Origin of the sequence: Pokkaliibacter plantistimulans, assembly GCF_003194385.1 — a bacterium.
Taxonomy (GTDB): Bacteria; Pseudomonadota; Gammaproteobacteria; order Pseudomonadales; family Balneatricaceae; genus Pokkaliibacter; species Pokkaliibacter plantistimulans.
Window position 1 is genome coordinate 1 of sequence record NZ_LAPT01000002.1, and the last position, 57,671, is coordinate 57,671.

Annotated in this window: 43 protein-coding genes, 1 other RNA gene and 1 pseudogene (1 of these 45 running past the window's edge); 23 read left to right on the plus strand and 22 right to left on the minus strand. The window is 57.6% G+C overall.

The annotated features are described in order from the left end of the window. Window positions 1-5 precede the first annotated feature (5 nt). Window positions 6-173, minus strand: a pseudogene (locus WH50_RS00535) (IS5/IS1182 family transposase); the annotation flags it as partial. 135 nt (window positions 174-308) lie between these two features. Between WH50_RS00535 and WH50_RS00540 the strand changes: the two are divergent. The 4 genes from WH50_RS00540 to WH50_RS00555 all read left to right on the plus strand — a co-directional run bounded on the left by WH50_RS00540 (window position 309) and on the right by WH50_RS00555 (window position 5,890). Next, on the plus strand, window positions 309-2,411 hold the full coding sequence (locus tag WH50_RS00540) for a hypothetical protein (RefSeq protein ID WP_133251207.1): 2,103 nt from the start codon (window positions 309-311) through the stop codon (window positions 2,409-2,411). A gap of 258 nt (window positions 2,412-2,669) precedes the next feature. After that, entirely contained in the window at window positions 2,670-4,013 is a 1,344-nt protein-coding gene (locus WH50_RS00545; RefSeq protein WP_110185566.1) for a DEAD/DEAH box helicase, read from the plus strand. A gap of 347 nt (window positions 4,014-4,360) precedes the next feature. Beyond that, window positions 4,361-4,603, plus strand: a complete 243-nt coding sequence (locus WH50_RS00550) for a DUF3820 family protein (protein ID WP_207780118.1) — start codon at window positions 4,361-4,363, stop codon at window positions 4,601-4,603. Between the two features lie 120 nt (window positions 4,604-4,723). Next, window positions 4,724-5,890 (plus strand): aldose 1-epimerase family protein, encoded by a 1,167-nt coding sequence (locus WH50_RS00555; RefSeq protein WP_110185567.1) that lies wholly within the window; start codon window positions 4,724-4,726, stop codon window positions 5,888-5,890. 40 nt (window positions 5,891-5,930) lie between these two features. Here the strand turns inward: WH50_RS00555 and WH50_RS00560 are convergent, their stop codons facing one another. Then, window positions 5,931-6,494: a cysteine hydrolase family protein gene (locus WH50_RS00560; RefSeq protein ID WP_110185568.1), complete on the minus strand. Its 564-nt coding sequence runs from the start codon at window positions 6,492-6,494 to the stop codon at window positions 5,931-5,933. Window positions 6,495-6,598: 104 nt separating this feature from the next. Between WH50_RS00560 and WH50_RS00565 the strand changes: the two genes are divergently transcribed. Further along, window positions 6,599-7,585 carry a GlxA family transcriptional regulator gene (locus WH50_RS00565; protein ID WP_110185569.1) on the plus strand — a complete coding sequence of 329 codons (987 nt, stop codon included), beginning with the start codon at window positions 6,599-6,601 and terminating at the stop codon, window positions 7,583-7,585. A gap of 14 nt (window positions 7,586-7,599) precedes the next feature. Here the strand turns inward: WH50_RS00565 and WH50_RS00570 are convergent, their stop codons facing one another. The 5 genes from WH50_RS00570 to WH50_RS00590 all read right to left on the minus strand — a co-directional run bounded on the left by WH50_RS00570 (window position 7,600) and on the right by WH50_RS00590 (window position 12,985). Next, window positions 7,600-8,340, minus strand: a complete 741-nt coding sequence (locus WH50_RS00570; RefSeq protein WP_243409930.1) for a DUF1223 domain-containing protein — start codon at window positions 8,338-8,340, stop codon at window positions 7,600-7,602. Between the two features lie 367 nt (window positions 8,341-8,707). After that, entirely contained in the window at window positions 8,708-10,450 is a 1,743-nt protein-coding gene (locus WH50_RS00575; protein WP_104156088.1) for a flotillin family protein, read from the minus strand. A 72-nt stretch (window positions 10,451-10,522) separates the two neighbouring features. Continuing rightward, the gene (locus WH50_RS00580; protein ID WP_110185570.1) at window positions 10,523-11,197 is read right to left on the minus strand and encodes a YqiJ family protein; all 675 of its coding nucleotides are present in this window, start codon (window positions 11,195-11,197) and stop codon (window positions 10,523-10,525) included. A gap of 53 nt (window positions 11,198-11,250) precedes the next feature. Further along, on the minus strand, window positions 11,251-11,925 hold the full coding sequence (locus WH50_RS00585; protein ID WP_110185571.1) for a PspA/IM30 family protein: 675 nt from the start codon (window positions 11,923-11,925) through the stop codon (window positions 11,251-11,253). A gap of 310 nt (window positions 11,926-12,235) precedes the next feature. Beyond that, window positions 12,236-12,985: an EF-hand domain-containing protein gene (locus WH50_RS00590; RefSeq protein WP_110185572.1), complete on the minus strand. Its 750-nt coding sequence runs from the start codon at window positions 12,983-12,985 to the stop codon at window positions 12,236-12,238. Window positions 12,986-13,291: 306 nt separating this feature from the next. Here WH50_RS00590 and WH50_RS00595 point away from each other — a divergent pair, with 306 nt between their 5' ends. Both WH50_RS00595 and WH50_RS00600 read left to right on the plus strand, forming a co-directional pair. After that, a complete protein-coding gene (locus tag WH50_RS00595) occupies window positions 13,292-14,017 on the plus strand; it encodes a response regulator (protein ID WP_110185643.1) in 726 nt (241 codons plus the stop codon). Beyond that, on the plus strand, window positions 14,001-15,320 hold the full coding sequence (locus WH50_RS00600; protein ID WP_110185573.1) for an ATP-binding protein: 1,320 nt from the start codon (window positions 14,001-14,003) through the stop codon (window positions 15,318-15,320). The genes WH50_RS00595 and WH50_RS00600 overlap by 17 nt, the downstream gene beginning before the upstream one ends. Window positions 15,321-15,420: 100 nt before the next feature. On the opposite strand, the gene WH50_RS00605 is transcribed toward WH50_RS00600, so the two are convergent. Further along, window positions 15,421-16,767 carry a sigma-54-dependent transcriptional regulator gene (locus WH50_RS00605; RefSeq protein ID WP_104156082.1) on the minus strand — a complete coding sequence of 449 codons (1,347 nt, stop codon included), beginning with the start codon at window positions 16,765-16,767 and terminating at the stop codon, window positions 15,421-15,423. 169 nt (window positions 16,768-16,936) lie between these two features. Between WH50_RS00605 and WH50_RS00610 the strand changes: the two genes are divergently transcribed. Beyond that, the gene (locus tag WH50_RS00610) at window positions 16,937-17,893 is read left to right on the plus strand and encodes a magnesium transporter CorA family protein (RefSeq protein ID WP_110185574.1); all 957 of its coding nucleotides are present in this window, start codon (window positions 16,937-16,939) and stop codon (window positions 17,891-17,893) included. Between the two features lie 74 nt (window positions 17,894-17,967). Here the strand turns inward: WH50_RS00610 and WH50_RS00615 are convergent, their stop codons facing one another. Both WH50_RS00615 and WH50_RS00620 read right to left on the minus strand, forming a co-directional pair. Further along, a complete protein-coding gene (locus tag WH50_RS00615) occupies window positions 17,968-18,885 on the minus strand; it encodes a class I SAM-dependent methyltransferase (RefSeq protein WP_165838252.1) in 918 nt (305 codons plus the stop codon). Beyond that, complete coding sequence (locus WH50_RS00620) at window positions 18,878-19,813, minus strand: DMT family transporter (RefSeq protein ID WP_110185576.1); 936 nt, start codon at window positions 19,811-19,813, stop codon at window positions 18,878-18,880. The genes WH50_RS00615 and WH50_RS00620 overlap by 8 nt, the downstream gene beginning before the upstream one ends. Window positions 19,814-19,901: 88 nt before the next feature. On the opposite strand from WH50_RS00620, the gene WH50_RS00625 reads away from it, so the two are divergent. Then, window positions 19,902-20,813 (plus strand): LysR family transcriptional regulator, encoded by a 912-nt coding sequence (locus tag WH50_RS00625; protein WP_110185577.1) that lies wholly within the window; start codon window positions 19,902-19,904, stop codon window positions 20,811-20,813. A 118-nt stretch (window positions 20,814-20,931) separates the two neighbouring features. Continuing rightward, on the plus strand, window positions 20,932-21,282 hold the full coding sequence (locus WH50_RS00630) for a helix-turn-helix domain-containing protein (RefSeq protein WP_165838253.1): 351 nt from the start codon (window positions 20,932-20,934) through the stop codon (window positions 21,280-21,282). Here the strand turns inward: WH50_RS00630 and WH50_RS00635 are convergent, their stop codons facing one another. From WH50_RS00635 to osmF, 4 genes are all read right to left on the minus strand, one after another. Next, on the minus strand, window positions 21,283-22,035 hold the full coding sequence (locus tag WH50_RS00635; protein WP_110185579.1) for an ABC transporter permease: 753 nt from the start codon (window positions 22,033-22,035) through the stop codon (window positions 21,283-21,285). After that, window positions 22,032-22,973 (minus strand): ABC transporter ATP-binding protein, encoded by a 942-nt coding sequence (locus tag WH50_RS00640; protein ID WP_110185580.1) that lies wholly within the window; start codon window positions 22,971-22,973, stop codon window positions 22,032-22,034. Before WH50_RS00640 ends, WH50_RS00635 begins: the two co-directional genes overlap by 4 nt. Further along, on the minus strand, window positions 22,970-24,133 hold the full coding sequence (locus WH50_RS00645; RefSeq protein WP_110185581.1) for an ABC transporter permease: 1,164 nt from the start codon (window positions 24,131-24,133) through the stop codon (window positions 22,970-22,972). The genes WH50_RS00640 and WH50_RS00645 overlap by 4 nt, the downstream gene beginning before the upstream one ends. A gap of 87 nt (window positions 24,134-24,220) precedes the next feature. Further along, a complete protein-coding gene (osmF, locus tag WH50_RS00650) occupies window positions 24,221-25,141 on the minus strand; it encodes a glycine betaine ABC transporter substrate-binding protein OsmF (RefSeq protein WP_110185582.1) in 921 nt (306 codons plus the stop codon). 317 nt (window positions 25,142-25,458) lie between these two features. On the opposite strand from osmF, the gene WH50_RS00655 reads away from it, so the two are divergent. Continuing rightward, window positions 25,459-26,331, plus strand: coding sequence for a hypothetical protein (locus tag WH50_RS00655; protein WP_110185583.1), 873 nt, complete (start codon window positions 25,459-25,461; stop codon window positions 26,329-26,331). A gap of 104 nt (window positions 26,332-26,435) precedes the next feature. Here WH50_RS00655 and WH50_RS00660 read toward each other — a convergent pair whose 3' ends face one another. Further along, window positions 26,436-28,622, minus strand: a complete 2,187-nt coding sequence (locus WH50_RS00660) for an NAD(P)-binding protein (protein WP_110185584.1) — start codon at window positions 28,620-28,622, stop codon at window positions 26,436-26,438. Window positions 28,623-29,039: 417 nt separating this feature from the next. Between WH50_RS00660 and WH50_RS00665 the strand changes: the two genes are divergently transcribed. Both WH50_RS00665 and WH50_RS00670 read left to right on the plus strand, forming a co-directional pair. Beyond that, complete coding sequence (locus WH50_RS00665) at window positions 29,040-35,576, plus strand: hybrid sensor histidine kinase/response regulator (protein ID WP_110185585.1); 6,537 nt, start codon at window positions 29,040-29,042, stop codon at window positions 35,574-35,576. A 21-nt stretch (window positions 35,577-35,597) separates the two neighbouring features. Continuing rightward, complete coding sequence (locus tag WH50_RS00670; protein WP_243409931.1) at window positions 35,598-36,518, plus strand: GGDEF domain-containing response regulator; 921 nt, start codon at window positions 35,598-35,600, stop codon at window positions 36,516-36,518. A gap of 45 nt (window positions 36,519-36,563) precedes the next feature. On the opposite strand, the gene WH50_RS00675 is transcribed toward WH50_RS00670, so the two are convergent. After that, window positions 36,564-38,483: a GGDEF domain-containing protein gene (locus WH50_RS00675; protein WP_207780119.1), complete on the minus strand. Its 1,920-nt coding sequence runs from the start codon at window positions 38,481-38,483 to the stop codon at window positions 36,564-36,566. A gap of 354 nt (window positions 38,484-38,837) precedes the next feature. Between WH50_RS00675 and WH50_RS00680 the strand changes: the two genes are divergently transcribed. From WH50_RS00680 to WH50_RS00705, 6 genes are all read left to right on the plus strand, one after another. After that, complete coding sequence (locus tag WH50_RS00680; RefSeq protein ID WP_110185586.1) at window positions 38,838-39,998, plus strand: glycerate kinase; 1,161 nt, start codon at window positions 38,838-38,840, stop codon at window positions 39,996-39,998. 57 nt (window positions 39,999-40,055) lie between these two features. Continuing rightward, window positions 40,056-41,795, plus strand: a complete 1,740-nt coding sequence (locus WH50_RS00685; protein WP_110185587.1) for a sugar phosphorylase — start codon at window positions 40,056-40,058, stop codon at window positions 41,793-41,795. 424 nt (window positions 41,796-42,219) lie between these two features. After that, on the plus strand, window positions 42,220-43,221 hold the full coding sequence (locus WH50_RS00690; RefSeq protein ID WP_110185588.1) for a TRAP transporter substrate-binding protein: 1,002 nt from the start codon (window positions 42,220-42,222) through the stop codon (window positions 43,219-43,221). A gap of 104 nt (window positions 43,222-43,325) precedes the next feature. Beyond that, complete coding sequence (locus WH50_RS00695; RefSeq protein WP_110185589.1) at window positions 43,326-43,970, plus strand: TRAP transporter small permease; 645 nt, start codon at window positions 43,326-43,328, stop codon at window positions 43,968-43,970. After that, window positions 43,967-45,250, plus strand: a complete 1,284-nt coding sequence (gene dctM, locus WH50_RS00700; RefSeq protein WP_110185590.1) for a C4-dicarboxylate TRAP transporter large permease protein DctM — start codon at window positions 43,967-43,969, stop codon at window positions 45,248-45,250. The genes WH50_RS00695 and dctM overlap by 4 nt, the downstream gene beginning before the upstream one ends. Before the next feature lie 279 nt (window positions 45,251-45,529). Then, window positions 45,530-46,399, plus strand: a complete 870-nt coding sequence (locus WH50_RS00705) for a carboxylate/amino acid/amine transporter (protein WP_110185591.1) — start codon at window positions 45,530-45,532, stop codon at window positions 46,397-46,399. A 68-nt stretch (window positions 46,400-46,467) separates the two neighbouring features. Here the strand turns inward: WH50_RS00705 and WH50_RS00710 are convergent, their stop codons facing one another. Both WH50_RS00710 and WH50_RS00715 read right to left on the minus strand, forming a co-directional pair. After that, window positions 46,468-49,857, minus strand: coding sequence for a mechanosensitive ion channel domain-containing protein (locus WH50_RS00710; protein ID WP_110185592.1), 3,390 nt, complete (start codon window positions 49,855-49,857; stop codon window positions 46,468-46,470). Window positions 49,858-49,912: 55 nt separating this feature from the next. Next, on the minus strand, window positions 49,913-52,234 hold the full coding sequence (locus WH50_RS00715; protein ID WP_110185593.1) for an ATP-binding protein: 2,322 nt from the start codon (window positions 52,232-52,234) through the stop codon (window positions 49,913-49,915). A 228-nt stretch (window positions 52,235-52,462) separates the two neighbouring features. On the opposite strand from WH50_RS00715, the gene WH50_RS00720 reads away from it, so the two are divergent. Further along, window positions 52,463-53,407, plus strand: a complete 945-nt coding sequence (locus WH50_RS00720) for an AEC family transporter (protein WP_110185594.1) — start codon at window positions 52,463-52,465, stop codon at window positions 53,405-53,407. A gap of 24 nt (window positions 53,408-53,431) precedes the next feature. Here the strand turns inward: WH50_RS00720 and WH50_RS00725 are convergent, their stop codons facing one another. Next, on the minus strand, window positions 53,432-53,893 hold the full coding sequence (locus WH50_RS00725; RefSeq protein WP_110185595.1) for an EVE domain-containing protein: 462 nt from the start codon (window positions 53,891-53,893) through the stop codon (window positions 53,432-53,434). A 222-nt stretch (window positions 53,894-54,115) separates the two neighbouring features. Here WH50_RS00725 and WH50_RS27090 point away from each other — a divergent pair, with 222 nt between their 5' ends. Next, the gene (locus WH50_RS27090; protein WP_279305890.1) at window positions 54,116-54,247 is read left to right on the plus strand and encodes a hypothetical protein; all 132 of its coding nucleotides are present in this window, start codon (window positions 54,116-54,118) and stop codon (window positions 54,245-54,247) included. 11 nt (window positions 54,248-54,258) lie between these two features. Here WH50_RS27090 and WH50_RS00730 read toward each other — a convergent pair whose 3' ends face one another. The 3 genes from WH50_RS00730 to WH50_RS00740 all read right to left on the minus strand — a co-directional run bounded on the left by WH50_RS00730 (window position 54,259) and on the right by WH50_RS00740 (window position 55,746). After that, window positions 54,259-54,981 carry a 5-formyltetrahydrofolate cyclo-ligase gene (locus WH50_RS00730; RefSeq protein ID WP_110185646.1) on the minus strand — a complete coding sequence of 241 codons (723 nt, stop codon included), beginning with the start codon at window positions 54,979-54,981 and terminating at the stop codon, window positions 54,259-54,261. A 215-nt stretch (window positions 54,982-55,196) separates the two neighbouring features. Further along, a non-coding RNA gene (gene ssrS / locus WH50_RS00735) (6S RNA) lies at window positions 55,197-55,380 on the minus strand. 48 nt (window positions 55,381-55,428) lie between these two features. Then, entirely contained in the window at window positions 55,429-55,746 is a 318-nt protein-coding gene (locus tag WH50_RS00740) for a cell division protein ZapA (protein WP_104156060.1), read from the minus strand. Between the two features lie 363 nt (window positions 55,747-56,109). On the opposite strand from WH50_RS00740, the gene WH50_RS00745 reads away from it, so the two are divergent. Both WH50_RS00745 and pepP read left to right on the plus strand, forming a co-directional pair. Next, entirely contained in the window at window positions 56,110-56,688 is a 579-nt protein-coding gene (locus WH50_RS00745) for a UPF0149 family protein (RefSeq protein WP_104156059.1), read from the plus strand. A 52-nt stretch (window positions 56,689-56,740) separates the two neighbouring features. Beyond that, window positions 56,741-57,671, plus strand: the 5' portion of a protein-coding gene (gene pepP, locus WH50_RS00750; RefSeq protein ID WP_110185596.1) for a Xaa-Pro aminopeptidase. 395 nt of this gene lie beyond the right edge of the window; only the first 931 of its 1,326 coding nucleotides appear in the window; it begins with the start codon at window positions 56,741-56,743; the stop codon falls past the right edge of the window.

Sequence of the window (57,671 nt, forward strand, 5' to 3'; positions counted from 1 at the left end):
AACTAGATGGCAGCATAGATGAATACCGGTGGACGTCGACGCTGGACTCGTGGCTGCCCGAGCCAGGTCATGTCCCGGTCCAGCCAGATCATCAATGACCCACGCGCTTTGAGCGCGGCGTTGTAGGACTTCCAGTTCGTTGTTTTGTACTTCGGGGAGGCAGGCTTGTTCATGCCTTCATTCTACTGCAGGGAAACCCGCTCCGATTTGTGCAACAAAGCCGTTAAGACTCACGGTTATACTGATTTTTCCAACATGTTTTTGATATTTATCTGTTATGTTTTATTCTTTAATTGTTATCCGACAGATTGTATAAGAAACTGTTTGAAAATATTTTAGAGGTTGCCATGTGCTCAATAAATTTCTTTGAAGAACATCTGCGAGTAGATACCAATGAAACGAATGGTAGATTACTAAATGGGTGGCGATTTTTCTGTGAAAATAATACTCAATATGTTCCTGCAAGGCTGACATTAAGGGACTCAGATAGTGAGGATTTAATTAATCGAAGAATATGGATGATTAGTGCTCCCGGAGCTGTTGGTAAGTCTGCACTTGCTGAGGAACTATGTTCCAGATCAAATTCAATATATTTGAATCTTGCTGATGCAGACACAATTGCTGGTAACTATATAATAGGTGGTTTGGTAAAAAATGGACTTTACGATAAATGGGCTGGTGGTAATTTATCTTTGGTTATAGATGCTTTAGATGAGGCAAGGCTTAGGGTAACTCAGTCTTCGTTTGAGGATTTCTTAAGTGATCTGTTTTATGTTTCTCAAAGCGGAAATAGACCAATTGTTCTCCTTGGAAGAGTGGGGATAATAGATGAAACTTGGCTCATTATAAAAGAGCGGTTTGGTATATCGTTGCCGATATTTGATATAGAGTTTTTTAATCAGGATGAAGCTGTCGATTTCTTAAATAAAAGTTTGGAGAAACTCTCTAAAAATTCATCAATATATCCGCATCTTTCAAATTCACTCACATCTCATGCAACAGTTTATGAAAGTACCGCTGTTAGAGTTGTTGAGGAGTTGAGTAGTATATCTAGTCAAGACTCAAGTAAATTCTTTGGATATGCTCCAGTCTTGGATGCTGTTTCAAAGTTAATAGCATCAGTAACAAATGCTAATAGAATAGTTGATGAAGTTACGCGAGTTATTGGTGGGAAAATGCTTTTCTCTATCTGTGAGGGAATTCTTGATAGAGAGAAAGTAAAATTTACAGCTCAGTTGCCAGATGGTTTTTCTGATATTGAAATGCTTTATACATCCAAAGAGCAATTAGACAGGTTGGCGCGGCGTTTATTTAGTCTTCCAATGACAATTGTTATACCTTCATTAACCCAAGAGCAGAGATCAAGATATGAAGAGGCTGTTGAGACTATGATTCCTCAGCACCCTTTTCTAGATGGTATAGGTAGGAAATGTTCTAGTAGTGTATTCGAAGCATGTATTGTCTCGTATGCGATCTTAGATGGCGATGAAGATCTGTATGCTGAAGCTATTAAATATTTCAAAAATGATGAACATACACCTAATCCATTTGTTTTTGAGTTTTTTAAAGAGAAATCGAAGGTTGAGGATGATTTTAGAAAATTAAAAAGTCTTGAAGTGGTAGGTTTTTTATTTGACTCCTTGATTGCTGGTATTAAAAGTAATGAAAGGTCGCAACTGAGTATTTCTGAAAGTGAAGATTCTTTTGAAGTGGAATTTTCTATTAAAAGGAGCGATTGTGATCAGTCGTCTGAAATAGTATATATGGCTCCTTTTAGTGGGGGGGAGTTGTATATTGGAAGAAAGGTTAGCAATATTTATGTGAATGCTGAAAAGGTGAGTGTGTGTTTTTTAAATAGGGATCAGATTGAGTTTGTTGCACCCGCCTTTTTTCAGTGTGAAATATTGAGTTTTGAAAGTGATAAAATAATTGTTAAGCCTGGTGAAGGTGTAGATAAAAGAGTTTTTCTTTTTTCTGAAATTGCTGAATATCCTGCTTCTATAAGTGCGCCGGTAGTTAAAGGAGGTGTGGATTTCGGAGTTTCTTTTGCTGGTTCAAATAAATTTCCTTGGTCATCATATTCTGTAGATTTGAAGGAGGATGAGGACGATTCGCCTTTGAACGATGGGTTAAGAATATTTAGAAGAATTGTTATGGCCTTTCGGTCACACAGTAAAGGAAGGCTTGCAAGATTTAGAGATAAAGTAGATCATGAAAGGATGCTTAAAAATGTTAATGGAAAAAATATACTTGATAAAATGATAGACGATTCAATAATCACTATTGAATCTCATATGTATTATTTGGAGCCAAATATTTTGGGTGAAAAGGCAGGTGCTTCATTTTTGGATGTGAATAGGAAAAACTATAGTGAGAAGACTAAAGATTATATACGTGATGCTATAGCCTGATTATTTTTAAAGCTTGGCCGCCTACAGTCTAAAAAGTAGGTGGCATTGAAATTAATTCTGCGATTTTACTGGCTGAGCATTGTACTAACATCACAATGCGCGGAATCTATGTCTAAATAGATGATCCTAATTGTGATACACCGTCTTCAACCTATGTCTACCGCCACATTGAGTACCCGCCTACAGGTGATCTACTAATTGGAACAGTTATTTAGCTTGCAAAGTCGCCTCGTCCATCCCCATTCGATTGGAACCGTCATGACCCGCTTTAGCGAACTGGGCTTGTTACCCGAATTACTCAGCACCCTTGAGGCTCTGAACTATCAGCAAGCCACAGCGGTACAGGAACAGGCCATTCCTCTGGTGCTGAAAGGCCGTGATCTGATTGCCGCTGCCCAGACCGGCACCGGCAAAACCGCTGCCTTCACCTTGCCCCTGCTGCAACAGCTGATGAGCGGCGGTGCGGCCCGCAGCAATGCCGTGCGCGCGCTGATTCTGGCGCCCACCCGCGAGCTGGCGGAGCAAATCCTGCAGGCGGTGCAGCGCTACAGCGCCCATCTGTCACTGCGCAGCTACGCCGTTTACGGCGGGGTCAGTATCAATCCGCAGATGATGGCACTGCGCAAAGGGGCAGATATTCTGGTGGCGACGCCGGGCCGTCTGCTGGATCTGTACCGCAACAACGCGGTGAAGTTTGATCAGCTGCAGTATCTGGTGCTGGATGAGGCAGACCGGATGTTGGATCTGGGCTTTGCCGATGAGCTGGACATGCTGTTCTGCGCGCTGCCGCGCAAACGTCAGACCCTGCTGTTCTCCGCCACCTTCTCGGAGCGGGTCAAAGCCATGGCGGGGGTGATTCTGCGTGATCCGGCCCAGGTGGAAGTCGCGGCGCCCAACAGCGCGGCAGATACCCTCAATCAGTGGCTGATCCCGGTGGATAAAAAGCGCAAGCCGGAACTGTTGCAGCATCTGATCAGTCAGCACTGCAGCGGCGACAGTGCCGCGCAGCTGCTGATTTTCGTCAAAACCCGCAAGGCGGTGGACGAGCTGGAAACCCTGCTGAGTGCACAGGGTTTCAGTATCGGCGCCATTCACGGGGAAAAATCACAGGCCAGCCGCATGAGTGCGATGCAGGCGTTTCGTCAGCGTGAAGTGCAGATCCTGCTGGCGACGGATGTGGCGGCGCGGGGGCTGGATGTGGACGACCTGCCGCTGGTCATCAACCTTGAGCTGCCGGTCAATGCCGAAGATTACGTGCATCGTATCGGTCGCAGCGGCCGCAAGGGTAACAGCGGCTCTGCCATCTCGCTGGTGTGTGCTGATGAGGTGGAACAGCTGGCCACCATCGAGACGCTGATCGGCCATGTTATCGAGCGTCGTGAGGAAGCGGGCTTCGCGCCGGATCACCGGGTGCCGGAAACTACCGCGGGCGGGCAGATTGTCAAAAAGCCGAAGAAGCCCAAACAGAAGAAGATTCCCGGTATGGGCCAGAGCCTGGGTGGTGCTACCGGTGCCAAAAGCGGCAGCAAGCTGCGCTTTATTGATCACAGTGAAGATAGCCGCACCAGCAATCCTGACCGCCGCCGCAGACGGCGCAAGTAAGGCAAGCGTCACCGAAACTGTCGAACACATAGGCGTGACGCTGCTCGGCCGAGCAAGTGCGCTTCCTGCCACGAGTGCAGTGCGTTGTAGTGGCGCTGTACGGTGGAGCTATCGGGAAGGTGCAGCCCCCCAGCCGCATGGTACTGGTAATGCATCTCTTACCGCTGGTCTTCGCGGCCCAGTAAAAAGCGGCCCTGACGCATAATCTGGCCATTTTCACCTAGAAGTGGGGCGGCGATGCCAGTGGGGACAGTTCTGCCTGCGACAAGATCAGCGCCGCTGTGCTTGGCCTGCGTGGCCAGATATCGTAGTGTCTGCTGCCTGTTTCCCCTGCCGCGTAATGACCCATGCCTGCTACCCCTGACTTTGAAGACGGTCTGCTCAATCAGCAGAATCTGCTACGCCTTGCTCGTACCCCGATGCCGTATGGTAAGTATCAGGGCCGGATGCTGATTGATCTGCCCGAAGAATATCTGCTGTGGTTCGCCAAAAAAGGCTTCCCTGAAGGCCAGCTCGGCGCGTTGTTGGCGCTGTGTCTGGAGCTGAAAATCGAAGGGCTCGACAAGCTGGTCAAGCCGCTCAAACAGTAGCCTGCCGACAGCGGCTCGGACGGCAGCTGTAACTCTTGCAATGCGGATCTGTGCTAGGCTCAAAACAGAGGGCTGTCTGCCTGTGGGGCAGAGGGGCCGAACTGTTCCGGCGAGGAGAAGATGATGGCGGAAGCGGTGTTTAGCTGTGTGCTGCTGGATAGCGCGCTGAGTCTGGATGTGGGTGACTGGTCGGTGGAAGGTGCACAACTGGGGTTGCCCGAGGTGCCAGTGAAGATCAGCAAGCATCGGCTACACGGCGGCAAGCAGCAGGGTGTTGACCTGCTGACGCTGGAAAACGGCGAAATGCAGATCAGCCTGATTCCTACCCGTGGCATGAGCATCTATGAAGTCCGCTGTGATGGTTATCGGCTGGGCTGGCAGTCGCCGGTGAAGGAAGTGGTCAATCCGGCGTTTATCAACGCCGAACAGCGCGGTGGCAAGGGCTGGCTGGATGGCTTCAATGAAATGCTGGTGCGCTGTGGTTTTGAGTGGGCCGGTCATCCCTGTGAGGAAGACGGCGTGCTTTACACCCTGCATGGCCGGGCCGCCAATCTGCCTGCTTCGCGCGTGACGGTCGAGATCGACCTGGCGCCGCCCTATGCGATACGGGTGGTGGCGCTGGTACGGGAAAGCACTTTCAAATGCTGTGACCTAGAGTTGCAGACCACTCTGACGCTGGAGCCGGGCAGTCGTGACTTCCATATCCATGATCGCCTGACCAATCTGGGTGATTACAACCAGCCGTTCCAGCTGATCTATCACGGTAATTACAGTTCGCCCTTTCTGGAGCAGGATGCCCAGTTTCTGGCGCCGGTCAAACGCGTCACGCCGTTCAATCAGCGTGCCTGCGAGGGGCTGGCCCAGTGGCATTGCTATGCCGGGCCCACCGCCGGGTTTGACGAGGAAGTGTTTCTGCTGGAGTGCTATGCCGATGAACAGCACCGCACTCTGGCGCTGGTGCACAACGCCGCGGCGGATCTGGGGGTCAGTCTGGCCTATCGTACTGATCAGCTGCCCTACCTGACCCTGTGGAAAAACACCGACACCGTCAGACAGGGGTATGTCACCGGGGTCGAGCCGGGCACCTGCTACCCCTATCCACGCCCGTTTGAGCGGGAACAGGGGCGGCTGGCGGTGCTGGCTACCGGGGCCAGTCGCGAGTTTGAGCTGACCTATGGCCTGCTGATGGACGAGCAGGAGGTAGGCATTGCCCGTCAGCAGGTGGAGGCCATCCAGAATGGCCATCCCTGTGAAGTGATCACCCATCCTCCGCGAGCCGGTTCCTGACCGGCCAGCCCATCCTGCTGACGGCGCATCATTAACGCCGTCAGCTCAGCTGCTGCAACACCTCATCGCTACTCATCACCTGGGCAAAGGTGCCATGCAGCGCTGCTGCGACGGTGGTTTTCACCTGTGCCGCGGGTATCTGCTGGTCCGCAAAGCTGAGCGCGCGGGTGGCCGTGGCATCCAGTGCAATACGCACGCTGTAGCCCAGATCCAGTGCTGCACGGCTGGTGCTGTCGACACACATGTGGGTCATCATGCCGACCACTACCAGCTCGCTGATCTCCTGTTGCTGCAGATGCTGATGCAGCTCCGTACCGGCAAAGGAGTTGGGCAGATGCTTGATAAACAGTGCCTCGCCTGCCTCGGGTTGCATATCCGGGTGCAGCGCCATGCCCGGGCTACCGGGGATAAAGAACGCCGCCGGGCGCCCCGGACGGGACAGCATTTCATGCTGAATCTGCACCACAGGCCAGCCCTGAGCACGGAAGTGAGCGAGCAGGCGGTTGATCTGCTGTAGCGCGGCGTCGGGATGCTCCAGCGGCATCAGGCCACCGGCAAAGTAGTCTTGCTGGACATCGATAACAATCAGGGCGGGATGGCTCATGGTGCTTTCCTCTGCAGACGTAAGTGAAGTGACAGACGCTAGATTAGCGGAGCAGCAGCGGGCAGACTGTTGGCGTAAATGACAATCTCGGGGTGGATTACGACATGAAGACCTCCGGAGCGGTGCGTATCGCCATCGTTGCCTATGAGCATGCTCTGCCATCAGCGCTTCATGGGCTGAGTGAAATGCTGGCGGTGGCGGAGCAACTGCGGCTGGAACACGGCGCTGACAGCTGGCTGCCGTTGCACTGCGGTTTTCTGTGTCTGGGGTCGAACCAGCTGGCCTTGCCGCACCACTGGAGTCTGCAGGATGAGGTCGATGTGGTGATCCTGCCGCCATGCAGCATGGGCGAGCGGGCGCAGGCGGATGAAGCCTTCTTTGTCTGGTTGCGTCAGCAGTATCAGCGTGGTGCCCTGCTGTGTTCGGCCTGTGTGGGTGCGGCTTTGCTGGCGGAGTCGGGATTATTTAACGGGCGTCGACTGACAACTCACTGGTTGGCCGAGGCGGAGTTTCGTCAGCGCTACCCGCAGATTCACTGGGATACAGCGCCGCTGCTGATCGAGGAAGCCGATGTGATCAGCGCCGGCGGCCTGACCGCCTGGACGGATCTGGTGCTGCGCCTGCTGTTACGCTGCAGCGGGCCCAGTCTGGTGATGCTGCTCAGCAAGTATTTTCTGCTTGATACGGCCGAGCGCGAACAGCGCTTCTACCAGCGCTTTATCCCCCTGCTCAGTCATGGTGACGCTCAGGTGCTGCAGCTGCAGCGCCAGTTGCAACAGGCGCTGACCACGCGCTGGAGTCTGGAGCAGCTGGCAGCGCAGATTGCCGTCAGCCCCCGCACCCTGCAGCGGCGCTTCCTGCAGGCCACCGGCCATAACCTCAGTCGTTATATTCAGCTGCTGCGCATCGAGAAAGCCCGTGAGCTGCTGGAAACCAGCCGGATGGCGGTGGAAAAGATCGTCTGGGCGGTGGGCTACGACGACCGTACCTCATTCAACAAGCTGTTTCGCCAGCAACTGGGGCTGTCGCCCAGTGAGTACCGTCGCCGCTTTCAGACGAAGCCTGCCCTGCTAGCAAAGAGTGAGGGTTAACAGGCTGTTGAAGGCTATTCCTGCAAATATCCCCCGGTAGCCTGAATAGCCTTCAGCGAGTTGGCGGGGGATACCCACATCACCAGCGCCGTCTGTTGCTGGCCGAGCCGGGGAACCGGTGGCAGGGTCAGTTGCCAGTGGCCTGCATCGGTCTTGTTGCTGGCAAATTGCTGCCAGTCCAGCACCACAAAATCATGCTGCAGGGTGCGCCCGCTGTTTTCCCCTGATTGCACCTTGCTGCTCAGGCCGTTGCCCAGATAGGCCAGATTCAGCTGTTGCCCCGCTGCGCCGTGTTCAAAGTGCACGTCCAGTTGCTGCCCGGACAGGCTGGCCTCCAGCACGCCGGGATGTTCCTGACTGGCCTGCCACTGGCGGGCACCGCCAAACCAGCTGCGCCATTCATGGTTATTGATGATAAAGCCGGGAGTATAGACCTGACTGGTCTGCCCCTGCGCTGCCTGCTGCCGCTGACGATCACTGTACAGCGCGCGGGCGAAGCGGTCAGTCCAGCCGAGGTTGTTCCAGTAGTCGACATGAAAGGCGACCGGGATAAAGCTCTTGAACAGCCCCGGCTGCTGGCGCAGGGACGACAGCCAGTCATCAGCAGGTGGGCAGCTGCTGCAGCCTTCGGAGGTGTAAAGCTCGACCAGACTGGTGGCCTCGGGGCCGCTGCGGAATGTCTGTGCCGCCTGAGCGGACGACATGGTCAGGGCCAGCAGGGCAAGACTGAGAAAAACGGCGTGTGCACGGCGCATGGCAGGGTGCCTCCGGTTGATGATCGGTTCACGTCAGATGCCAGGCAGGTGTATGCGCTGTGACGCATCGGCCATACGGCGTTGAATACGTTGCGGATACTCATTCAGGGCCACTAACGTATTGATTGCCCGAATGCTGCCGCCTCAGCGCTGGATGCCCTGTCTGGCTCTTGAGATCGTGAGTAGTCTGTTAGAAACAGAAGTGACCATTGAGTTCCTATTGTGTGCGTCATTTCCACAATTGGAGCAGGTGGTTGGAAAAGGGACGGGGTGAGGACAGAGCCAGCGCCAGGTCTGGGAGGGCATGGCAGGAAAGGCCGTGCCACCCTCCGGTGGTGGCCTTGCCTGCAAAAGGATAAACAGCGGGTTAGTCTTTTTTCAGGGGATTGTCGTTCAGAGCTGTCAGGCCATTGATGTCTCCGCCCTTGAGGCCGATTTCCGACAGCAGGGAGTCCAGCAAGGGTGCCTGAGCACGGTAGCGCAGGGCACTGTTGACCATCTGGTCGGCCAGCGATCCTTTACCGGCATCATCCGCATTACCCAGCGCGCCGGACTCCTGACCCATGCCCTGTACCTGCAGGATCTTGATGTCGCTGATCTGCTCCATGGGTTTGACCGACTCGCGGATGATGTTGGGTAACTGTTCCAGCAGGGCCAGACGGACCTGCATGGCAATCTGCTCGGCTGACAGCAGGTTGCTGGCTTCGTTGACGGCGCGCTTGCCTTCGGCTTCTACCGTGAACTGGCGGGCCTGCGCATCGGCCAGCAGCAACTGCGCATCGGCCTGACCGCGGGCCTGCAGACGGGCCTTCTCGGCTTCTGCTTCCGCGGCAATACGAATGGCTTCGGCCTGATCTTCCGCGGCCTTCTTCTCGGCTTCGGCGGCGACAACGATGGTGATGGCTTCTTTCTCGGCTTCCTGACGGGCGTTGACCAGCTCAATGGTCTTGGCACGTTCGGCGCGCTCGGTATCCCGCACGGTGATGACGTTCTCTTCTTCCTTCACCGCTGCAGCACGAGCACGGTCGGCTTCGGCCTTGGCTTCGGATTCAGCGCGGGATTTCTCCGCCACGGCAATGGCGCGTTCCTGCTCGGCCAGCTCGACGGCTTTACGTCGTTCGATCTCGGACTGTTCCAGAGCACGTTCCTTGCTGATTTCGCGCTCTTTAACCGCCTGTTCTTTCTGGATGTTCTCGTTCTGAATATCACGCTCGGCGTTGATACGGCGCAGGTCCACTTCACGCTGGGCGGCAATTTCCGCCTCTTCGGCCTCACGCTTTTTCTCTGCCTGTTCGCGGGCGATTTCTGCCGACTGGGCGGCACGACGCACGGAAATCTCCCGCTCCTGCTCCAGACGGGCGTACTCCTCATCACGGGAGATTTGCAGCTTAGTGCGCTCGGTTTCCAGATTCTTCTGCTTGATGGCGAGGTCGGTTTCCTGCTCGATATCGTTGCGTTTCTTACGGCGTGACTCGATGGCTTCGGTCAGTTTGGTCAGACCTTCGGCGTCGAAGGCATTCTGCGGGTTGAAGTGCTCAAAGCCGGTCTGATCAAGGCCGGTGAGCGACACGGTTTCCAGCTCCAGACCGTTTTTCAGCAGGTCTTCGGAGACCACCTGCTGCACTTTCTGCACGAAGTCGACGCGCTTTTCGTGCAGTTCTTCCATGGCCATCTCGGCCGCCACCGCACGCAGGGCATCAACAAACTTACCTTCCACCAGCTCCTTCAGTTCGTTCGGGTGCATGGTTTTCATCCCCAGCGTCTGGGCGGCGTTGGCGATGGATTCACCGGTGGGCTTGACCCGCACATAGAACTCGGCGGTGACATCAACACGCATACGGTCACGGGTGATCAGCGCCTGTTCTGAAGCCCGGCGTACTTCCAGACGCAGGGTGTTCATATTGACCGGGATGATTTCGTGCAGCACCGGCAGCACCAGCGCGCCACCGTTGACGATGACTTTCTCGCCACCGAAGCCGGTACGTACGAAGGACACTTCCTTGGTGGCACGTCGATACAGGCGCACCAGAATCAGGCCAATGGCGAACAGGGCGACAATCACCACCCCAGCGATGATGGCAATATTGATCAGGTTGTTCAGATCGATCATGGGGAATTCAACTCCTTTGAGATTCATGTAGCTAAGACTGATGCTTGTGATCGTTTGGCATCAGCGATCCTGTCAGGGCCGTCCATGGCTGGCGGACAACTGCGGATGGGGGTTGGCAATCGCCCGGAAACGGCTGCCAAGTTGTCTTATCAGCAGAACTTCCTCGCCCTGCCTGAGGACGGCGTCCTCTTCGTCCGGCTCGACCATCACATAGTGGGTCTGACCGAACTGATCCCGGGTACGGGCTTCGGCAGGGCTGCCGTGGCGCGCTTCGCCGAGCGTAATAATGGCAATACGTCCGACCAGTGCGTCGGAGCGAATGGCGGTGGTTTCATCCCGCGGCATCACCTTGCCCACCAGACTGCTCAGCGCCCGGGTACAGGGCAGGGTCAGCAGCAGACTGGGCAGGCACATCAGCCAGCCCGGCCACAGCAGGCCGGTCAGCTGCAGAGCGATGGCCTGCAGACCAATACCGATCAGCCCGAAGCAGGTGAGGAAGACGATCAGCACTACCAGCAGGGGCACTTCGCCGACTTTCATCCAGCCGAGCAGACGTGACAGGGCATTACTGTTGTCAGGCAGGTGAGCATCGGTATGCAGGTCAAGGCCGGGGATCAGGTGCTCAAACAAGCCTGAAAGGCCCATGCCGAGCAGGGTGGCGCCACCTTCCAGCACCGCCAGTATCAGCATGATGGCCAGAGCTACAGAGAAAATCAGGTTTTCATCAGCAAGCAGCAGATGCCACATGACGGTGTCCTTGGCAGAGTGAAAAGGAGAGCGTGGACTGGCTACGATGGGCTTCAGTGTTCATGGTTGCGCGGTCCGGCGACGTCGCTCGCAGCTGGCTCGGCTGCCGTGTGCTGGCGCTGCGCCTTGGTGGCGGCCAGCCGTTCGGCAATCTGCTGTTCCTGACTGAGCTGTTCCAGCTCCGCCAGCTGTTGTGCCTGCAGCGGTGCCAGATGGCAATCGGCGACCACACTGGCCAGCGGCGCGGCAGTATTGCTGAACGGACCACGCGGAATGTCCTGCTGCTGGCTGTGTTCGCGCACCAGATCCAGTTCACTGCGCAGTTCGTACTGCTTGGCACTGAGGGCTTTAAGGAAGGTATTGAGTTCGCTTTCGCGGTCACTGAGGGTGCGAAGCTGCACGGTGATGGACTGGATCTGGCTTTCCAGTTGCAGCTGCTCGGCGATGATGGTCTGTGCCAGATCATCGCGCTGGCTGTCGACCGCCTGTGTCAGTGGCATGGCCAGCCGGCGGTGCTGTTGCTGTAACTGCTGACGTTGCTTGTCAGCCTGATACTTGCTGGCACTGACCTGGCCAAATTCGTGGCGAATGCTGTCAGCCAGGCTATCCACTTCCGCCATGGCCTGAGCATAGGCCTGCTCCGGGCAACTGCGCTCCAGTGCGGCCAGCCAGTGGCTGAGATTGCTACTGATCAGGCGGCTGACGCGTTTCAAGAGTATGTCGGCCATGCACCTTCCCTCTGTGCGTTACTGCATCATGCAGTCGGTGAGTGGCGGCGATGATCTGCATCGGCAGGTGGCTAGCGTCCTTGCGCCGTGCCTATCGCCATCGGAGTCGATGCATCATTCTTGGCGATTAACGGACGTCTTGCAACAGAATGTAATCAAGGATGGAGAAAAGGTTTATTTATCGTCTCGTTGCGTTAACGAAGTGCTGAGTGGCGGGCAAAAAAAAGCGCGGCCCACTGGAGAGGGAGTGGCCGCGCAATGGTGATTATTGATGGTGACACTGCGTTTGACAGTGTCACGCTGAAAAAGTTCAGCCCTGATGGTGTTGTTTGTGCGCCGCCTGCAGTTCGGTCAGGGTGACTTTGCCATCTTTGTCGGCATCGAGCTGGTCAAAGTGTTTGGCCAGACGTGGCATGGCTTTTTCGGCTTCGGCCAGCGACAGGGCGCCATCACCGTCGGTGTCGGCCTTCTTGAACTCATCCATTAACTTAGCCTGACGTTCGCCATCATCCATGCGGCCGTGTTTGCCGTCATGATGCTTGCCACCGTGCATACGCATCTGGCTGGTGATTTCTTCTCTGCTCAGCTGCCCGTCGCCATTCTTGTCCATGGCAGCAAAGCGCTGGGCGGCCTCGGCCTCAAACTCCTCTTTGGAGATCTGGCCATCACCATTGGTGTCAGCTTTCTTGAAGCGCTCGTCAAAGCGCGCCTGCATCTTGCCCTGCATGTCTTTCATGCGTTCGTCGTGATGCGCCTGCCAGTAGGTTTTCAGTTCATCGGGGGTCAGCTTGCCGTCTTTGTTGGCATCGATATCGTCAAAGTGCTTGGCCAGACGTGGTATGGCGGCATCCACTTCCGCTTTGGACAGTGCGCCATCGCCGTCGGTATCGGCTTGCTTGAAGTGTTCTTCCATCCGTGCCTTGCCGTCGCCCAGCTTGCCGCTCATGTCAGTGCTGGCAGCGTAGACCGCGGTAGCGGTGCCCATCATGCCGATGACCAGCAGGGAGGTGCGCAGGATACGGTTAGAAGCGGTGTTTTTCAGATTGGTCAGTGCTTTCATGGTCGATTACCTCATCTGTTGACTTGCCACTGCGGTGGCGTGTGGGCGATTGCCCGTCGTTATCAAGGGCTGCGTTACCACTGGCTGAGCCCATGACCTGTACTTTGAGGTAAATCCAGCGTTGCAGCTGTTGCGCGCAATGACGTAGTGTCACAGCGGGGTGGCTTTGTCATCCTGTGTAATAGTTCGCCAACGGCAGCCTTCTCTGGCACGGCTATCATAAGCATCATCACACCGGACGCTGTGCAGCGAACGCTGGCGGGTGCAGATGGCCAGTGCAGCCGGTTCTTATTGATAGGTGAAGTAATGGAACAAGAACGCGGAAAACTCCTGATTCTCGATGACGAAGCCGATTTGCGTAATCTGCTCAGTCGCTATCTGGGTGGCCGTGGTTACCGGGTACGTCAGGTAGAAAATGCCGAGCAGCTGGACAAGGTGCTGAGCCGTGAGAGCTTTGACCTGCTGATTCTGGATGTGATGATGCCGGATGAAGACGGCCTGTCCATCTGTCGTCGCCTGCGGGCCGGTGGCGAAACCATCCCCATCATTATGCTGACCGCCCGGGGTGAGGCGGTGGATCGTATCGTCGGGCTGGAAATGGGCGCCGATGACTATCTGCCCAAACCCTTTGAGCCACGCGAGCTGCTGGCCCGTATCGAGGCACAGCTGCGCCGCCAGCATATGCTCGGCGCGCAGTTGCGTCAGCAGCCGGAAGAGGTGGTGGTGTTTGGTCCCTTCCGCTTTGATCCGGTGGCGCGCTCGCTGACCCGTGATGGCGAGCCGGTGCAGATTCACAGCAGTGAGTTTGAGTTGCTGCGGGCGCTGGCGGCCAATGCGGGCCGGCCATTGAGCCGCGAACGCCTGATTGAAGTCAGCCGTGGCCGCAATGCTGAAATCACCGAGCGCAGTATTGATGTGCAGATCATGCGCCTGCGCCGCCTGCTTGAAGATAACCCCGCCGAGCCCCGTTATATCCAGACCGTGCGTGCGCTCGGTTATGTACTGGTGACCAAGAATGCCCCAGTGGACTAATGCCGAGCGCTGGCCACGCTTTTTGCGCTGGGCGGTGCACAGTCTGTTTGCCCGCCACCTGTGGGTGCTGATCGCGCTGATTCTGTTTGCCCAGATCAGCAGTCTGACCATCTTCCGCGAAGCCGTGGAAAAACCCATGACCCGCGAGCTGGTGTCGCTGGTCGGGCGTCAGCTGCAGTCGGTACGTGCCGGTTTGCAGGCCCTGCCGCCATTCGAGCGCAAGCGCTTCATCATGGCCTACAACGAGCAGGCCAAGCGTTCAGAGCCCCGCACCGGCGGCATGTTCACCGTGCCGGCATTGCAGCGCATGCTGGTGCACCGGGCTTCGCGCATGCTGCGTCAGTACGGTATGGAGCTGTTGGTGCGCCGTGAAGAGCCGGGCTACATCTGGATCAAGGTCGAGCTGGACGGTCAGCAATACTGGATGCTGGCAACCGCGTCGGAATTGCCGCTGGGCCTGTCGGCCATGACTCTGGCGATCTGGCTGACGGCCATGGTGCTGGCCATCGTCGGTGCCCTGTGGACCCAGCAGCTGCTGCATAAGCCATTGAAGCGGCTGGTGCAGGCATCACGACAGCTGGGGCAGGGGCAGCCGATTGAGCCGCTGCCGGAGAAAGGCCCCACGGAAGTGGTGGAGGTCAGCCGCAGCTTCAACCAGATGACCCGCGCACTGATGGAGCAGGAAAAGGAACGCACCCTGATGCTCGCCGGTGTCTCTCACGATTTGCGTACGCCGCTGACCAAGATGCGGCTGGCTGCAGAAATCATGGAAGACATCGCTGATGAAGAGCTGATCGTCAGCATGCGTCAGAGCTGCCGGCAGATGGACAGCATCATCGACCAGTTCATGGATATGGCCCGTATCGGCGAAGGTGAAGAGCTGGCGCCCGGTGATCTGGTCTATCTGGTGGAGGATGCGGTATCGCTGATGGATATGCCGATCCGCTGTGATCTTCAGCCCCTGCCGCCGGTCCGCCTCAAGCCGCAGGCGATGCAGCGGGTGGTGATCAATCTGCTGGAAAATGCCCGCCGCTACGCCAGACCGGAGTTTGTGGTGGCGACCTGGCAGGAAGGCGAGCGGGTGTATCTGGCGGTGACCGATCAGGGGCCGGGCATTCCTGAAGAGAAGATGGGGGCGATGTTCACTCCCTTTGTGCGCGGTAATCAGGCGCGCAGCGGGGTTCCCGGTGCCGGTCTGGGGTTGGCGATCGTACAAAAGATCGTCCACCAGCACGGCGGTGAGGTGTCTTTGCACAATCGCCCTGAAGGGGGGCTGGAAGTGCGTATCAGTCTGCCGGCGTAAGCCACCGCAGGGAGAACAGCGGGTATGCCTCAGCGTGCGCCCGCTGCACTTTGTCTCAGGGGCTGACGCCCTCCGGGGGCAAGCGCGCCCCTGCCTTTTGTTACTTGTAATCGCTTTTATCCAGACCGTATTTACGCATTTTGTCCGACAGGGTTTTGCGCGGCACGCTGAGGGCTTCCATGGTGTCCTTGATGGAGCCACCGTGGCGCTCCAGTTCCGTCTGAATCAGCATTTTCTCGAACAGCTCCACCTGCTCAGGCAGCGACAGCGGGCTGGATGGCGGGCTTTGCAGCAGGCGGTCGAATTCAAAGGTGCAGGCCTCACCCAGCAACACATAGCGCTCGGCCAGATTGCGCAGCTCGCGCACGTTGCCCGGCCAGTTGTGGGTCAGCAGGGCATGTACCTGTGAGGCTGAAGGCGGCAGTACCTCGCGCTTGTAAAGGGCGGAAGCGACCAGCGTAAAGTGGTGGAACAGCAGCGGCACATCTTCACGTCGCTCGCGCAGGGCGGGGATGTGCACTTCGACAATATTCAGGCGGTAGTAAAGGTCTTTGCGGAATTCGCCGGTTTCCGCCAGTTTCAGCAGATCAATCTTGGTCGCGGCGATAATGCGGATATCCAGCGGGATCAGCTCATTGGACCCCAGCCGCTCAATGGCACGCTCTTCCAGTACGCGCAGCAGCTTGATCTGCAATGACATCGGCATGCTCTCGATCTCATCGAGAAACAGGGTGCCGCCGTTGGCGTATTCAAACTTGCCGATGCGTTTCTGCTTGGCATCGGTAAAGGCGCCCTGTTCGTGGCCAAACAGCTCCGACTCCATGATGCTTTCTGCCACCGCGCCGCAGTTGATGGCGACGAAGTTGTGATTGTGGCGCGGGCTGCTCTCGTGGATATAACGGGCGATCAGCTCCTTACCGGTGCCCGTTTCACCGTGCAGCATCACGTCAGCAGAGGTCGGGGCAATCTGGCTGATCAGCCGCCGCATGCGCTGCATCACTTCGGTTTTGCCCAGCACCCGTGGCCCCAGCGTGGCATGGCTGGCCAGCTCCTGCCGTAACTGACGGTTCTCCAGCGTCAGTGAGCGTTTTTCCATGGCCCGTTTGACCACGTCCAGCAGCAGATCGGCGGGAAAGGGTTTCTCGATAAAGTCGTAGGCGCCGTCGCGGATGGCATTGACCGCCATGGAAATATCGCCGTGGCCGGTAATCAGGATCACCGGCAGGTCCGCATCGTGCTGGTGTACCTGCTGCATCAGGGCCAGCCCGTCCAGTCCGGGCATATTGATATCGGTGATCACCACCCCCGGCCAGTCTTCCACCAGCAGGCTCAGCACCTTGTCGGCGCGTTCCAGGCAATGCACTTCATAGCCTGCAATCTCCAGCGTCTGGCTGACAGCCATGCGGATATGCTGTTCGTCGTCGACAAAGATGATGGGCAGGGCCATGGCGTGTCCTTACAGAGTTCGGGTGAGATGCTGTGCCGACCGTCGCGACAGCCAGCGGATGCAGCAGGCTTGCATAATAGCAAAGTTGCCTTCACAAAGGAGAAGGGCGCTGTGGCCGTGGTCAGGGCAGTTCACGCTGCGAGACACGGAAAACCAACAAGGAGGCTAGATGCTGCGTATTTGCCATGCTGTTCCCGGTCAGGAAAAAGTGTTTACCGAAAACGTGCTGCCGGATCACTGGCCGCCTGCCAGGGACGAGCAGATCTGGATCGACATGGGTGCCATCGACAATGAGCAGGAGCGGCAGATTCTGCTGGCGCTGGGGATTGAGCCGCTGATGGTGGAAGACATCCAGCATCCGCGCAAGCCGCCAAAGCTGGAATACCACGACGACTATACCTTTATCCTGCTGCGCGGCATGGATCAGGAAAGTACCAGCCAGAATCTCAAGACCCTGCAGATTTCCTTTCTTATCGGCGACAACTTCCTTATCACCCGGCATCAGGGCCGCTCTCGCAGTGTCGAGGAAAGCTGGCAGGAAGTCATGGCTGCCCAGTCTCCACTACAGGCCGCCGATACCGCCCGGCGCATCATGCAGCGCATTCAGGATCGCTATGTGCCGATGCTGATGGATCTGGAGAATCGTCTTGGTGAAGTGGAAGAGGAGCTGGTCGAGAATGCCAATGATGAGCTGCTGTCGGAGCTGGTGGGCTACAAGACCCGCCTGCGGCGGCTGCGTCGCACCTTCAATTATCACGAGCGGTTGTTCTCACAATGGAAGGAGGATGTGGAGGAAGAACTGGGTGAACCGGATCGCGCCATGACCCGGCTGTATGAGGCGGCGGAGCGCCTGCAGAGTCTGGTCTCACTCTATTACGACTGGGTTGGCGACCTGTCTGACGGTTATATTTCCCTCGCTTCCCACCGTCTCAACAACATCATGAAGGTGCTGACGGTGATCACCGCTATCTTTGTGCCCCTCAGTTTTCTGGCCGGTCTGTACGGCATGAACTTCGATAACATCCCCGAACTGCACTTCCGCTACGGCTATTTCGTGCTGTTGCTGGTGATGACCGGCATTGCGGCAGCACTGCTGTGGCTGTTCCGTAAATCACGCTGGATCTGAGCTTGCGCTGATAACACTTTGTACTGCTGAGTGCCCAGCCGGTGGCTGGGCACGGTGGTCAGTGACGCTTGCGCTCAGGGTTTGACGGATTCCAGCATGGCCACCGTGTGGCCAATACTCTGACCGGCACGCAGGGCCTCGTACGCCTCCACGGCGGACAGCTCGTAGTAGGACAGATAATGGTCAATGTCACGGGCGTCGTCGGTACCGTCGACATAGGCACGCGGACCAAACGCATTGTGCAATGCCTTGACCGGATAAAAGCGGAATGGCCCCAGCCCCTGTTTCTCCCATGCCGCATAACCGCCAATCACATCTTCAGGTTCTGACTGCACTTTCCAGGTGTAGAGCAGCAGGCTGCTGTCATAGCCCAGGCTGCGCGACAGTTTGAGGATGATATCAAGGGGGATGCGGGCACCGATGGACGACAGCACGCGCCCGCCATGGTTCAGCATAGGGTAAGCCTGTTCGATGGCCAGATAGTGCAGGCTGATCAGATACTGACTGACAAAGGCAGGTAAGGCCTCTTCGCGGCTGGCGATAAAGGTGGAGCTGTTTTGCCCTTCCTCCAGACGCAGCTCTTCATCGGCGGGAATGTTGGGCAGGTTTTCATAGATCAGATCGAAGCTGACGTCGCTGCGTGTCATCGGTGACAGCAGATCACCGGTGCCTGCCAGCAGATGCAGAGGGTAGTCCGGCAGGGTGTTCTCCAGAATATTGTGCTGGGCCTGCTCAATCACATCGGCATGAATATCGGTGATGCCCACCTTACCGGGGCGAAAGATCTCGATGGCGGCCAGTGCATCCAGACCCGTCCCGGTGCCGATGGTGCAGAAGTTCTCAACGCGGATACCCTGTCTGGCCAACAGTCGGAATGACGGCGCAGCGACGGAGGCTACCCAGTCACTGCGGGGGTCTTCTGCTTTGGGTAGGTATGAGCGGTCAGTCATCCCCAGTAGCAACGTATCCTTGATGGCGGCGGGCCTATCCACTCCTAGAAACGTCATCGTGGGGATGGCGACTGATGCCTTGGCTCGCTGGTTCATATACCGTGTTTCTCCTAGGGCGTACGGTCAATGACAGGCCAATAGCAATCACTATTGCGCCTGCAAAAGCATGGGGTTGCAGTGGTGTTCCCAGAACCCAGTGGGACAGCAACACACCAAAAAAGGGGTTCAGCAAATGGTAGGACGAGGCCGTGGCAGCGCCACTGATGCGAATCAGCAGCAGCCACAGTGCAGTGCCACCCATGGTGACGATGATGGCGAGGTAGAGAATCGCCCAGATTGAGGCAGGCGATGGTGTCAGTTCGGTGTCAGACGTCAGCAGCGTCAGGGGCGCAAGGGCAATCACTCCGGCAGCCGACTGCCAGAAGTTCAGCTGCAGAATGGGCAAGCCACTGGCCTTGCCGCGAAACAGCACGGTGCCGCTGGCAAAGGCACAGGTGCCGAGCAGGGCAAGGAGGATGCCCAGCGGATCAGGGCGGATAGCATCCAGACCCACGATGATCAGTACGCCAGCAAAGCCCAGGGTGATGCCCAGCAGGGTACGGCGGTTGAGCTGCTCAAGACGGCATACGGCAGACAGCAGCAGGGTAATAAACGGCGCGCAGCTGACCATCACCACCACCAGTGCGGCAGAAATGTAATGCAGTGCGGTAAAGGTCAGGCCGAGATAGAGGGCATTGTTGAGCAGGCCCAGCAGCAAACCGGTACGGATAACGCCCGGGTCCAGCAGTGCGCGGATGTTGCTAAGGCACAGTGGCAGCATCACCAGACAGCTGAGCAGGAAACGTGCGGTCAGCACCAGCATCGGCGGCAGCTCATGGACGGCAATCTTGCCGCCAACAAAGGCTGAGCTCCAGATGGCGCTGAAGGCGATGATCAGCGGTAGAAGCAGATAGGGGCGTGTTGTGTTCATGGCAGCGATTATCAGTCGCGCAATTTTTCTTGAGAAATTAATTATGCCTTCACTAAAATCACTTTGATTAATGTTGAGGGGGGTGGCTATGAACAATGGACTACTGCTGGGGAACCGCCAGATCACGCTGGAGCAACTGCGGGTGTTCGTCTGCGTGGCGGATGACAAGAGCTTTGATCGTGCCAGCCGTGAACTGCATCGCACACAGTCGGCGGTGACCCAGAGCCTGAAAAAGCTGGAGCAAATCCTCGACTGCACGCTGCTTGAGCGCAAACAGGGGCGGGTACTGGGGCTGACGCTGGACGGTGAACGCTTCCTGCCTGCCGCCAAGGAAATTCTTGCACGGGTGCTAGATGCGGTCAGCGCCATTCAGCACCCGGGGCTGGGCGGGCATATCCGCCTGGGGGTGCCGGATGATTTCAATGTCGTGGACATCCACGGTGCTCTGTCACGCTGCATGGTGATCAACCGTGGTCTGGGTATTCAGGTCACCTCAGCCCTGTCTTCCCGCATTGCCGACATGCTGCAGGCGGATCAGCTGGATGTGGCCATCTTCAAACGTGTCGCTGACGAACAGGCACAACACAGCAGTCAAGCGGAGGTGCAGGTGCTGCGCAAGGAGCCGCTGTGCTGGGTGGGGCGTGAGCCGGTGCAGTTCGATGAATTGCCGCAGCTGTCGCTGGTGGCCTTCCCCGATGGCTGCACTTACCGGCGGGCAGCGTTACAGGCGCTGATGGCCACCGGCAAGACGGTCAATTTTGCCTATGCCAGCGCTGCCTATGAAAACATCCGCAGCGCGGTCAGTGCTGGCCTTGGGATCAGCGCTCTGCCGCAGGGTGCGGTTGGTCCGAAGCATGTGGTGCTGGGCAGGGAGCAGGGCTTTCCGCCACTGCCGTTTGTCGAGCTGGTGATGGTGGTGCGCAGCAAGGATGAGCTGTATCAGCGTTTTGCTGAATACCTGCAGAACTCCAGCAGCTTTGCTGGCCTGCGTGTCGCCTGAGGCATCGCAGTCAGCGAATGATTTACTCCTGGCCAGCAGATACCTTTCTGCTGCCAGTTTCCGCTTTTTGCCGGATTTTCTTTGCTTTCCAGCCACAAAAGTATCAGCAATCAGGAGGATGCCGGAGGTCAGCCGGGTGATGCACTTCCTGTTCGAGAACTTCAGCCGCGATATTGCCATGGCCGAAGTGGCCTCACTGGTGGGCATGAGCGACAGCGTCTTTTCCCGTTTTTTCAAACCCCCTTTCTTCAAACAGAGCAGCGGCAACAGCTTTGTGCGCTACCTCAATACACTGCGCATCAATCGTGCCGCCGAGCTGCTGCACAGTACCGATCTGCCAGTGTCGAATATCTGTTTCGAGGTCGGCTTCAACAACCTGTCCAACTTCAACCGTCAGTTTATCCAGCGCCAGAAGGTGACACCGACGGCATACCGTCAGCGTTTCCTCGATACTCTGCAGCAGCTCTGATCAGTGCCCTTCGGCAGCGCTGTACAGCCGTCGGCCAAGATAGTCGAACAGGCTGTCGAGGCTGATGGCCAGCAGCCCCACCAGTAACGCACCCTGCACCACATACGCCAGATTGAAGTTGATCAGCCCGGCGATGATCGGGTCGCCCAGCGTCCGGGCACCAATGGTCGAGCCAATGGTGGCGGTGGCAACATTGATGATCAGCGAGGTCCGCACGCCGGCCATAATCACACTGGCCGCCATCGGCAGCTCCACCTGCCACAGTTGTTGCCATGGCGTCATGCCCATAGCCTGTGCTGCTTCCTGTACCGCGGGGGCGATGCCCTGAATACCTGCAATGGTGTTGCGCACCACCGGCAGCAGGCCGTACAGCAGCAGGCTGAAGAAGGCTGGCTTGAAGCCGAACCCCAGTGCCGGTACTGCCAGTGCCAGCACCGCGACCGGCGGGAAGGTCTGGCCAACGGAGGCCAGGGTGCTGACCAGTGGCAGAAAGTCGCGGCCACTGTCACGGGTCACCCATAACCCCAGACCGATGCCGGTCAGGCTGGCGGCCAGCCCGGAACTCAGCACCAGCAGCAGGTGGCTGCCCAGCAGGGTGAAAAAGCCGTCACGGTTGTAGATCACCTGTTTACTGTCCGGCTGCAGCCAGTGAAACAGCCCATGCCAGTGCGGCAGACTCAGCGTAACCAGTAACAGCAGGGTGAGGCTGAGCAGCAGGGCGACCGGCCACTGACGGGTGCTGGCCGTGGTCATGGCTGCTGCTCCAGAATGCGCTGCATGCTCAGCTCGCCGATCACCTGCCCGCTGTCATCGCAGACAGGCAGGCAGTCCACCTTGTGCCACAGCATCTGCGACACGGCCAGTTTGAGGCTGTCGCTGCCGTGCAGTCGTGGCTGATCGCTGGGCAGGGGCATTCGCGCCGGCTGCAGCAGCTCCGCCACGGTGGTGCAGGCGGCGGCCTTGAGCCCCCGGTCCTGCTGGCCGATCAGGTTGGCAACAAAGTCATTGGCGGGATGTTGTACCAGCTGCTGTGGGCTGGCGTTCTGGATGATCCGGCCCTGATCCATCACCACGATGCGGTTGCCGAGCTTCAGCGCCTCATCGATGTCATGGGTGACAAACACGATGGTTTTGTGCAGCTCGGCCTGAATCCGCAGCATCTCTGCCTGCAGGCTTTCGCGGGTGATGGGGTCCAGCGCGCCAAAGGGTTCGTCCATCAGCAGGATGTTGGGGTCGGCCGCTAGCGCCCGCGCAACTCCCACCCGCTGGGCCTGCCCGCCAGACAACTGGGCCGGCAGTTTGTCGGCGAACTGGGCCGGGTCGAGGTGCAGCAGCTCCAGCAGCTGGTGGACCCGCTGGCGGATACGCTGTGGCTCCCAGCCCAGCAACTGCGGAACAACGGCGATATTGCGTGCCACCGTCCAGTGGGGGAACAGGCCGATGCTCTGGATGGCATAGCCGATACGCCGGCGCAGCAGTTCCGGCCGCAGCCCGGCGATGTCTTCGCCATCAATACGAATGTGGCCATGGCTCGGTTCGATCAGCCGGTTGATCATGCGCAGGGTGGTGGATTTACCACAGCCTGAGGTGCCGATAAAGACGCAGAAGTCCCCCGCCTGAATGGTCAGCGACAGCGAGTTGACTGCGATGCTGTCGCCGTAGTGTTTACTGACCTGATCCAGTTCGATCATGGCGTTGGCTCCCGGTGGCAAAGGCGGGTCAGCAGACCCAGCAGAACGTCTGCCAGCAACGCCAGCACGATGGTAGGGATGGCGCCAAGCAGCACCAGATCCATGGCGGCCTGTCCCAGCCCCTGAAAAATAAAGGTGCCGAGCCCGCCGGCGCCGATCAGGGCGGCAACCGAGGTGAGGCCGATAGCCTGAATCAGGGTGATCCGGATACCTTCGATAATGACCGGCAGGGCCAGCGGCAAGCGCACGGCCAGAAAAATCTGCATGGGCGCCATGCCCATGCCACGGGCGGCATCCAGCACCTGCGCCGGAACTTCCTGCAGGGCGACAAAGGTATTGCGGGTGATGGGCAGCAGGCTGTAGCCCACCAGAGCGATCAGCGCCGGTGCCCAGCCAATGCCGCGCACATTCAGGGCCTGCAGCAAGGGGGAGTGGGCGGCCAGATAACTGAGCGGCACCATCAGCAGGCCGAACAAAGCCAGACTGGGAATGGTCTGCAGCAGGTTGAGCAGCTGAAACAGCGGCTGTCGCAGGCGCACTGAGGCCTGAGCGGCAATCGCCAGCACGATGCCGCACAGCAGGGCGATCAGCACCGCGGCTCCGGCTAACAACAGATGGGTCTGCAATTCTGCGGCGAACTTTGCCTGACGCTGGCTGTACTCCTGCAGCAGTGACAGGCGATCCAGCGCGCCGCTGTGGCCTAGCAGCCAGAGGCCTATGACCGTCGCAGCGGTGACCAGCCACTGCATGCCTACCAGCCGATACTGCTGCGCCAGACGCTGGCTGGTCTCGACTACCAGTAGCGCCAGAAACACGCCCATGCACCAGAAACCACTGCCCAGACCGACCCGGGCATAGGGCATGTCAGCAGGCAGGTGCTGGTGGGCATAGCTGGCGACGGCCAGTGGTAAACCGATCAGGGTCAGGGTGGTCAGCAGCAGCAGGGTGAGGTAACGGTCGCGTGACGGCCGCCAGCTCAGCGCGGCCATCAGCCCCAGCAGTGCCATCAGCAATAGCGTGGCCGGCAACCCTGCAGCTGTCAGCAGGCTGATCTCCTGGCCGGGAGCAATACGGTTGGGTTGGAAGGTAATGAAGTTCAGCAGCAGCGCTGCTGCCAGAGCCAGCCCTGTCATCGTCAGGATGACGCGGTTGTAGGTCATGGGGTTTCCTTGTGGTCTCCGCCCGGCTGTCGTCTCTGCGGGCCGGGCGGATCAGCGTGTCACTGTAATGAGCGCGTGATTACGCTCTTACAGCCCCTGACGGGTGAGAAAGTCCTGTGCCACCTGTTTGGGGTCCAGACCATTCACCGCCACATCGGCGTTGAGCTTTTGCAGGGTGGTCAGATCGAGCTTGCTGAATACGGCATTGAGCTTTTCGGCAATCTGCGGATGGGCATCCAGCACCTCCTTGCGGATCACTGGCGCAGGCTGATACACCGGCTGCACGCCCTTGCTGTCCTGCAGTACCACCATATCCAGTGCGCTCAGACCGCCATCGGTGCCGTAGGCCATGGCAGCATTGACGCCGTTGGTCTGCAGCGAAGCAGCGCGCAGGGTGGCTGCGGTGTTGCCGCCGGACAGCACCACCAGCTGGTCACTGCTGAGCTTGAAGCCGTAGGCGTTCTGAAAGGCGGGCAGGGCACTGGGGGATTCGACGAATTCACTGCTGGCGGCCAGCTTGAGGTCACCGCCTTTGGCCAGATAGTCCTGCAGCTGGTCAAGCCGGGTCAGCTGTTCCTTGCGTGACAGGTCTCCGCGCACACTGATGGCCCAGGTGTTGTTGGCATTCGCCGGTTGCAGCCATACCAGTTGATGGGCTTCCAGATCCTTGGCCCTGACGGTCTGATAGGCTTTATCGGCATCCTTCCACAGCGGGTCGTCGGCCATGTCGTAGAAGAAGGCACCGTTGCCGGTGTATTCGGGGTAGATATCGATTTCGCCACTGATCAGGGCCTTGCGCACGATGCTGGTGGCGCCGAGCTGAATCTTGTTCTCGGTCTTGATCCCCAGCTTGTCGAGGGTGAGGAGAATCATGTTGCCCAGCACCGAGCCTTCGGTGTCGATCTTGGAGGAAACCACGACGCTGTCTCTGGCCATGGCGCCACTGGAAGCGAGCACTGAGCCCAGCAGTCCCGCGCACAACAGGTTTTTCCATTTATTGTATTGCATCGTACTACTCCGATTGTGTGTTGATTGGCGTGCTGCTTCAGGCAACGTGCGCCGATCTCCAGATGAGGGGAAAGTGCGGTACAGCAGACAGTGTATAAGAGCCTTTGCGCAAAGCGCCAATGTAACGGCAGCTGATTCACGTTCGGCGAAGCGATCTTCCTGTCGAATACAGCCTGTTAGGGTCTGAAGGGCCAATAAACAAGAAAGGCTGTATTTCTGTGCAGAGATGACGAAGTTGGCAGATGGGTCTATACCTTTTGACGAGATAAGCAGTCGGGCATATCCCCCTGCGTTTTGCGAACAGACAAGGAGTAACGATGGCAACGACGGTGACGTATGACGAGCTGGTCGCTCAGACGCTGGCAATGTGTGCAGCAGTCAGCAATTCGCCACAGGGGCGGCTGCAACTGCGTGAGGCGTACTACAGCAAGTACGGCTTTCCATTACTGGCCCGGCAGGAGCTGGGGAACGCTTTTGACAAACCCGGTGCGGTGCATGGCGTCGATCTGCCTGATCTGGGATACGGCAACTCGGAAATTGCCTTTCTCCAGTGGGAAATCAAACGGGGGGTGCTGAACCCCATGGATGATGCCTCCATGCCGGCGGGCAGCCCCTGGTGGCGTGATGTTAACCTGCGTTTTATCTATTACTCCGAGCTGGCCGGGCTGATGTTCGAGAATAACGTCAGTGAGCCGGAGGCGCCTGTAGCGACCCTCAACTGGCTCAACTATCTGCACAGCCCCTCTGCCAAAACCTGGTACTGCGCCCACAATACCTCGATTCTTGCCGGGTTTGAGCGTTACAAGGCGCAAGCCGCCCAGGAGGAGAGTGTTGAGCAGGTATTCCTCAATATCACCCTGTACCGGCTGATGTTTGCTCAGGCGCTGGTGGAAGATGCCACCATGTTCGGTGAGCTGGGGGCGATCATGGCGGACCCGCGTGGTTTTGCGGTGGCACTGATCACTCATCTGCCCGATTTCTACCCGCTCAATTACCCGCTGCATGGCCTCAATGATCTGCGCATTATTGAAGGCTGGGAGCTGAGCCTGCAGGGCTTGGGCATTCGTATCCTTGACCACGACATCATCCTGCCGCATCTGACCGCGTTGTATCAGGCCTGTGCCCACTGGGACAGTGCGCCGTTCATCAACGGTTATGTGAAGGATGGCAAGCCGGTCTATCCGCAGTAAAAAAGATGTTCATGATCTTGTGAAACGTCTGACCGCCGCAGGCAACAGACGAAAAAAGCCGGAGTGAGGTGCTCACTCCGGCTTTTTGCTGGCTGGCCGGTGGCTTATTCGAACAGGCCCTCGCCGGGGATCTTTTCGCTGCTGCCACTGATGGCACGGGCGGTGAGCAGACCCGAGATGGTGGCCGATTCCACACAGCCCATGTTGAAGCCGTTGCGAATCCAGTCGCCGGTCAGGTACAGGTTGCGGAATCCCGATTCGTCGGTTTTCAGCCGGTACTGTGAGCTGCTGACCGTGGATTGCACATAGCGCTCGGACGGATCGATATTGGCCCGCCAGTACTGGGCGTTGAACCGGGCCTGACCTTCCAGACTGTCTGGCGCAATCAGATACTGCCATTTGAAGCCATCGGCATCGGTGGCGTTTTTCCACAGCGACCCAAGAGTGGTGTTCATCATGGTGATACACTGGGCTTTCACCTTGTCGGCCTGGCTCTGCACATAGGCCACGTTGGGCGCGGGCGGCGGGGCATCGGGGTTGAACACGCCGCAGAAGTAGCTGATGTCCTTCGGCTCGTCGGTGACCGGCCAGGTTTCCCGCGCCACCAGATAGCTGACGTCGGCCCATGAATCCATGGCCTGCGCATCGAAGCCCAGAATCTCCGGTGCTTCTTCATCGGGCTGGTAGTTGATCCAGCCCAGCTGTTGGACGTCCTGATTCAGCCACAGTTGCATGGCCTGGGTGGCGACGGTGGAGATTTTGCCGGTCATGGTGGCGAAGGCCGGATTGGCCGCCATCAGGGTGGGGCAGAGCGACGGCAGCGAAGCCACGGAGATGCCGAGGATGACCTCGTCGAAATCGTCGCCCTGCTTCAGCACCACTTGCGGTTCGTCGTAAATCTCCGGCCAGTTGCTCCAGAACGAGTTGAGATTGATATGGTTGGCTTGCAGCTTGGCGGCGACAGCATCATCGATCTGATCGTAGAGCGGTTCTGACGGCCAGCAGGGCAGCCCTTTGACCATCACCAGTGGTTCATATTCCTTGCTCGGGTCTTTCAGCGGCACCTGCTGGGCCAGCCGGATCTGGCTGATGTAACCGCCCTGATCATCGCTGGCGGCGACCACTTCCTCCACCCGGTGGAAGAATTTGAACTGCACGCCGCGGCGCTTCAGCACTTCGTAGTAGGGACCAAAAACGGTGTCGCCCATGCCGGCCTGCATGCGCCAGATAAAGGACTGCTTGGAGCAGGACAGGGCGTTGAGGCCAGCACGGATCACGGTACCGGTTTCAACGTTGGGCTGATCCAGCAAACCATCCTTGTAGGCAAAGACGCCACCATAGAGAGAGGCCATGATCGGCCCGTCGAGGGTAATCTGGCTGGCGCCGTGTTGCTGCAACCAGTCACGCAGATTGATGTCGTTGGCAGCGTTCAGACCGTAGTGATAGAGCTCATCGGCGAGGATGCCAATCAGTCCGGTCAGACCAAAGTCGGCCATCATCCACAGGCGGCTGACCTTGACCGACAGATGCAGAAACGGTGCGGTCAGATCACGCAGGGCGGTACGCACGCCGGTCAGCAGCTCGATCAGGGCGGCATGGGGTTCGCTGGTTTCCAGCCCTTCCAGTGTTGGCAGGGTCTTTTGCGCCTGCTGCAGACGGGCGTTGATGTCGGCCAGCGCTTCCTTGTCGAGCATGTCCAGCATGTCATCTTCCAGACGCTGGAACAGCGGCAGCGCCGGTGGCTCGGTATCATCCAGCTGCTGGGCACCGCCGGTATGATTGAGAATCCAGGCTACCAGCATGGCCAGGGCGGTCATCAGTGGCTTGGGATTCCAGCCATCACCGACGATGCCTGGCAGGGCGAAGGTCTGGATCGGCCAGGCGCACCACTGATTGTTGAACTTCTGTGCGAAGGCGGTGGTGTGGTGCGGTTTGAAGGCGTCATCGAGGGTCGCCAGCGGCTGGTCGGGTGAGCGGCCCAGTTCCTGATAGCAGGCGCGCATGTAGTGGAAGGCGTTGTAATAAAAGCCAAACCAGACATGGATACCATGTTCTTCGATGCGCTCATGATCATTAGCATTGCGGCCGCTGGCGCCTTTTCCGCCGAGCAGCCAGCCCATCTGATAGAGGGTGATGTCGTATTTTTCCTGCCAGTTGGCCTCGCTGGTCAGTTTGAAAGCGGCGGTGATAGCCGATACACCTCCACCAAGGATGACAATTTTGCGCTTTTTCGACACCGGGCTATTTAAACCGGTTGGATAGATTGACTCAGATGGGCTAGGTATAACCATTACGCTTTCTCCAGCGGTCTATACTGTGCAAACAGAGTGAAACCAATTGACTCCCAGTATTCACCCAAACTGAACAGCGGTTCTGCGTACCGACGGAGATGTTTTTCGGCGGCAGTAGGCAGAGTAGCGTGATCAGTTGAGTAAACGCTGGAGTGAGTGGCACCGAGACAAGGTTAGTTGGTTTTTTTGACCTTACCATGTCTGCTGTGTGCGTGCAGGTATCGCTGGCGCCTGGTGTGATTGCCGCGGCGCTGGCCCTTCTGCCCTTTGGCCCTTCTGCCCTTTGTGGCAAGCGGTTCATGCGGCGGCAGCGATAACTGGCGCAGGAATTGCTCTGCAGTTTTAGCACATGCCAGCCGCTAACCCGTGTAGTTTGGACTGAACGTGAATCATCAAAATAAGTGGCGATGATAAAGAATGCTGTTGACCGTTCCCGGATATGAATTTGCGGAAAAACTCTTTGAAGGTCGGCATGCGCTGATTTACCGGGGTATTCGTTTGCGCGATGGCCAGTCGGTCATCATCAAGGCATTACGACACGAATACCCGACGCCTGATCAGCTGGCGGCCTTTCGCCGGGAATATGCTATTGCCCGCAAACTGAAAGACTGTGGTGGTGTGGTGCCGGTGCAGGCGCTGGAGAAATACGACAACACCCTGGTGATCGTCAGCGAAGACATGCATGGCGAATCACTCGCCACTATTCTGGCGCGCCGCCCGCTGGCACTGGATGCCGCACTGAAAGTGGCCATCGGGATTGTCGATGCCCTCAGTAAGGTGCATCAGCAGCAGGTGATGCATAACGACATCAACCCGCGCAACATCATCTGGAATCCTCACACCGGCGCTGTGCGCCTGACGGATTTCGGTATTGCCACCGAGCTGCCGATGGACGTGCCGGTGGTGATGCATCCGTTGCAGCTGGAAGGTTCGTTACCCTATATCGCGCCAGAGCAGACCGGTCGCATGAACCGGGCGATGGACTATCGCACCGATTACTACTCCCTTGGCGTCACCCTCTATGAAATGTTTACTGGCAGTCGGCCTTTCCTGACGGTTGATCCGCTGGAAATGGTCCACTGTCATATGGCGGTCAACCCGCAGCCATTGCATGAAGTGGACAGCAGCATTCCACCGGTACTGTCGGATATTGTCCTGAAACTGATGGCCAAGGCCGCTGAAGACCGCTACCAGAGTGCTTTCGGCGTCAAGGCTGACCTGGTGCGCTGTCTGGAGCGTCTGACTGCCCATGGTCACATCCGCTATTTCCCCATTGGCCGTCAGGACATCTCCCCGCACTTCCGTATTCCGCAGAAACTCTATGGCCGTGAGGCACAGGTTGAGCAGCTGCTGGCTTCCTTCAACCGGGTTAGCGAAGGTGCCTGTGAACTGCTGCTGGTGGGAGGCTATTCCGGCGTTGGCAAGTCAGCACTGGTCAATGAGATCCAGAAACCGGTGGTATCACGCCGTGGCTACTTCATCAGCGGCAAATTCGATCAGTACAAGCGAGACGTACCCTACGATGCGCTGCGTCAGGCAGGTGCCGAGCTGATCCAGCTGGTGATGGCGGAGAGTGAGCATCAGATTTCCCGCTGGCGCAGCCGCCTGCAGCAGGCACTGGGCACTAATGCCGGGATCATGACCAGCCTGTTGCCGGAGCTGGAGCTGATCATCGGCCCGCAACCGGAGGTGCCGGTGCTGCCTGCGGCGGAGTCGCAGAACCGCTTCAACTATGTCTTCCTGCAGTTTATCCGGGTGTTCTGTTCCTCTGAGCATCCGCTGGTGATCTTCCTCGATGATCTGCAATGGGCCGGTAACGCCTCGATGAAGATGATCGAGCTGATGATGACCGATCCGCAGGGCTGTCACCTGTTGCTGGTCGGCTCCTATCGCAGTAATGAAGTGGATGATGCCCATCCACTCAAGCTGCTGCAGGACAGCCTGACCCAGGCTCAAGCTGCCAGTCATGCGTTGCAGCTCAATCCACTCAGCCTTGGTGATGTGCAGCAGTTGCTGCATGACACCCTGCCGGGCGCCAGCACCCAGCTGTCGGCGCTGGCCCAGTTGTGCTTTGCCAAGACGCTGGGGAACCCCTTCTTTCTCAATCAGCTGTTGCACTCGCTCTATCGCGAACAGCTGATCACCTTCGATATGGAAAGCGGCACCTGGCACTGGGACCTGCAGCAAATTAGCGGCTGGAGTGTCAGTGACAACGTGGTTGAGCTGATGGTGCGCAAGATTCGCCAGCTCTCCACCGACAGCCAGCGCATGCTGCAGCTGGCGGCCTGTATCGGCAACCGTTTTGAGCTGAACACCCTGGCGCTGCTGGCAGGCGGCTTGCCGGTAGCGACCATGAAGCAGTTGTGGGAGCCGCTGGTGCAGGGGCTGATTCTGCCGCTGGACAAACACTACTTTGCGCAGGAAGAAGACGGCGAATGGGAAGAGGAGCAGGCGCGCCTGCATCATTACCTGAAGCAGCAGCAGGCCATGGATGAAGCGGATGTGGTGACGAATCTGACGACGCTGAGCCAGCTGCCCGGTCGCAGCCGTTATCGCTTCCTGCATGATCAGGTGCGGCAGGCAGCCTATTCCATGCTGGCCGAAGAAGAGCGCAAGCATGTGCATTTGCAGATCGGGCGCTATCTGCAGGCGGCAGGCCACATCGACGAAGAAACCCTGTTCGATCTGGTCAACCATCTCAATGTTGCCCGTGATCTGCTGGTACGCCGCCGTGAGCGGGTACAGCTGGCCGAACTCAATCTGCAGGCGGCACGACGGGCCAAATTGTCCAACGCCTACGAAGTCGCCACGCATTTCCTCGATATCGGTATTGAGCTGCTGCTGGCCGTGACGACGCTGGAAAGTGGCTGGCAGCTCAATTACACCCTGGCGGTGGAGCTGCATGTCGAGCATATCGAATGTGTCTATCTCAGCGGTCGGGTCGAGCAGGCGCACCTGCAGTGCCGCTCCCTGCTGGAATGGGTGACGGAGCCGATGGACCGGGCGCGGATACTCAGTCTGCAGACGGTGCTTTACGCCAACCACGGCCGCTTTGCTGAAGCGCTGGATACTGCCATCAAGGGGCTGCGCAGCCTCGATGTGGAGTGGCCGGACGAGCCGCCACTGCTCGAAGCGGCGATGACCGCAGAGAATCAGCGGATTCAGGCCTATCTGGCTGAGCACCGGGTAGAGGAGTTGCTGGAGTTGCCAGTGATGTCAGATCCGCGCCAGCAGATGATCAGTCATCTGCTGGGGTTGCTGTGGCCGCCCGCCATCAACGTCAATCTGCCGATGAGTACCCTGGCAGTGGTGCGCATGGTGACCCTGTCGATGGACTACGGCAACGCCGAGGTATCGCCGTTCGGTTACGGCAACTACGGCTCGATGCTGTCCGCCTTCTTTGGCCAGTGCCAGCTGGGACGGCAGTTTGGCCAGCTGTCGGTGGATCTGATCGACAAGACCGACAATCTGGTGTGGAAGTGCAAGGTCTACACCATGTTTGCGGTGACCAACAGCCCCTGGTCCAGCCATTTACCGGAGAATATCGGCCTGCTGCAGGATGCCCTGCGCGCCGGGCTCGACAGCGGCGATGTGATCTGGACCGGCTACAGCTCTTTCCACATCCTCAAACATATGCAGCACAGTGGTCATTCCCTGACGACCCTGGCGGAGGAGTGTGATCGCTTCCTGCCGATTCTGCAGAAGGTCAACGACCCGAATACCCTTGAGGTGTTCTGGATACTGCGGCGCAGCATCCTGCTGTTGCAGGGGCAGACCGACAGCCTCAGCAGCTGGAATGGCGGTGGCTTTGACGAAGATGCCCTGCTGGCGGAAATTCAGGCTAATCAGCATGCACTCTGCCTCAACTATTTCCATTACAACAAGATGCAGGCGGCGTACCTGTTTGGTCGTTACGATGAGGCGCTGGATTTTGCCGAGCAGGCCAAGGCGACGCTCGGGGCCACCTTCGGCTGGTTCAGCATCGCCGAGCATAATTTCTATTACTCGCTGATTCTGACAGCACGCATGGCTGTGCTTGACGATGCCCAGCAGCAGGCCTGCTGGAAGCAGCTGGAGGAAAATCAGCAGCGTATGGCCGACTGGATGGCCAGCTGCCCGGCCAACTTTGCCCACAAGTATTATCTGGTGGCGGCGGAAATGGCGCGGCTGCGCGGTGACGTGCAGCAGGCCATGGACTATTACGATCAGGCCATTGATTCGGCTTACGAGCAGGGTTTCAGTCAGGGGCTGGCAATCGCCAACGAGCTGGCCTCGCTGTTCTGGTTGCAACAGGGCAAGAACAAGCTGGCGCGGGTGTATATGCTCGATGGCCACAATGCCTATCTGCAGTGGGGCGCCACTGCCAAGGTGCAGCAGCTGGAGGCACGTTACCCGCAGTGGATGCTGAGAGGTCAGGACAGCCCCAGTACCCTGCTGCGCAGTGTCACTACCTCGACCAGCAAGAGCAGCAGCGGCAATCTTGATCTGCTGTCAGTGATGAAGGCCCTGCAGATCATCTCTACCGAAATCGTGCTGGAGCAGCTGCTGCAGAAAATGATGCAGACCATCATTACCGAGGCAGGCGCCCAGCAGGGCACGCTGGTGCTGCGCGACAATGATCAGTGGCTGATTCAGGCCCGTGGCAGCATCAACGCCAATGAGGTGGCGGTGCTGGAGGGCATACCGGTGATGCTGGGACAGACCCTGTCGCTGCTGGATGACGACAGTGAAGTGCCTTCGCTGCCACTGTCGATCATCGCCTACGTCACCCGCACCCGCGAACCGCTGATTCTCGATCAGGCTACCGAGCACAACCAGTTTGTGCACGACCCCTATATCCAGCACTACCAGCCGCGTTCAGTGATCTGCCATCCGCTGCTGCGCAAGGAGCAGCTGATCGGCATTCTCTATCTGGAGAACAACCTGATTCCGGCGGCCTTCACCCCGGAGCGTCTGCAGGTGCTGGATATTCTGGCGTCGCAGGCGGCGATCTCCATCGATCATGCGTTGCTTTACGACACGCTGGAGCAACGGGTCAACAACCGTACGCTGGAGCTGAATCAGGCCAAGCTGCGTGCCGAGGAGGCAAACCGCGCCAAGTCGCTGTTTCTCGCCACCATGAGCCACGAAATTCGTACGCCGATGAACGCGGTGATCGGCCTCAGCCGCCTGATGCAGCAGTCCCCGCTGGAAGGGGGGCAGCGCAGTATGCTGGAGCAGATTCAGGAGGCCGGAGAGGGGCTGCTGGGTGTCATCAACGACATCCTCGATTACTCCAAGAATGAAGCCAATCAGGTCACGCTGGAGCGCATTGATTTTCGGGTACGCAAGGTCATTGAGCGCACACTGGTGATCTGCTCGCTGCGGGCCAGGGAAAAGAACCTGAACCTGCGGGTGGACGTCGCCGATGACGTACCCGATGAGCTGCAGGGCGATCCGCTGCGCCTGCAGCAGATCCTGATTAATCTGGTCAGCAACGCGGTGAAGTTCACTGCAGAAGGGGAGGTCCGCCTGAGTCTGGAGCGGATGCGCTATGAGGACGGTCGCCCGGCACTGCGCTTTATTGTCAGTGATACCGGCATTGGCATCGACCCGCGTCAGCTGGGCAAGCTGTTTCAGCCCTTCTCGCAGGTTGATGATTCTATTACCCGCCAGTTCGGTGGCACCGGGCTGGGTCTGGCGATCTGCAAGCAGCTGGTGGAACTGATGGACGGCACGATTCAGGTGCAGAGTATGCAGGGGGAAGGGTCAACCTTTACCATCACCCTGCCACTGCAGCTGGCGGGCGGTGCGGTGGAGCCGGACAGTGAAGGGCTGCTCGGGCCGCTGGCCGCTCCGGATCTGCACGGCATCCGGCTGTTGCTGGTGGACGATAATGCCATCAACCGGCAGGTTGCACTGGGCTTCCTCAAGGATACGGCGGCGCTTATCGAGATTGCCGGTGACGGTCAGGAAGCGGTGGATAAGGTACTGGCTAACCCCTTCGATCTGGTGCTGATGGATGTTCAGATGCCGCGTAAGGATGGCCTTAGCGCAGCGGCGGAAATCCGCCGTTACTTTGACAAGTCTGAGTTGCCGATCATCGCCATGACCGCTCATGCCCTGCCGGAGGATCGTGAGCGCAGTCTGGCGGCAGGCATGAACGGGCATCTCAACAAGCCGCTGGAGCCTGATGAACTCTATCGTGTACTGCGCCGCAGTCTGGCAAGGCAGCGCACGGTGCAGGGCGGTGAAAGCTCTGCCGAGGTGGCACTCAGTGATCAGCAGCAGGCCTGGCTCAATGCACTCAAGCCGCTACTGGACGTCAAGGGGGCGATTCAGCGCCTGCAGGGAAAAGTAGATACCTATCTGCAACTGGTAGAGGACTTCAGTGCTACTCATCAGAGCGAAGCGCAGCAACTGGTGGAACTGGCCCATCAGCAGCAATGGCCGGTCCTTTACCGGCGGGCGCATACCCTGCGGACCTCGGCGGCCTATCTCGGTGCTGCTAATCTGGTACGCGCGGCGGATGAGCTTGAGCGCCAGCTCGGTCCGGACGGCACAAAGGCGGCACAGCTGAGCTGTGAAGTGCAGCTGCAACGCCTGTGCCGGGGGCTGGAGCAGCTGTTACCGGCCTTGGCGCGCATCTGCAAGGTCTATGGCCGACCCGTAGCGAATCACAGCAGTCGCTTTGATGTACAGGAGTTTGTCAATCTGTTACAAAAGGCCAGTCAGTATTTGGATAACTCTGATTTTGCGGTCGAGCAGCTGGCGCAGACGCTGACGCGGATGGCCAGAGGCACGGAGTATCAATCACAGATAGAGCAACTCGGTCTATGGATTGACGAGGTAGAGTTTGAGCGGGCAGCACAGAGCGTAAGCCTTCTGCTGCAACAGATAGCGGGCACCGGGCAGGTATCTGAGCTTGAGCCGTTAAACACGCCGGATGGCGGACCTTTCGTTAGTAGTCAATGAGTCAATAGATAGAGCAGCATTGTGACGATAAACCACCAGACCGTGCTCATCGTGGATGATGAGAAAAGTAACCTGAAAATCCTCAGTGACCTGCTGCGTGATGACGTCCGGGTGATTCTGGCCAAGAGCGGAGAGCAGGCTATTGCCAAGGCCGAGCAATACCGCCCGGATCTGGTCCTGCTGGACATTGTGATGCCGAAGATGAACGGCTTTGACGTGATTCAGCATCTCAAACAGCAGGCATCGACCAGTACGATTCCGGTGATCTTTGTCAGTGCGCTGGGCGATACCGACAACGAGGTACGCGGCTTTGACCTGGGGGCCTGTGACTACATCCAGAAACCCTTCCAGAGCAGCCTGGTACGGGCGCGGGTAAAACTGCACCTGCAACTGGCCAAACAGCGCCTGCTGCTGGAAAAACTGGCCAATATCGACCCGCTGACGGCGATTGCCAACCGGCGCAAGTTTTCCGACAAGCTGCAGCTCGAATGGGCTCGCTGCCAGCATGACGACCGGCCGCTGTCGCTGGTGATGATCGATATCGACTACTTCAAACAGTTTAATGACCGCTATGGCCACGCCGCCGGTGATGAGGCCCTGAGCAAGGTGGCGCAGGCGCTGGAAGGGCAGCTGGAACGCGGTACCGACTTTGTTGCCCGGTATGGTGGTGAGGAATTTGTACTGGTGCTGCCGGATACCGATCAGAACGAAGCGCAAGAGGTCGTCGAGCGTTGTCGTGCGGCCGTCGACGCGCTGAAAATCCGCCATGAAACAGCAGGCGGGGAGTTTCTTACCATCAGCCTGGGTGGGGCGACCTGCAGTGGCCGCGATGGCGAGGCGCACGAACAGCTGTTGCAGCGTGCTGATGCCATGCTCTATCAGGCCAAGCAGCAGGGACGTGACTGCGTGGTGTGGGAAGAAGAGGTGTGCCAGCAGCGTTAGCGTGCTGGCACAATTACACTTCAGCGTTTAGGGCCTGCCTGCCGCTCAGGCAATCTTCTTGCCGATAGCCACCCCATTGCGGCCATTATGCTTGGCACGATACATCGCCTGATCTGCCTCCATAATCAGCATCTCTTCCGACGCCGACCCGACCGGTCTAATGGCGGCGGCGCCGATGCTGACGGTGACATGGCCAAAGGGGGAGGCGTGATGGGGGAGCAATTCACTGGCGATGGCCTGAGCGAGGCTTTCAGCATATTTCCCCGCCTGTAACAGGTCGGTGGCAGGGGAAATCAGCACAAACTCCTCACCGCCGTAGCGTGCCAGCAGATCGCCCGCACGTCGGCAGTGAAGTGACAGCACCTGAGCCACCCGTCGCAAGCAGGCATCCCCGGCCTGATGGCCATAGTGGTCGTTATATTTCTTGAACCAGTCCACGTCGATCATTAATAGCGCCAGGTCACTGGATTCCCGCTGTGCCCGTGCACACTCTCGCTCCAACACCTCATCGAACAGGCGCCGGTTGGCCAACCCGGTCAGCTCATCGGTCGTGCTGATGGCCTGTAGCTGGCGATTGGCGGCTTCAAGCTCGGCGGTACGTTGTTGCACTTTGGTTTCCAGCTGTTGATGGGAATCACGAACCCGCTTGGCCATGTTGATGAACTCTTTGGCCAGAGCACCGATTTCGTCATCGGTCTGATTCGGAAGGCGCTCACTTTCTACTTTGTTGGCACTGGAGCCCATAGCGCGCATGGCCTGGGCCAGGTGGCGCAGCGGGACAGCCACCTGCTTGAGCAGAATGGAGCGAATAATAAAAATTTCCACCAGCAGGGTAATCAGGCCCAGTGCAATCACAATGATCAGATTCTGCAGAATGGCCGGACGGGCGAGTTGTTCAGGGTAATGTACCGACAGCACCCAGGGAGTATCGGGAATTTGCCCCAGAGCAACAATTTCCCCCGCACTCTCTACCAGCGTCACCTGCCCGGGCTGCAGCTGATGGCTGGCTGCCAGAACGGGCATCAGCGTCTGCAGGTGAAGTGAGGTGATGGAGGCCGCCCCTTCACTGTTCTGGATGGCCTCGGTATAGGTCGGGTGGAAAATCAGTGTGCCTGCCTCATCCGCCTGGAAAATAGTGCTGTAGGTACCTTTGATGGTGGGCTGGGCAGTACGCTTCATCAGCTCATCCAGTAACACATCGACGCAGGCCAGAATGTGGTGCTGACCGTTGGCATCGGGCTGATCCGGGGTGGCAATGGTGGTCATCCAGGCGTTGTTGGAAAAGTCGAAATACATGCGTGTGAAGATGCTGTCGCTGGTCGTTGCCGCGAAGCCTCGGGCATAGAATTCATAGCTTTCCAGCTTTAACGCCTCCGGCCCTGAGTAGGTAAAGACCTTGGCGATGTCGGCATCCTGATAGATGGGGAACCCCTTCTCTGGCACCACGCCGTAGAAGTTGAATAACCGACCTTTGACACTGGAGCCGTATTTGTAGGACAGCAGATAAGACAGGGTGAAGCGTGCTTTGGTATCGGCATCAGGAGGGATGTCAGGTGCATAGGTGGCTGACATATTGGCAAAGCGGCGACCATCGGCCAGGGGTTGACCCTCGAACAGGCCGGGGCGCTGGGTGTACGAGCCGTCTTCGTGGCGGTAGAACAGCTTGTCAAAGTCAGTCACCAGTTGCTGATACTGTTGAGCGTCGGCCAGGGTTTGCTGGAATTCCTGCAGAAAGTTGCGTTGCAATTGCTGAATCTCCCTGAACGGCAGGGACTCACGTTGTAACGTCTGCTGTGTCGAGAGCAATAACTGCTCACGAGCTGCCTGCTCGATGGAGTGGCGGTTGACAAAGTAGGACACGGCACCGGCACTGATGGCCACCAGCGCAATACGTAAAATGGCCGCTTTCAGGCTGCGACTGACCAGCGAGTGATTGTTGTAGAGCCCGGTCTGCAAGGAGGTCACCTGTCATGTCTGGATAGCGAAGGGTTGAAGAGCACAGCAATCTACTTCTGCCTTATAGAGTTATGTTGGGGATGAAGGGTGTTATGTTCCATGAAATGATTACTGTAAGTGGATTACGGCGGCAATGGTGCACAGGCTGTCATCACTTGACTGCTGGGTACGGATCAGAGCGATCTACAGGAGATAGTCGATCATCCTGTTCTCGCCTGCTGGCTGCACTGCCATTGTGCGAGCGGTGGTCTGATCTCCTGATCTGCCCGGTTAAAGACTGAATCCAGACGCTATAAGGCCTCTGGAAGGGATGCACGCTTCTTGCAAGCTGCTCATAAACGTCATACCCCGTCAGGACATGCCATGAAGTTACTCATCGCCCCCGCCGCCTTCAAGGGCAGCCTTACTGCTCTGCAGGCAGCGCAGGCTATAGAGGCAGGTTGGACTAAGGTCTTTGCTCGTCATCAGCTGACCCTGTTTCCCTTTGCCAATGGCGGGGAAGGCACCGCCGCACTGCTGACTCAGCAGCGGCAGGGCACCCTGCATCATTACGAGGTCCGCGATCCACTGGGACGGCCGGTACAGGCGGCGCTGGGGCTGGTGGATAACGGCCAGACGGCGGTGATTGATGTGGCTTCTGCTTCGGGGCTGCATTGCCTGCAGCGGGAGCAGCGCGATCCTATCCACGCCAGCAGTTATGGCACTGGGCAGCTGATCCGTCATGCACTGGATCTGGGTGTGAGCAAGATCATTGTTGGTCTGGGTGATTCCGCCACCAACGAAGCAGGAGCCGGATTGTTTCAGGCGCTGGGCGGTCGTCTGTTTGATGCCCATGGCAATCTGCTTGGTGACCCCTGTCAGGGCGGCAACATGCTGGAGCTGGCCCGGGTGTTTCATATCGATCTGTCAGAGTTCGACCCGCGTATCGCCAAGACCCGTTTCGAGCTGGCCTGTGATGTCAGCAACCCCATTCTGGGTGCTGATGGTGCGACCCGGGTCTACGGCCCGCAGAAAGGCGTGGCGGAGGATCAGATGCCTGCGTTTGAAGCGGCACTGACCGCGGTAGCGGCGGTGCTGCACCGTGATCTGGGGATTGATGTCACCCGCCGCGCTCACAGCGGTGCTGCTGGTGGTATCGGCGCCATGCTGATGGTGGCCTGTCGGGCCAGCGCTTTCCCCGGCGCCAGTTACGTGATGGAAGCCTGTGGTCTGGAGCAGAAGGTGGCTGAGGCCGATCTGATCCTGACCGGCGAGGGGCAGAGTGATCAGCGTTCGGCGCAGGAGAAGGTGCCGTTGCTGGTGCTGGATCTGGCGCGCAGGCAGCGCAAGCCAGCCATCATGCTGTCGGGGGCTATTCGTGATGCCAGTAATCTGATGCTGAGCTGGCCGGCCGCGTCGATGTTCGCCACCCTGACCGAAAACAAGGCCTGGGAAGACATGCTGGCCAGTGCCGGCGCTGATCTGGAGATGTGTGCCTACAATCTGGCACGTACCCTGAAGATGGCCCGCGAGCTGCCACTGTAACAGGGCAGTGAGAGAGAGTCAGAGATAACCAGAGATAGCCAGATAAGGGAGTAGGCAATGATCCCATTGCGTCAACAACTGGAATTTGTCGGGTCATTGCACGCCCTGTTGCAGCTGCTGTATCCGCATCAGCACCCGCAGGTACTGGAGCAGATGCTGGAACGGCTTGAACCCTGGCAGTCACGGCTGGCCGCTGGCGGAGGCGGTGGTCGCTTGCGGCAGCAGGCAGAGGTGACGGAACGTGATGCGATGCTGATCACCTACGGTGACACCCTGATAGATGACGGCGAACCGACATTACGCACGCTGATGGCCTTTCTCGATACCTACGTCGGCGAGCTGATTCCCAATGTGCATATCCTGCCGTGTTTCTCCTACAGCAGTGATGACGGCTTCTCGGTCATCGACTATCAGCAGATCAATCCGGTGCTTGGCCAGTGGCGCGATGTGCGTCACCTGGCCAGCGAATATGGCGTGATGCTGGATGCGGTGGTCAATCATATTTCCCGCTGGAGCCGCTGGTTTCAGGGCTACCTGCGCAGCGAGGAACCCTGGAGCCGGTATTTTATCGAGGCTGATCCGAGCCTCGACTATTCCATGGTGACCCGGCCCCGTACCCTGCCACTGCTGACCGCCGTGCAGACGGCTGCAGGGGAGAAGCACGTGTGGACCACCTTCAGTGCCGATCAGGTGGATCTCAACTTTGCTGAGCCGCGGGTATTGATGGAAGTGATGGACGTGTTGCTGGGCTACGTGGAGAACGGTGCCCGCTTTATTCGGCTGGATGCCGTCGGCTTTGTCTGGAAGGCACTGGGCACCAGCTGCATGCACCTGCCACAGACCCATGCCATCGTGAAAATGATCCGGCTGGTATTCAACACCCTGGCACCCGGGGCGATGATCATTCCCGAGACCAATGTGCCCCATCTGGAGAATATCTCCTACTTCGGTTCGGGCCGCGATGAGGCCGATCTGGTCTATCAGTTCACCTTGCCCCCGCTGGTACTGCACAGCTTTGTCACCGCCAGTAATGAGGCCCTGCACGGCTGGCTGCAGCGGCTGGAGGACTGTCCGGGTGACAGCATGTTCTTCAATTTTCTGGCCTCCCATGACGGCATCGGCATGCGTGCCACTGAAGGGATTCTCAGTGATGAGGACCGGCGACGGCTGATGCAGCAGTGTCTGGATAACGGTGGCAGAGTCGGCTACAAGTCCAACAGTGATGGCTCACAAAGTCCTTACGAGCTGAATATCAGCTATATCGATGCGCTGTCACCCCCGACCGCCAGCATGGATGAACGTATCGGTCGGATGCTGGCCGCACATTTTATCCTGCTCAGCCTGCAGGGCTTGCCTGCCATCTACATTCACAGCCTGCTGGGGTCGGGCAGTGACTTCCACGGGATGCAGGCCTCCGGCGTCAGTCGCCGGGTCAATCGCGGCAAGATCAGCTGGCGTGACGTGCAGCGGGTGCTGGAGGACAGCAGCAGTGAAAACAGTCAGCAGTTTCGCCGGCTGCTGGATCTGCTGGCGGTGCGGCGGCGGGAACCGGCCTTTCATCCTCGTTCGCCGCAGCGGGTACTCAATGTCGATAGTCGCCTGTTTGCCTTGCAGCGCACCTGCCATCTCAGCGGTCAGCGTTTGTGGTGTCTGGCCAACCTCAGTGCTGACACCCTGATGCTGCCGCTGCCAGCCGAGGCACAGGATCTGTTGCAGGGGAAAGCGGTGACAGAGGTCAGTCTCGGCGCCTTTGCCTATACCTGGCTGAAGCTGCCTGCCGAAGCCCAAAGCGCATAGCATCTGCCTGAATAGCGCATTTGTTGCAGTGTATGTGGGTGTTTTTCAAATTGGCGGAATGTCGCCATCCTGCTGGAAATGGGGTGGCGGCATTCCGCCAATTTTGTTTCCTGTCTTCGTCTGCTTTTGGCGGTTATATCTCTTGAGCCCACGTCCCACAAGGCTTTCTTTGCTTTGGCATAACGGTTGCTTGTAGGCAGGTGTAAGAGGAGAAAAGGCCTGTCGCCCGTTTGGGCTGACGGCAGGCACACCGGGTGTGCCATTTGCCTTTGATGGAAGTGCGCCTAGACTTTTTCATACCTCCTGCGGAATCCGCAGCTCGCAGCCACCTTTGAATAGCAAAGTGGCTGACGTGGCGGTGGTTCAGAGTGAAGTGCTGACCAATAAACGTAAGTACCAACAAGTACAATAACGAGGAAAACTCATGTTCAAGTTGACTGCCAAAGCGCTGGTATGTGCCGTATCCCTGGGTATCGCTGGTTGGGCTCAGGCTGCTGACCCCATCCTGATCAAGTTCTCCCACGTGGTTGCCGACAGCACCCCTAAAGGTCAGGGCGCGCTGCTGTTCAAGAAGATGGTTGAAGAAGACAAGGTACTGAACGGTCGTGTTCAGGTACAGGTCTACCCCAACTCCTCACTGTTCGGTGACGGTAAGGAAATGGAAGCGCTGCTGCTGGGCGACGTACAGATGATCGCGCCATCACTGGCGAAATTCGGCCAATACACCAAAAAACTGCAGATTTTCGATCTGCCCTTCCTGTTCGATGATATCAACGCGGTTGACCGCTTCCAGAACGGCCCTGCTGGTCAGGCTCTGCTGAAGTCCATGGAGAACAACGGCATCACCGGTCTGGGTTACTGGCACAACGGTATGAAGCAGCTGTCTGCCAACAAGGCGCTGCATGAGCCCAAGGATGCCCGCGGTCTGAAGTTCCGTGTGCAGGCTTCTGAAGTGCTGGAAGAGCAGTTCAAGGCACTGAAAGCCAATGCCCGTAAGATGAGCTTCTCCGAGGTGTATCAGGGTCTGCAGACCGGGGTAGTCAACGGTGCCGAAAACCCCTGGTCCAACATTGCTTCGCAGAAGTTCTACGAAGTGCAGAAGTACATCACCGAATCCAACCACGGTGTACTGGACTACATGCTGATCACCAACACCAAGTTCTGGAACGGTCTGCCTGACGACGTACGTGCCGAGCTTGAGAAGATCGTTACCGAAGTGACCAAAGAAGTTAACAACGAAGCGGCTGCTCTGAATGCCAAAGCCAAGCAGCAGGTTGTTGATGCCAAGACCTCCGAAATCATCGAGCTGACTCCAGAAGAACGCGCGCAGTGGGTTGATGCCATGAAGCCAGTTTGGAAAGAGTTTGAAGGTGATATCGGTGCTGATCTGATCGAAGCCGCTCAGGCTGCCAACAAAGCTCAGTAAGGGATAACACATCCGCTCTGGATGTATCCCGGCAACCCTCATCACCTGCCAGGGGTGATGAGGGCATCTCTTCGTGTTTAGCAGTTTTGATATCGGAGCCGCCAATGAGCGCAATCAAACACGTCTGGGCTCGACTGGAGGAGTGGCTGATTGCCTTCCTGCTGGCGGCAATGACGTTGGTGACCTTTGTCTACGTGGTCCTCAATAACCTCTACCCGGTTTTCTATTTCTTTGGTGACTTCTTCGCTGAGTCATCCGTCTCTGTCAGTGATTTCTTTTATGCGGTGGGTGACTTCTTCATTACCCCGGCGCAGGAAATGACCTGGAGTAACGCTCTGGTTAAAGCCATGTTTGGCTGGCTGATCTTTATTGGTATCTCCTACGGTGTACGTACCGCTGGCCACATCGGGGTGGATGCGCTGGTCAAACTGGCCAGCAAGCCCGTGCAACGTCTGATCGGCATCATTGCCACGCTGGCCTGTGTCGGCTACGCCGGTTTGATGACCGTGTCCAGCTTCGAGTGGATTCATACCCTGTTCATGCACCCGACCGAGGCAGAGGATCTGGGTCGCTTCGGTATTGAACAATGGCATGTCGGCATGATTGTGCCTGTCGGTTTTGCTTTGGTGGCGATCCGTTTTATTGAAGTGCTGTTCCGCATTCTGACCGGCCAGCAGTCGGGCCTGGGTCTGGCTGATGAAGCAGGCGATGCGTTGAAACTGGCAGAAGAGCAGGAGCATAAATCGTGACTATCCTATTCCTGTTTTTCGTGCTGTTTGGGCTGATGCTGATTGGCGTGCCTATTGCGATTTCTCTTGGCCTCTCCGGCGCCCTGACCATTCTGCTGTTCAGTCAGGACTCGGTCAGTGGTCTGGCCATCAAGCTGTTTGAAACCTCGGAACACTACACCCTGCTGGCAATCCCGTTCTTTCTGCTGGCCGGTGCCTTTATGACCACCGGCGGTGTGGCTCGTCGGCTGATTGATTTCGCCAATGCCTGTGTAGGTCATATCCGTGGTGGTCTGGCTATCGCAGCGGTACTGGCCTGTATGCTGTTTGCAGCGCTGTCTGGTTCGTCGCCTGCCACGGTGGCGGCGGTGGGCTCTATCGCTATTGCCGGGATGGTGCGCTCGGGTTATCCGCAGGAGTTCGGTGCCGGTATCGTCTGTAATGCAGGTACACTGGGAATTCTGATCCCGCCTTCCATCGTCATGGTGGTCTATGCCGCCGCCACCGAAAGCTCTGTCGGTAAACTGTTCATGGCGGGCGTGGTGCCAGGGCTGCTGCTGGGCCTGATTTTGATGGTGGCAATCTATATCGTGGCGGTGAAGAAGAACCTGCCTGCCATGCCACGTGCCACGTTCAGTGAGTGGATGGGCAGTGCACGTAAAGCCTTCTGGGGCCTGCTGCTGATGGTCATCATTCTCGGTGGTATCTATTCGGGGATGTTTACTCCCACTGAAGCGGCCGCTGTGGCAGCCGTCTATGCAGGCTTTATTGCGCTGTTTGTCTACAAGGACATGACAGTGAAAGAGACGCCTCATGTGCTGCTGGAGGCAGGCAAGCTGACCATCATGCTGATGTTCATCATTGCCAATGCCATGTTGTTTGCGCACGTACTGACTACCGAGCAGATTCCACAGCATATTGCCGAGTGGGTTACCAGCCTGGGTCTGTCACCCTGGATGTTCCTGCTGATCGTCAACATTGTGCTGCTGATTGCCGGTAACTTCATGGAGCCTTCGGCCATCATCCTGATTCTGGCGCCGATTCTGTTCCCTATCGCCATGAAGCTGGGTATCGACCCCATTCATCTGGGGATCATTATGGTCGTCAACATGGAAATTGGCCTGATCACCCCGCCTGTGGGTCTGAACCTGTTCGTAACCTCGGCCGTCACCGGGATGCCTCTGGGCGCGACTATCCGTGCGGCCTTGCCGTGGCTGATGATTCTGCTGGGCTTCCTGATGCTGGTGACCTACGTACCTGCGATTTCCATGTCGCTGCCTAACTTGCTGGGTATGCCATAACAGGATCGTTGAAACACACATTGCTGACAGGTCAGACTCGAACCCTGACGATGCTTTTTTGAAAGCGGCTTTGGTTAGCAATTTGAGCAGACGCTCGACCCCGCCCAAGCGGGGTTTTTTTCGTCCTGAGGAAAGTAGTCAACCAGAGAGTTTGAAAGGGTTTGCTATTGTTCGACTGCCGCACACTGACGGGTTCTTGTCAGAATATGTCTGTCGCTATAATGGCGCCTGTCGTTGTGTGGTCTGTGCCACCTTACTTTCCTGTTAACGGAGCAAACCATGACCTATCTGGTCGGTGTAACCCTGTTGTGGGCGTTTTCCTTCAGCCTGATCGGTGTCTATCTGGCCGGGCAGGTGGATTCCTACTTTGCTGTACTGACCCGCATCGTGCTGGCCACGCTGGTCTTCCTGCCCTTTCTCAAATGGCGCAATGTGCGCCCGGCGCTGGCAGCTAAGCTGATGACGGTGGGCGCGCTGCAGCTGGGGATCATGTATGTGTTCTACTACAAGTCCTTCCTGTTGCTGAGCGTACCGGAAGTGCTGATCTTTACCATCTTCACCCCGGTGTACGTGACATTGATCTATGACCTGCTCAACAAGCGCTTTTCTCCCGGTTTTCTGCTGGCGGCCGTTGGTGCCGTCGTCGGAGCGGCGATCATTCGCTACGACAATCTGTCGGAAGACTATCTGCTCGGTTTTCTAGTGGTGCAGGGGGCCAACCTCTGCTTTGCCATGGGACAGGTGGGGTACAAGGTGATCATGGAGCAGGAGCGTGCCGATCTGCCGCAGCATACCGTATTCGGGTTGTTCTACATGGGTGCACTGGTGGTGGGCGTCATTTCCTTCCTGATCTGGGGCGGTAACAAATATCCCACCACCAGCACGCAATGGGGCGTGTTGCTGTGGCTGGGGGCGGTGGCCTCCGGTGCGGGTTACTTCCTGTGGAACAAAGGGGCGACGCTGGTCAATGCTGGAACGCTGGCGGTAATGAACAATGCCCTGATCCCGGCCGGGCTGGTGGTCAACCTGCTGATCTGGAACCGCGCGGCGGATATGCCGCGCCTGCTGATCGGCAGTGGGGTCATGTTTGTCGCGCTCTATATCGCCGAGCGGTATTTCCGTAACCGGGCGCTGCCAGCTGCCAGCTGAGCGACGGACTGGATCGGCAGACACACAACAGGCACCCGTAGGTGCCTGTTTTGTTTACGTGTTTACGGCTACTTGCCGATGGCGTCCTTGTTGATACGGTTCGGCCAGTCGCGCTTGACATGGATATCCAGCTGCGGGAAGGCAATCTCGATATTGTTGGCGCGGAACAGGTTATTGATACGGTTGAGAATCTGGTGCTGGGAGGGCAGTCGATGCCCCAGCTCGTTGACGTAGTAGCGCAACTCGAAGTCGAGGGTGGAATTATTGAACTTGGTGAAGAACACCTCCGGCAGCGGATTCTCCAGCACCAGATCGCATTCGTTGGCCGCTTGCAGAATCAGGTACTCGGCACGGGCCGTATCGGTACCGTAGGCCACACCGATATTGACCACGATGCGGGTGATGGCATCACTCAGTGACCAGTTCACCAGCTGCTGGGTGATGAAGGTCTTGTTGGGGACGATGATTTCCTTGCGGTCCCAGTCGACGATGGTCGTGGCACGAATCTGGATCTTGGTCACTGTCCCCGACAAACCATTGATGGTGACGGTGTCGCCGATGCGGATAGGCTTTTCAAACAGCAGAATCAGACCAGAGATAAAGTTGGCGAAGATTTCCTGCAAGCCAAAGCCCAGTCCCACACCGAGCGCTGCCACCAGCCACTGCAGTTTCGACCAGTCAAAACCGAGGATGGAAAAGCCCACGAGAATACCTACCAGCACCAGAGTGTACTTGGTCAGGGTAGTGATGGCGTAGCCGGTACCGGGTGACAGTTCGATGCGCTGCAGAATCAGTAGTTCCAGTACCCCCGGCAGGTTACGCACGCCAACGAAGGTCAGCAGGAATACCGCCAGTGACAGCAGTGCCGCCTTGAGTGAGATCGGTGCCAGCTCGGTACTGCCGTTGACGGTGACGGAGCTGTCCCACAGCTTGATCTGATCAAGGAAGGAGAGGGAAGTGAACAGATCGGACCAGATCCCCCACAGCACGACCACCAGACCGAACATGATCAGCAGGTTCAGCACCTTGCGTGACTGCTCACTGACAGTCTGCAGATCGATCAGGTTTTCTTCCGGCGGGTCGATGGACATCTCGGTGCTGGAAACCTGGCTGTTGGGGTTGGCTTCCTTCTCCTTGGCACGCTGTGCCAGCAGTTCCGCACGCTTGGACTTGGCGCGGCTGAACGCCAGACGGCGTTCTTCAATCAGCAGCCAGCGGATCGCCAGACTGTGGATGCAGATACAGACAAACCCGGCAAAGCAGGTCAGGTGCAGCTTGATGTTCATCAGCATGGCGCTGAAGTAGTAGCCCTGCAGGGTCAGACCCAGCAGCACCAGCTGGCTCAGGGGGAAGAACCAGTGCACGGCAAGAAACAGACGTCGCTGGGAGGCCGTAGGATTCTGTCCGACCCACACCTTGCGGTCTTTGAATACGCGCCAGTAATAGAGTGCCAGCCCGATGGTGAGGATGATGAAGGCCATCCGCCCCAGGGTGTTGCGCAGGTCATCACCGAGATTGTTTTCTGTCAGGGCAATGATAAAGATCGATGGCAGGGCCACCGGAAACAACCGGCGCGATACCCGGCGGATCAGAGTGACCTGCACCTCGGGCCAGTTAAAGTGGGCGATGAACAGGTTGTTGGGGCGATTGAACTTGCGCATCAGCAGATGCAGACCCGTCAGCATCGACAGAACAATCAGCGCCTGCTGCAGCGCATAGGACAGATTGCTGTCGCTGATCTGGTGCAGATACCAGGCCAGCGTCAGCTGAATCACACTCCAGGGCAGGGTATAGAACGCACATACCAGAATCAGACGCAGGGTCAGCAGGAAACCGTCCTGCGTCACCTTGCCCAGCTTGCCCTGAATCTCTGCCGCCACTTCGTCACAGCGGTTGGCGGCCACCCGCCGCAGAGACAGCATCAGCAAAATCATGAACAGCGCGGCTGTGGTGCTAAGGGTATCGGGGGTGATGGAGCTGACCACGCTCTTCCAGTAATGGGGCATCAACAGCGCGCTGACCGCCACCAGACAGTCCATCACCCAGCTGAAGTTGACCGGGCGGGCCGAAGGCACCCATAGCAGGTGTTCATCGATCAGGCTGCGGAACTGCTGCAGCTGTTGCTGCAACTGGTTGTTGGACAGGTCTACCTGCGCCAGAACACTGACATAGCTGCTGGCGCTGGAGGACAGCTTGCTGAGAATTTCCTTGCGCACATCCAGCAGCTCGGTGAAGGTCTTGCGATCGGCTTCGCTGAGGTTCTGGAATTCGGGATCATCCTGATACTGCTCCAGCAACACTTCACGGTTATCGAGCTGATTGAGCTGCTGGTCGTAGTCGTAAATCTTCAGCTGCAGCTGATCCAGCTGATCACTCAGCTGCTTGGCGGGCAGGGCAGGGGGCAAGTCGCGCAGTTCGCTGCGCAGCGTCTCGCCGAAGGCAACGCTGACCTTGAGCAGGTCCAGCTGCTTTTTCAGATCCTGATAGCGCTGGGTCAGCATGCGCGACTGGCCATCAATCTGATCTGCCTGTTTTTGCGCGTTTTCGATGTTGGTGGTCATGGTGCTGAGCTCATCGCTCAGCTGCTGGTTCAGCTCCAGCTGCTTCTTGATCAGCGGCGGGCTGTCGCTGGCCTGATCAGTCAGTTTGCGGTTGGCTTCAACGGTCTTTTCGGTGTCCTGACGACGCAGCAGGCTGATCTGCTGTTGCAGGGTATCGACCTGGATACTCATGTCCTTGGTCTGCAGCTCCAGCAGCTGGCGCTTCTGCTCCGCCAGCGTGGCGCGGTTGGGCACGCTCAGCAGCTCCAGTTCCAGCATGCGCAGCTCAGCCGTGAGGGCGTTACGCTTGGCCGACAGCATGATCATGGTCGCCTCGCTGAGCACATCGGCGGCGCCAGCGCGGTTGGCCTGGGTGATCTGCTCGTTGACCTGATCCATTTCCGCCTTGCGCTGATTCAGCTCTTCACGGGCGGTCACACTGCGGCTGGTGAGAGCACTGACCGCATTGCGCGCGGTGGTCAGGCTGTTCTGCAGGTTGTAAAGGTCGGCATTGCGAATCGACAGTTCCTGCTCCAGCTGGCTCTGATTCTTGTCGTATTCGTAGGGAGCCGGAGTGCTCTTGAAGTTGTCGATCTGGCTCTGCAGCTCGCGGGTCTGCTGGGCAAAGTTTTTCAGCAGCTGGTCATAGCCGTTAGCCTGATCGATATACTCCTGACGATCCTGACTGAGCTGGATGGCCTGATTGTAGAGGTCACGCAGCTGCTTGGTATCGGTGCTGGTATCGTTGGCGTCCAGCGCATCGAGCTTGCGCTGCGCCAGTTTGCCCGGGTCGTAGTTGTCGGGATCCGCATGGGCCTGCCCTGTCAGCAGCGTGCCGCAGAGCAGAGTATAGACCATCAGCAGTAACGGCCAGAGCATGGCCTGGCGTAAAGAGGGCACGGTGTTGGCTGTGCTCATGGGTATCCTGATCCTGACAAGGTGCCTGAAGTAGCGGAGCGCAATGGAATGGGCGCTACCCTATCATGGGACTAGTGCGCTGCACAGGGTGAGCCGCCGGCAGGCTGATACGAAACAGCGCCCCCCCCTCGGGATGGTTCTCCGCACTCAGCTCACCGTGCAGGTTGTCGACGATGCGATGGGAGATCGACAGGCCGATGCCGAGCCCCTGGCCGATGGGCTTGGAAGTGAAAAATGGCTCAAACACCCGGGGCAGATGGGTGTCCGGGATGCCCGGGCCATGATCGCGAACGCACAGCGTTACCCGGCCCGGGAGGGAGGTTTCCAGATAGATATCGATACGATTGGCGCCTGACGGAGCCGCCGCGGTATGGCCACTTTCATGCATGGCCTGCAGGGCATTGGTGAGGATATTGATCAGTACCTGTTCCAGCTGCAGCATGTCGCCCTGTACCCAGGCATAGGGGCTGGCCGGTTCAATATTGATGGTGGTGTGATACTTCTCCAGCTGGCTGTGCAGCATGGCCAGTGCTCCATCCAGCACGGTCTTCCACTGCAGCGGCTCGGGCTGGCCGCTGGATTTGCGGGCAAAGACCTTGAACTGGGCAATCATCCTGGCCATACGCTCCGTCAGCTGGATGATGGTGGCCAGATTGCTGTGCGCCCGCTCGTATTCCTGCCGTTCGACAAAGTGCCGGGCGTTCTCGCTGAAGCTGCGAATGGCCGCCAGTGGCTGGTTCAGCTCATGGTTGATGCTGGCGGACATCTGCCCTAACAGGGCCAGTTTGGCTGTCTGGATCAGCTCGTTCTGGGTCTGGCGATGCTCATCGATTTCCTGCAGCAGCCGGGCATTGGTCAGGCTGAGGTCAGTGGTGCGTTCCTCCACGCGCTGCTCCAGCTCATCACGGGCGTGATGCAGTGCCTGTTCATAGCGTTTGCGCTCGGTAATGTCGTGGATAGTGATAAGAAACTTGCGTTCATCCTGCAGGTGCATATCACCTATTACCCATTCGATGGGGAATTCGCTGCGGTCAGCACGCAGCCCCCGGGCTTCCAGCAGCAGCTCTGCAGCGGGTGCGTCGTGAGGTGTCTGTTTCAGGGTTTCGATCCGCTGCCAGCACTGGCTGCGGTTGGCCTCAGCAAACAGCTCGCTGATAAAGTGGCCCTTGATGTGTTGCCAGTCATAGCCGAACAGGGCTTCTGCCATGGGGTTGAAGGACTCGATACGACCATCGGTATCCAGCGTGACAAGGCCTGCGTGAGTGTTGTCGATGATGGCCTGAATACGTGCCTTGTTGAGGGCGCGGGTCTGGCTGGACTGGTGGTGGAAGGCTTCACGTTCTGAACGGATACGCCGGCGCAGGCGGATAAAAACGCCGATCATCACCAGAATGACATAGAGGGTCGTGACCAGTACCACATGGTTGAGCACCTGGCTGTAGAGGCTGCTCAGGCGGGTAAAGGTGCGCAGGGTGAAATCATAGTTGGGAATGGGCCGCTGTTGCTGCAGGTAGGCTACGGTATGAATGTCTTCGGCCAGGCTGCTTTGCGGCCTGCCGTTGCCCGCTGAATCAAGAATGGTTACCAGCGATGAGCTGGCGCTGAGCTGGCGTTTCTCAACGATGGACAGCGAGGTCAGCTCGCGCGGGCCATAGCGCTGGCTTTCGACAATGCGTTGCTGCGCCGCAGGCGTCAGTGGTGTCAGGGTCTTCAGCTGCCAGTTGGCGCGGGTGCTGATAAAGATGACGCCGTCTTTGTCGGTGACGATGGTGGTGGAGTGATCATTCTTCCACAGCGACTCCAGACGGTTGACGGCCACTTTGACTACCAGCACACCGATGATGCGATCATTGGCGCGCAGCGGGTAGGCAAAGAAGTAACCGCGGATATTGGACGTGGTGCCCAGGGCAAAGTAGCGTCCGGTCTGTCCCTGCATGGCCTGAGTAAAGTAAGGGCGATAGTTAAAGTTCTTGCCCACGAAGGAGTCGTCGTCCTGCCAGTTGCTGGAGGCAATGGTCTGGCCATCGGTGCTCATCAGGTACATCACCGAGGCGCCAGCGACGGCATTGGAGCGATGCAGCTGCTGATTGATACGCAGCTGCAGGCCCGCATCATCAGGGTGCTGCGCCAGACGAATCAGTTCCGGGTGGGTCGACAGCAGTTCTGGCAGATATTCGTACTTCGACAGCTCACGCTCCAGACCGGTGGAGAAGCGGTCCATCATGTTTTCACCCTGAGCTTCGAGGCTTTCCAGGGTCGAGCGGTAACTCCACAGTGCCGTGATGGCGATCAGGGCAATACCAAGCAGCAGGAGCAGTCCACCGATCAGCCAGGGAACGGGATTGCGCAGGCTGTGATGAGGAGGTGTGAGCTGCATGGGCGACGCGCTATCAAAGTGTGGAGTCTGTCATGATACGGGAATTTTCCTGTCGCTGTCGGCAGCAGAGTGACTCTGGTCGTGACGTGTTCAGGCATTACTGCGCAAGTGCCGTGTTTCAGCCGCTATCACCCCAGGCAATAGCCATTTGTGACGACGGAGTTCTGGGCTGTCCCAGGGCGCTCTGCTATAAACACGGTGGTCCTTCACTCTATCGATGTTATCGCCATGACTGCCACTCTTGATGCCCTCGGTCCGATCTTTCTACTGGTGTTGCTTGGCTATGCCCTGCAGCGCTGGCAATTTCCCGGAGATGGCTTCTGGCCACTGGCAGAGCGCTTTACCTATTACCTGCTGTTTCCGGCACTGCTGATTCACAATCTGGCCCCGGCACACTTTGCCGGGGTGGCGGTGAGTGACATCGTGCTGCTGGTGGTAGCCATGCTGCTGGTGGCGACGGTCATGCTGGTGGCCGTACGGCACTGGGTTTCGGCGACGCCTGCCGCCTTTACCTCCTTCTATCAGGGGGGTATCCGTTTCAATACTTATGTCGGGCTGGCGGCAGTCAATCAGTTGTACGGTGATCAGGGCATAGTTGTGGCGGCGGTCACCATTGCCATCATGATCCCGCTGATCAACGTGCTGTGTGTGCTGATCTTTGCCTTTTATGGCGGGCAGGGGGAAAAGGTCAGCTGGGGCGCAACAGCGATGCAGATCGCTAGAAATCCACTGATCCTTGGTTGCGTGATGGGTGTGCTGCTGAATGTCAGTGGAATTGGTTTACCGTTCTGGAGCAAACCGGCCTTGGGCATTCTCAGCCAGGCGGCCTTACCTGTGGGTCTGCTGGCGGTGGGCTTTGCACTGAATCTGCGCGCATTGCGTGGTGCTATCGCACCGCTGGGATGGGCCTGTGTGGCGAAATTCCTGGCGTTGCCACTGGTCGCTCTGATGCTGGCCCGAATATGGGGGGCGGAGCCGCTGGTGACGCAGGTGCTGATTCTGTTTGCTGCGCTGCCGACGGCCTCTTCGTCCTATATTCTGGCGCGGCAGATGGGCGGCGATGCCCCCCTGATGGCGGGGATCATTACCGCGCAGACCTTGCTGGCGATGGCAACCCTGCCGATCACCCTGATGCTCTATCCGCTGCTTGGGCTGAGTCTCGGCACGGGCTGAGGACCAGTCCAGAGCTTTTCAGCGTCAGTGAGAATAGTGACTCAGGATATGCCGCCAGTGCTCTTCACTGACGGGCTGTACTGACAGGCGGCTGCGATTGATCAGCGGCATACTGGCCAGCTGGCTGTCCAGCTTCAGCGCCTGCAGGGGGATGACGTCAGTGAACTTTTCACGAAGCTGGACATCGACCTGATACCAGCGAACTTTGCCGGGTTCAGACTTGGCATCAAAATATTTTGATGTCGGGTCAAACGCGCTGGGATCAGGGTAACCCTCGCGCACAATCTCAACGATGCCGACAATGCCTGGCTGTGGGCAGCTGGAGTGGTAGAAAAAGGCCAGGTCGCCCAGTTTGATCTGATCGCGCAGGAAGTTGCGGGCCTGGTAGTTTCGCACGCCATCCCAGCCACTGCGCTGATCTGGTTGCCTTTCAAGATGTTCAATGCCGAAGGTGTCAGGCTCACTTTTCAATAGCCAGAATGTCATGGTTATACCTCTCCAGGGCGCACTTTTTGCGGCGTGAAAAGTCGCAATTTACACCGTCTTTACTACGACCTTAGTTGCAAAAAAAAATTACAAATCTTACCTTTTCAAGCGGACAGAAAGTGTTAATTTTTAGCGCACATTTTTACGTGGTTTCCCGTTGCTTGCGGGGATAAATCCAGTGTGGCTGGCGTCGGTTTTTGAGTTAAGAGGAAAGGTTACGCCATGAATAGTCGGCCCGATATGCTGACCCTGTTGTTTCTCGTATTTGTTGTCGGTTTCTGCATCACCGGTTACTCGCAAAGTGATGTGCAGTTGTTTGCCCTGATCCAGTCGTTGCTGGGGTCAGTCGGTTAAGGACCGTTGGTTCAGCTCTTCTGCTTTATGCCGTTAGACATCCCTGACGGTGCTGTTTGTGTGTCAGCGGTGTCCCCAGTGCCTGATGCGGGACACCAGCCACCGTCCGTCATGATTCCCTGTAATGGAATGTCCCAGCTGGCGACCGGCAGTTGCGGTACTTCTTGCCCCTGATGTGCCAGTCCTATCATGCGTGTTGACAGATAGCCGCGGTGCAGGAAGGCAAACGCCCGATCATAGAAGCCACCTCCCATTCCCAGCCGATTTCCACCTGCATCAAACGCCACCAGTGGCATGCAGATCAGATCCAGAGTCCAGGCCGGGCGCTGGGCTGACACATCAAAGCGTGGCTCTTCAATACCAAAGCGATTGCGCACCATCGGTGTGTCCGCGGTGTAGTGCTGGAACAGCATACGATGGTCATTCAGTGGGTGCAGTACCGGCAAATAGACGTGCTTGTGCATTGACCAGGCTTTGTGGATCAGCGGGCGCGGATCAATTTCACCATCATTACTCAGATACAGTGCCAGATGCTTGCTGCTGATAAAGGCGGGATGAGCGGCCATGCGGCGTACCAGCGACCTGGCAGCATGCCGTTGTTGCTGAGCTGACAGGCTGCGGCGCAGGTGACGCATCTGCCGACGCAACTGCTGCTTCTGTTGCTCCAGTAGTTGCAGATCATCGACAGATGCAGCTGCAGAGTGGGTAGGTAGACTGGCAACTGTTGAGTTCATCACACTGTGCGCCATTCGGTGGTTGGGAAGTGCTGAAGAGGTGAGAGCCAATACTAGCGGCAGTTGCGCTGGTGGTCATGCCTGCTGGCGACAGATTCGTAATTGGCGGCAACGTGCGATGAGTTTGCTAGTCGTTACAACAAAAGTTGACTGTAGAACTGTGTGATGAGCCATGTAGCTAACCAAATCAGCTACTTCGCCAGGAAAGGAGAAAAGGACTCCCCGATGATGCCGTTATCCGCCTGTACCCTGAACCAAAGGTTCAGAGTGGGAACGCCTGAGTTTTCAGAAGGCTTTCCGTCAAGCGGACATGCACAAAGAAAACCACGAGACATTCCCTTGATAAAGTGATTATCGGCTCGAGGGATCTAGCAGATGTATCGAACACCCCAGGGAGCTGGGTGCGATTATACACACTTGCATGGGGATGTCAGGACTTGAAATTTATTATTCCTTGCCTTCCTCAGCATCTGCCGGGGTTGGGTTCAATACCTGATCAACCCGCTCAGCCAGAGCGCGGGCCTGACGATCAGCCTGCTCGTTGGCGCGTTGCATGCCCAGCAGTTCGTAAGACAGATTCAGTGCCGTCATGATGGCGATGCGCTCCATGCCATGCACCTTGCCGCTCTGCCGTACCTGACGCATGCGCTGATCGAGCAGTTTGGCCGATAGCAGCAACTCGTCCTTGCTTTCCTCTGGGCAGTTAATCAGGAATTCCTTGTCCAGAATGGTAATTGCCACAGTAGTGGCAGTTTGACGACTCATACCTAGAAGCTCCAAACCTTTTCGATGGCTTGCGGAGTGATTGTGTTATCTGCTGACTTCTTTCACCCAGACAAGATATCTGAATTGTCGTGGCCAGCATGGCGCAAATGAAGCTGCGCCTAAGAATTATAGTGCCGATAGCCCAGCCGGTGTTCTGCAGGTAAAGCAGTGTAACTCAGTGTTAGTGCGGGAGGGGCGCTATTTGGTTACGAGGTCTTTCCATTGACCTTGATCCGAAGCGTGCCACACAGGTTTTCCACTCTGGATCGGCAGTAGTATGATAGTGGACCTGTATCAAATTTGCATAAGTCTTTGTTGTCCCCGTTGGCGGGACTCCATGCACCGTCCAGGCAGAGCGTATTCATGTCCTCGTCTACCGCGTTACCTGATTTTGACTCCTTGAGCAATCTGTTTATTCAGATTGGCGCTCTGGGCTCTCCTTCTGAGTTGCATGGCACTCTCTGTGGTTTCCTGACAGCCGGGCGACGCTGGAGTACTGATGACTGGCTCAAGCAGTCTGCTCAGTTGCTGGATATTGATGTCCCCGAGTCTGCGCAGGCGAAAACGGCTCTGGCCCAGCTGTACGATGTCACCCTGCGTCAGCTGGAGGAAGGCGTGTTCGAGTTCACCCTGATCGTGCCTGATGACGACTATGCCGTTGCGCAGCGATCACAGGCCCTTGGCAGCTGGTGCTATGGTTTTCTGCACGGCTATGGCATGGGTGGTGGCCAGGTGGATGAAAATCTGGATGAGGATGCGCGTGAGTCGATTCAGGATCTCAGTCGTTTCACCCAGTTGAGCGATATGGCCCTGGAGGAACAGGAGTCCGACGAGGCTGACCTGATGGAATTGCTGGAGTACGTGCGGGTGGTGGCCATCATGCTATTTACTGCCTGTAACCAGCAGGAACAACCGGTCAACCCCAACCGCACCTTGCACTGAGTGGATCATTCGCTGGCAGCCTGATGGCTGCTGGCCGCATCAGGGACCATCTATGCAGACACTTCCCCTTGCCGAATACGCCAGTCGCCGTCGTCGCCTGCTCGACACGCTGCCCGAAGGTAGCGTCGCCATTGTGGCTGGCGCCGAGCTGAGCCCGCGTAACCGCGACGTTGAATACTATTTTCGTCAGGACAGCGATTTTTATTATCTGACCGGATTTGCTGAGCCATCCGCCTGGCTGGTGCTTGTGCCGGGTCGCGGTGAAGGTGAGGTGGTGATGTTCTGCCAGCCTCGTGATCAGGCCATGGAGATCTGGGAAGGCTATCGAGCCGGCCCTGAGGGTTGTATGGCCCGGTACGGTGCCGATCAGGCCTTCAACGTCGAAGAGCTGGACCAGCAGCTGCCGCAGCTGCTGGCCGGAAGACAACAGCTGTTCTATAGCTTTGACAGTCGCGACCCTGTGGTGCAACGCATCGGGCAATGGTTGGCGAGCACCCGACGTCAGGCCCGCAGCGGTGTTCAGGCGCCAGCACAGGTGCGGCAACTGGATGATGTGCTGCATGAGATGCGCTTATTTAAAACCCCCGCTGAACAGCAGCAGATGCGTGAAGCCGGGCGCATTACCACGCTTGGCCATCGCCGTGCCATGACGGTGTGTCAGCCGGGGATGTGGGAATACCAGCTGGAAGGGGAAATTCTGCACGAATTTTCTCGTCACGGCAGTCGCTGGCCCGCCTACGGCAGTATTGTCGGTGGTGGTGCCAATGCCTGTGTGCTGCATTACATCAATAATGATCAGCGTCTGCGAGACGGTGATCTGGTGCTGATCGACGCGGGGTGTGAACTTGACTACTACGCGGGTGATGTGACGCGTACCTTCCCGGTCAATGGCCGCTTTTCAGCTGAACAACGCGCTGTCTATGACATCGTGCTGGCAGCGGAGCTGGCCTGTATTGAACGCTCCCGCAGCGGTGTGGGCTTTG

What these genes read in the sequence shown, in the direction of transcription:
- WH50_RS00545 (WP_110185566.1), top strand. Translation starts at nt 2,670, where the DNA reads ATGACCCGCTTTAGCGAACTGGGCTTGTTACCCGAATTACTCAGCACC.
- WH50_RS00550 (WP_207780118.1), top strand. Translation starts at nt 4,361, where the DNA reads ATGCCTGCTACCCCTGACTTTGAAGACGGTCTGCTCAATCAGCAGAAT.
- WH50_RS00555 (WP_110185567.1), top strand. Translation starts at nt 4,724, where the DNA reads ATGATGGCGGAAGCGGTGTTTAGCTGTGTGCTGCTGGATAGCGCGCTG.
- WH50_RS00560 (WP_110185568.1), bottom strand. Translation starts at nt 6,494, where the DNA reads ATGAGCCATCCCGCCCTGATTGTTATCGATGTCCAGCAAGACTACTTT.
- WH50_RS00565 (WP_110185569.1), top strand. Translation starts at nt 6,599, where the DNA reads ATGAAGACCTCCGGAGCGGTGCGTATCGCCATCGTTGCCTATGAGCAT.
- WH50_RS00570 (WP_243409930.1), bottom strand. Translation starts at nt 8,340, where the DNA reads ATGCGCCGTGCACACGCCGTTTTTCTCAGTCTTGCCCTGCTGGCCCTG.
- WH50_RS00575 (WP_104156088.1), bottom strand. Translation starts at nt 10,450, where the DNA reads ATGATCGATCTGAACAACCTGATCAATATTGCCATCATCGCTGGGGTG.
- WH50_RS00580 (WP_110185570.1), bottom strand. Translation starts at nt 11,197, where the DNA reads ATGTGGCATCTGCTGCTTGCTGATGAAAACCTGATTTTCTCTGTAGCT.
- WH50_RS00585 (WP_110185571.1), bottom strand. Translation starts at nt 11,925, where the DNA reads ATGGCCGACATACTCTTGAAACGCGTCAGCCGCCTGATCAGTAGCAAT.
- WH50_RS00590 (WP_110185572.1), bottom strand. Translation starts at nt 12,985, where the DNA reads ATGAAAGCACTGACCAATCTGAAAAACACCGCTTCTAACCGTATCCTG.
- WH50_RS00595 (WP_110185643.1), top strand. Translation starts at nt 13,292, where the DNA reads ATGGAACAAGAACGCGGAAAACTCCTGATTCTCGATGACGAAGCCGAT.
- WH50_RS00600 (WP_110185573.1), top strand. Translation starts at nt 14,001, where the DNA reads ATGCCCCAGTGGACTAATGCCGAGCGCTGGCCACGCTTTTTGCGCTGG.
- WH50_RS00605 (WP_104156082.1), bottom strand. Translation starts at nt 16,767, where the DNA reads ATGGCCCTGCCCATCATCTTTGTCGACGACGAACAGCATATCCGCATG.
- WH50_RS00610 (WP_110185574.1), top strand. Translation starts at nt 16,937, where the DNA reads ATGCTGCGTATTTGCCATGCTGTTCCCGGTCAGGAAAAAGTGTTTACC.
- WH50_RS00620 (WP_110185576.1), bottom strand. Translation starts at nt 19,813, where the DNA reads ATGAACACAACACGCCCCTATCTGCTTCTACCGCTGATCATCGCCTTC.
- WH50_RS00625 (WP_110185577.1), top strand. Translation starts at nt 19,902, where the DNA reads ATGAACAATGGACTACTGCTGGGGAACCGCCAGATCACGCTGGAGCAA.
- WH50_RS00630 (WP_165838253.1), top strand. Translation starts at nt 20,932, where the DNA reads ATGCCGGAGGTCAGCCGGGTGATGCACTTCCTGTTCGAGAACTTCAGC.
- WH50_RS00635 (WP_110185579.1), bottom strand. Translation starts at nt 22,035, where the DNA reads ATGACCACGGCCAGCACCCGTCAGTGGCCGGTCGCCCTGCTGCTCAGC.
- WH50_RS00640 (WP_110185580.1), bottom strand. Translation starts at nt 22,973, where the DNA reads ATGATCGAACTGGATCAGGTCAGTAAACACTACGGCGACAGCATCGCA.
- WH50_RS00645 (WP_110185581.1), bottom strand. Translation starts at nt 24,133, where the DNA reads ATGACCTACAACCGCGTCATCCTGACGATGACAGGGCTGGCTCTGGCA.
- osmF (WP_110185582.1), bottom strand. Translation starts at nt 25,141, where the DNA reads ATGCAATACAATAAATGGAAAAACCTGTTGTGCGCGGGACTGCTGGGC.
- WH50_RS00655 (WP_110185583.1), top strand. Translation starts at nt 25,459, where the DNA reads ATGGCAACGACGGTGACGTATGACGAGCTGGTCGCTCAGACGCTGGCA.
- WH50_RS00660 (WP_110185584.1), bottom strand. Translation starts at nt 28,622, where the DNA reads ATGGTTATACCTAGCCCATCTGAGTCAATCTATCCAACCGGTTTAAAT.
- WH50_RS00665 (WP_110185585.1), top strand. Translation starts at nt 29,040, where the DNA reads ATGCTGTTGACCGTTCCCGGATATGAATTTGCGGAAAAACTCTTTGAA.
- WH50_RS00680 (WP_110185586.1), top strand. Translation starts at nt 38,838, where the DNA reads ATGAAGTTACTCATCGCCCCCGCCGCCTTCAAGGGCAGCCTTACTGCT.
- WH50_RS00685 (WP_110185587.1), top strand. Translation starts at nt 40,056, where the DNA reads ATGATCCCATTGCGTCAACAACTGGAATTTGTCGGGTCATTGCACGCC.
- WH50_RS00690 (WP_110185588.1), top strand. Translation starts at nt 42,220, where the DNA reads ATGTTCAAGTTGACTGCCAAAGCGCTGGTATGTGCCGTATCCCTGGGT.
- WH50_RS00695 (WP_110185589.1), top strand. Translation starts at nt 43,326, where the DNA reads ATGAGCGCAATCAAACACGTCTGGGCTCGACTGGAGGAGTGGCTGATT.
- WH50_RS00705 (WP_110185591.1), top strand. Translation starts at nt 45,530, where the DNA reads ATGACCTATCTGGTCGGTGTAACCCTGTTGTGGGCGTTTTCCTTCAGC.
- WH50_RS00710 (WP_110185592.1), bottom strand. Translation starts at nt 49,857, where the DNA reads ATGAGCACAGCCAACACCGTGCCCTCTTTACGCCAGGCCATGCTCTGG.
- WH50_RS00715 (WP_110185593.1), bottom strand. Translation starts at nt 52,234, where the DNA reads ATGCAGCTCACACCTCCTCATCACAGCCTGCGCAATCCCGTTCCCTGG.
- WH50_RS00720 (WP_110185594.1), top strand. Translation starts at nt 52,463, where the DNA reads ATGACTGCCACTCTTGATGCCCTCGGTCCGATCTTTCTACTGGTGTTG.
- WH50_RS00725 (WP_110185595.1), bottom strand. Translation starts at nt 53,893, where the DNA reads ATGACATTCTGGCTATTGAAAAGTGAGCCTGACACCTTCGGCATTGAA.
- WH50_RS27090 (WP_279305890.1), top strand. Translation starts at nt 54,116, where the DNA reads ATGAATAGTCGGCCCGATATGCTGACCCTGTTGTTTCTCGTATTTGTT.
- WH50_RS00730 (WP_110185646.1), bottom strand. Translation starts at nt 54,981, where the DNA reads ATGAACTCAACAGTTGCCAGTCTACCTACCCACTCTGCAGCTGCATCT.
- WH50_RS00740 (WP_104156060.1), bottom strand. Translation starts at nt 55,746, where the DNA reads ATGAGTCGTCAAACTGCCACTACTGTGGCAATTACCATTCTGGACAAG.
- WH50_RS00745 (WP_104156059.1), top strand. Translation starts at nt 56,110, where the DNA reads ATGTCCTCGTCTACCGCGTTACCTGATTTTGACTCCTTGAGCAATCTG.